Raw genomic sequence first — 57,671 nt, 5'->3', positions numbered from 1 at the left:
AACACTACTTATAAATAACTAATAAAATTATATCCATATAACTTTTAAACCCATATGCAATTATGCATAGCATATACACAAAAAGGATAGCTTCATTTTCACGAAGCTATCCTTCAAAAATCTTCTTATTTTTTTAAATGATATGGAACTGTCGTAATAACAACATTTCTTTTATAAAGTAAATACGCACGTATGAGTAAACTGGATTGATTATGAAGAATGTTATGCCAACCTTTTTTCGGAATGAACTGTGGTATAACGACCGTAACGCGGTAATTCGATTCACTTGCCTTATATTGCACTGTATCAATGAACTTCGTTAACGGCTGAATAATACTTCTATAATGAGAATGTAATGTAACAAGCCTTACTTCAGGTTGCCACACCTTCCATTTCTCTTCAAATTTCTTTTCCTCTTCTCTGTCAAAAGCAACATATACAGCGATAACTTGATCTGCAGAAAGAGATTTCGCATAGTTCAATGAATTTTCTACTACATGCGTCATACCTGCTACAGGAACGACAATTACATTCCCCTCAATTGGAATAAGAGGCTCGCAAGTTTTTAAACTTAATTGATCACCCACTGCATCATAATGCTTCTTAATTCGATGGAATAAGAAGATAATAACTGGTAAGAAAATAAGAATCGACCAAACTTGTGCAAATTTAGTTAAAAAGAACATGCTCATTACGATAAAACTAATAACTGCACCAATTAAATTAACCGTTAATTTTAAAGCCCATCCTTCAGGTTTTTCACGAAGCCACTTTAATACCATCCCTGTTTGAGAAAGTGTAAATGGAATAAATACACCTACTGCATATAACGGAATTAAATGTTCTGTTTGTCCTTGGAAAGCTACAATTAAAATAATCGAAGCAACTCCAAGTATTATAATACCGTTTGAGTAACCTAGACGGTCTCCTCTAATCGTAAACATTCTCGGTATGAATTTATCTTTTGCGAGGTTAACCGCTAATAAAGGAAATGCAGAATAGCCTGTATTAGCTGCGAGAATTAATATTAAAGCTGTTGTACCTTGTATGAAATAGTACATGAAATTACGTCCAAATGTTTGTTCAGCAATTTGAGAAACAACTGTTACTTCTTTACTCGGCGTCACTCCGTAATAATAAGCTAAAAATACAATTCCTGAAAATAACACAGCAAGTAATGCACCCATTGCAAGCAATGTTTTTGCAGCATTGTTTGGCGCAGGATCTTTAAAGTTCGGAATTGCATTTGAAATTGCTTCAACACCTGTTAAAGCAGAACTACCTGATGCAAATGCTCTTAACAGTAAAAACAAACTAATACCCGCAACCGGCGTTCCGATCGGCGTGTGTAAAGTTGGTGAAACGTGACCAGTCAAAATATTATATATGCCTACACCAATTAATATAAATAGGGCTAAAACAAATAAATAAACAGGATATGCTAAAACAGAAGCTGATTCCGTTACTCCTCTTAAATTTAAGATCGTAATAAATATAACAAATATAATCGCAATGATTACATTATGTGCATGTAAACTAGGAAAAGCAGATGTTAGCGCATCTGTACCTGCAGATACACTTACCGCAACAGTTAAAATATAGTCGACTAATAAAGATCCTCCAGCAATTAAGCCTGGATTCATCCCTAAATTTTCTTTTGATACAACATACGCTCCCCCGCCATGCGGATAAGCAAAAATAATTTGACGATAAGATAAAATAAGGGCTGTCAATAATACTAATACCCCAACAGCGATCGGAATGGAATACCAATAAGCGATCGCTCCCATACCTGCTAAAGCAATTAAAATTTGCTCTGGACCGTAAGCAACTGATGACAATGCATCAGAAGATAAAATAGCTAAAGCTTTCGTTTTATTAAGCTTTTGTTCTCCAAGCTCTGTTGATTTTAACGGTCTTCCAATTAAAAATCTTTTAATAGATGAAACCAATGCTGTCCACTCTCCAATAATTTTGTACGAACTTTTCTGCTTGTTACAGCCAGTAAACGATTTCTTCAGAAAACAAAAAATGTCTACAAGCCATAGCGAAATAGACTTGTAGACATTATTTTTTTTGTCGCACAAGCTCCACCTTCCTTCTCAATATAACGCTTACGAGGTTAGCTGTCGGATTCGGGCCTATGAGTAGCCCTACCTTTTTCAAGGATTCACCCCATCGGATTATGTACTAATCCGTAAAAACGGGTCCCCCGTACCATGCGGTTTCAGCGATTTAGAAAATTGAAACTGTGAATTATAATACTCCTTTATTTTCAAAAAGTAAACAAAAATTTTTAATAAGAAAAAAATTAAAATGATTGCGCATAATCCGCTGAGAAATATACATAATGAATATTAAAAATCCGCAAAGGAGACCCATATGTCTAAAGAAAAGAAGCCTATTTTTTCCGATTCATATTTAGATGCAGTAGCAAATGAAATTAATCAGTTATATGGTAAACGTGAACAGGAAATAAATTTGACAGATAGAACGAAAAGAAATAAATAATTTGTCATACAAAAAATAAAAAAGATAGCAATACACTTATATATTGCTATCTTTTTTATTTTTTCATACATCTAATTCTATTACAGATTTGTTAAAGGTCATCTCTTCGTACACCTTTAAATTTTGATATATAGATTCTAATAATGGTGCCGCTATAGAAAATTTCTCTGCTACATCCAGTAAATATCCTTGCAAGTGCTTCCCTTCAATAAACGAACCCTTTTCCATATCACGTTGCATTGATGACTTCATATCATACGAAATTTTATCAATCGTTTTCATATGTTCCTGGGCAATATTAGCCTTTACTGGAGCTCCTAATACTCTCATGATTTGTACAGATTCCTCAAACACATTACGGATAAAATCACGGCCGCCTTCACTTTCACGGATTGGTCCAATTGGTGCACGCATTAACGTTGTCACACCTGACATTACAGTAATAAATAAATATTTATGCCACATATCTTGCGTAATATTTTCACTTAAAACAAAACTAGATTTCGTACCTGAAAATGCTTTAGAAATATGCTTTACTCTCTCTGAATTTTGAGACTTAATTTCTCCAAACACAAGTCTGTTGGCAGCGCTAGTTTGTACAATTTCTCCTTGATCGTTTAACGTCGTCTCGATAAAGCATAAACCGCCAATTACTTTTTCTTCGCCGAATTCTTTTTGTAATAGCGATAAATGAGCGATACCATTTAACAATGGAATGATTACAGTATTTTCGCCAACAAACGGCTTCAAATCTTGAATTGCCTCGTTTAAGTGATACGCTTTTGTTGAAAATAAAATGACATCAAATGGAGAAGTTCGCTCTTCTTTCGTTATTAATTTCGGTCGGAAGGAAAAATCCCCGTTAACACTTCGGATTACAAGTCCTCTTTCCTCTAATTGTTTTTTCCGTTTACTACGAACAAGAAACGTGACATCTTCTCCCTTCTCGACTAATCTGCCACCAAAAAATCCTCCGACTCCACCAGCGCCTAATACTAAAATCCGCATACAGCATCCCCCTTTTCAAAATACAATTTTATAACTTTTAGTATACATAACATTATACATGTTCCCTACTAAATAAGCTGAATTTTCACTCTCAATTGAGTATAAAAGAGTGGTTATTTTCAAATAAATTTGGGCATGTTGTTTCTATAGCATATATGGAAAGGACACAATGTAGATGGAGGCAATACAAGCAATTGAGGAAAAAGGTGTAGCAACAGCTATATTCCAATTTATATTCCCGTTTTCGTTTAAAGCTGGATATGAACAAAATATGTTCCCTTTCTTACAAAAAAACGATTTTCGTCCTTTTCGGCTCGATCATCTCGATGATGAAAATACATATTATGGGGAGTTTAAAGTTTCACATCAAAATATGGAAGCATACTATCTTTCATTTACAAATAAAATTCTCTTTCCTCATTCAGAGCATCAAAAGGGCTTGCAACGTTATTCAAAGGACCTTAACTTAACTGGACATTTAACAACAAACCTTATTTCAATTCCATTCAAGATACACTCTATTGATGTCACACTTTGTCCTTATGAACTTGGCTTCTTAACAATTCGAACAGAAGTAAACACTGCTCCAAACATGACTTTATCTGAAGCAATCGAATTCGCTGCTCGCTTCCGTGTACTTGAAACTAAAACTGATACAAATGAGTCTATTTGTATTGAATGTAACGGAAAAAAGTATTCCCAAGTTGAAAAATTCATTTTTGGTTATTTATTTCATGGCGTAACTGATTTCTTTGAAAAGAAGAGATTAAGAAGTTCATACTTTCAAACCTTCCCTTTCTTTGAAGACCAAAGAATGTACGTTCAAACTCTATTGTCACTAAAAGAAGGTATGGAACTTAATGAAGTGGATGTTTATCGTACTTCCAGTCTTTCCGGATTAACAAGTGATGGTAAACCATATGTAAGCGCAAATAACCTTCCTTACATTCATGACTATTTAAAAAAACACGCTTATCAGAGATGGGCTCCAAATCGTTATTTCATAATGGAAGAACATATTTTTACATGTGTAACAAATGAAGGCGAACGCGAAATCTCTAAACTTGCTAGTCAAATGTTCGGAGAATTTTATTACGCTTTATTATTAAACCTATTTCATAAAATTGTTTTATTAAAAATGGCAAACGCCTATGCTGAGCTAAACATTGAACAAGATACTAATGAAATAGAGAAATTAATTTATTCGATCAATTCGTTCACTGCTAATTATTTTTCTTTAGAATTAGTATCCCAATCACAAAGTGAAGATATTTTCTTCCGCTTAAGAAAACTTTTTAATATTGAGGTTCTATACTCGAACGCGAAACAAAATCTTGATAGTTTGTTTAAATATCAAGAAAATGTCGCCTCTAAAAAAGATAGCCTTTTATTATTAATTTTAACGCTCTACTCTGTAGTGGGCCAAATGTTAGGGTTTACTATGATTGACCTTTTAAGAAACACCGATTCAAACAAAATATCGTCCCCTCTTGAATTTTTCGCTCTATTAATTGCGATTAGCGGCATTGTCATTTCACTTATTTTAGGAGCCCAAAGTTTATATCAATGGGGTCTACAGCATAAACAAAGAAAAGCTTGGGTAAAACAAACGGTACTTTCTGCCGTTAAAGAGAAAGAGGATAAAAACTAAAGAAGGTTATTTTCAAATTCTTGGTGTGCTGCAGTAAGTGAAATTTTTATCAGCGATTTTTAAATATATCGACTTACCGACAAAAAACGACGAATGACAGGACTGGATAATAAAAAAAGGGTACTCCAAATTAAAACTTGGAATACCCTTTTTTATTATACGAATTCAGCTTACTTCCCAGCTTCGATTTTCTCTAATGCAGTAGCTACTTGCTCTTCCGTTAATTCATGTTGTATTACGTAGCGGTTACGTGGACTTACACGACATTCATGAGAACATGCACGTAAATATTTCGCTTCGTTTTCTTCAGAACATAAAATTTTCTTATTACATTCTGGATTTGAACAGTTTACATAGCGCTCACATGGTTCACCTGTAAAGTGATCTTTACCAACGATAACATGTTCTTTTTGGTTTACTGGAACAGCGATACGCTCATCAAACACGTAACATTGTCCATCCCAAAGCTCACCTTGTACTTCTGGATCTTTTCCGTACGTTACAATTCCGCCGTGAAGCTGACTTACATCTTCAAAACCTTCACGAACTAACCAACCAGAGAATTTCTCACAACGAATTCCACCTGTACAGTAAGTTAAAATCTTTTTACCTTCAAGTGTTTCTTTGTTTTCTCTAATCCAATCTGGTAATTCACGGAATGATTCGATATCAGGTTTAATCGCACCTTTGAAGTGTCCTAAATCAAACTCATAATCATTTCGTGCATCAATGATAACTGTATCTTCTTGTTTCATTGCCTCATAAAAATCTTTTGGCTCTAAATACTTCCCAGTTATTTCGTGTGGGTTAATGTCATCTTCTAGACGAAGTGTAACTAATTCTGGACGAGGACGTACGTGCATTTTCTTGAATGCATGCCCTTCTTCTTCATCTATTTTAAATACGATACCATCAAAACGTGGATCATTATTCATTGCTTCCATGTATTTCTCTGTTTGCTCTACAGTTCCAGAACAAGTTCCGTTAATACCTTCTTTTGCTACAAGAATTCTTCCTTTTAATTCAAGTGAATTACAAAATTCTAAATGCTCTGCAGCAAATTCTTCTGGGTTTTCAATTGTTGTGTACATGTAATATAGTAATACTCTGTATGGTTTTGTAGTTGCCAATGTATTTCTACCACCTATCTAATTTTTAAAATCATGTATAAGTTAACGTTCATATCAAAACATATATAATAAGAAAATGAATCCCATTTTCTTTTCTTTATACTATTTTCTGTCAGTTAACAAAAATAAAAAACAAGATTACACATCATAACACTATGGTTATGTTGTAATCCCAATATATTATATATCATACAATTGCAATTCCATCAATTAATATGCTGTATTATCAGCTTTATGTTCACATAAATTTCAAAAACAGCCCTTTAATTCACTATGTTTCCCCATGTCACCACACCATAAACTCCCAATTCATTTTACATTATCACACCATCCATTGCATAAAGGCATATAATTTGCATTAAGGAAACTTTCGTGTTCAAATGAAATTATCACATAACATATTTAAATGTATTGAAATAATGAGTAAGAATAAATACAATAATTTCATCAAGTTAACATTTTAAAGGGGAAAACTACTATGAATAAAGATATAACAAAAGATAAACATCTCCCTTCTGAAAGTACAACTGTACAATCAGCTCACTTAGCTTTAAGTGGAGAAACAAAAGGCTGGAAAAGACTGTTACCATTTTTAGGACCCGCTTTTATCGCGTCCGTTGCTTATATTGATCCTGGCAACTTTGCTACAAATATCGCAGCTGGTTCACAATATGGATATTTACTATTATGGGTTATACTCGCTTCTAACTTAATGGCTGTATTAATCCAAACTTTATCGGCTAAATTAGGAATTGCTACAGGAAACAATTTACCCGAAATAGCTCGTGAAAACTTTCCAAAGCCTGTGTCTATCGGCTTATGGATACAAGGTGAACTAGTTATTATGGCTACAGATTTAGCGGAATTTATTGGAGCTGCATTGGGGCTTTACTTACTATTTGGAATCCCGATGCTACCTGCCGCTTTAATTACAGCAGCCGGATCATTTATTATCCTTGAATTTCAACGTAGAGGATTTCGTCCACTAGAAGCTATTATTACAGGAATGATTTTCATTGTAGTAATCGCTTTTGGGATTCAAGTTTTTTATGCAAAACCAGAATTAAGTCCCCTTCTTTCAGGACTATTTATTCCAAAATTCCAAGGTGTGGACAGTATATTACTTGCAGCAGGGATTTTAGGTGCGACAGTTATGCCGCATGCAATATACTTGCATTCTGCATTAACACAACGCCGCGTGATCGGAACAACTGACGAACAAAAGAAAAAGATTTTTCGTTTCGAATTTATCGATATTATTATTGCAATGGTTATCGCTGGAGCAATTAATGCGAGTATGTTAATTGTTGCAGCTGCACTATTTTTTAAAAATGGTATGCATGTTGAAGATTTAGATGTTGCTTACACTCAATTTACCAACTTAGTAGGTCCTGTATCGGCTGCATTATTTGGGATTGGACTTTTATCAGCAGGACTATCTAGCTCTTCTGTCGGTACAATGTCGGGTGATATTATTATGCAAGGTTTCATTCGCATGCATATTCCGTTATATTTACGCCGATTTATTACAATGATTCCACCACTAGTTATTATTGCTTTAGGTGTAAATCCAACTTACGCTCTAGTTATGAGTCAAGTTGTCTTATCATTCGGTATTGCATTTGCACTTGTACCACTTATTATGTTTACAAGTAATAAAAAGATTATGGGTGCACTCGTTAACCACCGTATAACAACATTTATCGCATGGATAATTGCTGCTCTCGTTATCGTTTTAAATATCTTCTTACTGTATCAAACATTTGTAGGGTAATGAAAAAAGGGTATTCCAATTTTTATTTGGAATACCCTTTTTGGATGAAATGATTTTCTTCTAGTTACCACTTATGTATGCCCCTCTTTCCGGCATCATGACACCATTTTCAGTTCGAAAGTAAAGTGGCAAGCCTTCCGCAAAAAACATACTTACCTTGGACGGATCTTGCCTTTGATGATGAATATGTAAATGCGGCTCACTTGAACTTCCTGAGTTACCGACTTGAGCAAGAAACTCTCCTTCATTTACATGTTGTCCTTCTCTCACATTAATTGATCCTTTCTTTAAATGGGCAAGAATTAAAAATGTGCCCGTTTCATCTAGTCGTAAATAAATATGATTCCCAGCCATTGACTGAAAATTATCCGATCCCGGAACTAAATCTTGTTCATTATTATTAATTGATACAACCGTCCCAGAAGCTGGTGCCATTACTTTCGCTCCATATATTCCGTAATCCTCTAACTTACTACTTTTCACTTCAGCAGGTGGAATGAGAATATCATATGCCCACCTTTCATTTGGTTTTATAACGTGATAGTTCATTTCTAACCGATCACCACCCCAACCTATTAATGCTCGCTCATTCAAAGGAAAACGAACTACTGCTTTAGGACTCATAGATTGTATATCTGCTGGATAAGCAATTCTACCTATATTAGCAAACCAACCGACAGGCCAAGCTCCAATGATAGAAAACAGAATGATTAAAAATAGCGTTCTATCTATCCGCTTTCTAAAAATGCCTTTCCAAAAAAATATTATTACTGATCCTATCAAGAGGAAAACTGAAATAAAACTAAAAGCCTGAATACTCCACCAAACAAAAACTGATGTAACACCATTAGCTACATAAACTAAGATCCAACTTATAATTAAAAAAGAAACTATAATTACTAATAAAAATTTCTTCCACATGTCGCATCCCTACTCTCATATCCTTTTTCTCAATGATACAAAGTAAAAATTACGACATATAAAAGAAATACTTACGACTTTCTTACTTTTTTATACTGCGGTAATTTCACAGTAAAAACTGTTTCTTTATCGTTACTACGTACAGTGATATCCCCTTGATGGAGATCGGCTATACTTTTTGAAATTGCAAGTCCTATTCCTTTCCCGCCCGTATGAGAACTACGTGATTTTTCACTACGATAAAACTTCTCAAAAATGTAAGGAAGGTCCTCTTTCGGAATGCATTGTCCAAAATTTTTAATTTCTACTTCAACATTCATTGTTTTATTGAAAATTTCAATTGCAATTTCCTTTCCATCTCTCCCGTACATAATACTATTACCTATTACATTTTCAAATAGTCTCACTATAAGTGTCACATCAACTTCTACATGTAGCACTTCATCACTTTTAATATAAAAGCTCATATTGGCATCATCTAATTGTGGTACAAAGTCAATCATGATTTGTTCAATTAATGCTTTCATATCTACTTCATCTTTATGTAATTCAATCTCTCTATAATTTATTTGACAGTATTCTAATAAATCATCTACTTGATTTTTTAATTCATAACTTTTTCGCTTTAATATACTTACATACTGTTCACATTCTTCTCCATTCGAATGAAGTTTATTTCCTAACAGGTCTGCATAACCGATTAAAGATGTTACTGGCGTTCGTAAGTCATGAGAAATATTACTAATCATTTCATTTTTCATTTCCTGTGATTTTTTTTCATTTTCAATAGACTCTTTTAAGCTTTTCGCCATTCTATTAACATTTGCCGCTAGTTCACCAATCTCGTCATTTTTCAAAATAGGTATATGTATTTCAAAATTACCGTCACTTATTTCCTTCACGTTCTTGTTAATTTGAGACAACCTTTTCATCAGTGTTTTTGTCATTAATGCAAAGTATGTTGTAGTAAAAATCAAAAAAACTATAAAATATAAAAATGAATATTTTTCCTCTAAAACATTAACCTGACTATATATATTTCCAACCAAAATTTGAAACACTATTATACTTACAGTCGCTAACAAGATGCTACATATGAATGCGATAAAAAACTTAGCTCTAATGCCTTGTAATGATTTAATCTTCAATTTTATATCCGACTCCCCAAACATTTTGTATAAACTTCGGTTCTTTTGGATTCTCTTCAATTTTATTTCTCAATCTTGCAATATGAACCATTACTGTATTATTACTTTCATAGGCTCTTTCGTTCCAAACGCTCTCATATATTTCTTCAATTGTGAACACACGATTCCTTGCAGCTGCCATTAAGTGTAAAATATCATATTCAGTTTTCGTAAGATTGATTCTTTCTCCATATAACATTACTGTTCTCGACACTTCATCTATTTCTAAACCTCTAATATTTATTTTCTTTTCCATTACTTGGGGAGCATTTTGATTGAAATATGTATACCTTCTTAATTGGGCTTTCACTCTTGCTATAAATTCAATTGTACTGAACGGCTTCACAATATAATCATCTGCCCCAGTACTAAATCCAATTACCTTATCTACATCCGATGATTTCGCGCTTAAAAACATAATTGGTAAACTATGTTTCTCTCTAATCCTTCTACAAAGTTCTATACCATCCATTTGAGGCATCATAATATCCAAAATAGCAAGTTGAATACTGTTATTATTTATTATTTCTAAAGCCTCTTCTCCGTTATGAGCACTAAAAACTTTAAAACCTTCTTGTTTTAAATTCACATTAATAAATTGAATAATATCTTTATCGTCATCTACAATTAATATCGAATTTTTTTCCATTTCCAAACCTCTTTTTTGAAATATATTCCACATCTAAGTTTATCATAAATCAAATCTACCCTTATACCTTGAATAATCTTTATTTTCAGATTAAATTATATAATAACAAATACATTCTATTTTCATGTGAAAAGGAGCGAAAATATGTTTCCTTTATTAAAAACTGAAAGACTCATTTTAAGAGAACTTACCGAAAAAGATGCACCACGTATACTACAATGCTTTTCTAATACTAATGTACTGCGCTATTATGGCCAAAAACCGTTACAAGATGTTGATCAAGTGAAACAAATCATTCATAACTTTAAGTTGAGCTACAATGCAAGAAGCGGTATAAAATGGGGAATCGAATTAAAAGACAAGAAAGAACTCATCGGTACCATTGGTTTTCACGATTGGTCTTCTGAGCATAAACGAGCCAATATAAGTTATGCCTTTTTGCCTGAACACTGGGGAAAAGGATATGCGACTGAAGCTGTTTCTGAGGTTATATCATACGGTTTCCATACGATTCATTTAAAGCGGATCGGGGCAATTGTATTTCTTGAAAATGAAGCTTCCAATAAAGTACTATTAAAATTAGGCTTTGAAAAAGAAGGTGTTCTAAAAAATTATATGTATCAAGATGATATCCCATATGATACGAATTTTTACGCTTTATTAAAATCAGTTTAATAGAATTTATGTGTAAAAAACCTTACTTTTAAAAAGTAAGGTTTTTTGTATTTATTCATTAGCAATATAAGCATTCTTATAAGTATAAATACCACCAAATTGATGTTTTTCAATCCCTTTTACATAATCCTTTTGTACATACGCTGAGCCAATATGATAAAGCGGTGCCACAGCTGCATCTTCTAATAATACCTGCTCAGCTTCTCGCAACGCTTCCCATCGTTTTTCCGTATCTAGTACAAAATCCGTTTTCGCTTTCTTTATTAATTCATCGTAACGAACATTAGAATAATTCATTTTATTATTCGGATTCCCTGTCGTAAATAACTCTAAATAACTAATTGGGTCTTTATAGTCAGGTCCCCAATTTGCCATAGTTATATCGTAATCACCTATTTGTTCTAACTGTAATTTTTGCTTAAATGGCTGTTGTTTAATTTGTATCATTAACCCTTGCAAATTCTTCTCTAAATCACCTTTTATATATTCTGCCATACGTATTGCGTTATCTTGTTCGAACGTTAAGAACTCTAGGTTTACTTGTTCTACCCCAAGCTCTTTTTTCGCTTCTTCCCAAAGTTTTTTCGCATTTTGCAAATCATATGAGGAAATATCTCCATTTTCTTTTCTAAAATCTTTACCAGTCACTTCATTTACATGACCAACTGGTACAAGTCCACTTGCAGGTTTTGCTCCGTTATTAATAAAGTGAGCAACGAAATCATCTTTATTTAACGCTAATGAAATAGATTGACGCACCTTTTTATTTGCTAACGCGTTATTTTTTTCATTAAAACGAAGCATAGCAATTCCAGGATCACTCGACATATGTAATTCCTTATTCCCTTTATACTTGTCTACAACTTGCGAATTAATAGGTACTCGATCTAAATCTCCGGCTTCATATAAATTTACAGCTGTCATTGTATCCTTTACGATATGAAAGTTTATTTCGTCTAATTTCACTTTCTTTCGATCCCAATATGTAGCATTCTTCTTTAATTGAAACTCTTGTTCATGCTTCCATTTTTCTAATACAAATGGACCGTTATATATGAGATTACTAGGTTCCAATGCATAATTGTTTCCTTGTTCTTTCAAAAATGATTCATGCTGTGGTAAGTATATAGGTAGTGCTAACAACTGTAAAAAATACGGAATTGACTGTTCGAGTTCAACTTCTAACGTATAATTATTTATCGCTTTAACCCCAAGTGCATCAAGAGGCATTGTTCCCTTATTGATCTCTTTCGCATTTTTTACATAAAAGAGCATGGACGCATATTGAGAGGCTGTTTCAGGGTTAATTGCACGTTTCCAAGCAAATATAAAATCATTTGCTGTTACATTATCCCCATTTGACCATTTTGCATCTTTACGCAAGTCAAATGTATATTTCTTACCATCTTCACTTCTTTTAAACGATTTTGCTATGGCTGGAGTAGGCTGATCTTGATCGTTTAATACATATAACCCTTCAAATATATTCTGCATAATGTGTGCTGATGTACCATCTGTTGTTTTCACAGTGTCCAGAGAAGGAATTTCTTCTGATACTGTTACATTTAACACTTGTTTTTTAACCTCTATGTCACTTTTATCCGCTTTATTATTACAAGCTGTTAATAATAAAGATGTAACAAGTGCCATTACCATTAAATGGCTCTTTTTTCGCTTCATGAGTTGTTCTCCTTAAATATAAAATATTATAAAGCGTAATATATTATAGCAGAAATACTAACAGAAAGATGCGACATTCTTTTGAATATTTATTCGTTCAAGAAAAAAACTATCCTTTTAAAAGGATATGGATTACCTTGGAATCTTTTCGATTTTTAACGAAAAAAACATATAAACCAATAGGAGCTTAACTTTTCCTCAATAAAATCGAATTTAATTGTCGCTTCAATACATACTTTCTATTTTATAGCATCTAAATACCACAATACCAAATTAACATTTACGGATATTTTACGAAACTTTCGGAAATTAAGACGAATATTCTGGACTTATCGTTCCGGAATATTTATACTAAGTTACATGAATGGAGGTGTTATAAATTGGGTAGAAGTATTAGTTTTAACAAAGAACACGCTTTAAATAAAGCTATGCATTTATTCTGGGAAAAAGGTTATGATGCTACATATATATCAGATCTTATTGAAACGATGGGTATAAGTCGATCTACTCTCTACGATAGCTTTGGAGATAAGGATGCACTATTTAAACTAGTTTTGGAACATTATAAAAATTATGGCTCTCAAAAGAGAAATTTACTTTTTAGTGGTATAAACACAAAAGCATCACTTAAATCCTTTTTTTATCAACATATTGAAAAATGTTATTCAGGTGAAATTCCAAAAGGTTGTATGATAACTAATTCTTCACTGCTTATTGGACAAATTGACCCTGCCATAGAAGAAATACTCATAAATGATTTTAATGAACTTGAAAAAGTATTTAAGCAAGTTATCGAAGAAGGAAAAAAGAAAGGAGAAATTTCACAAGAGGTTGATACTGAATTAGTTGCATATTCTTTATTAAGTTTAAATCATAGTTTGAATGTAATGTCTAAATATAAAAAAGAGAAAAATTCAGCCTATCATCTAGTAGATAAGACTATTGCAGACCTATAGTCTTTCTTTTTTAATGATTTCGGAATGAACGTTCCAAAAAGAAAGGAATGATAAAATTGACTAAAAAGACAAATTTTCTAATATTTATTTTAGCAATTAGTTGTGGTTCACTTGCTGCAAATATTTATTATGCACAACCAATTGTACAATTCATTGCAAAAGATCTGAACATTTCTTCTGATTTATCTGGATTGCTCACTACTTTGACACAAATTGGGTATGGATTGGGGTTATTTTTTATCGTACCGATGGCTGATTTATTGAAAAGTAAGAAAATAATAGGAATTCTTATCGGGTTAACTATTTTTTCATTAATTGGTACGCTAATTTCGACAAACGGAATTATTTTTTTACTATTAACAACTATAATTGGCATTGGGGCCTGTGCAGCTCAAATGTTAGTTCCACTAACAATGAGAATCGTGCCAATTGAAGAGGCAGGTAAATATGTGGGTAAAGTGATGAGTGGTTTATTGATTGGGATTATGATTGCTCGCCCATTATCTATCGGAATAACAGAGTGGTTTAGCTGGAGAATGGTATTTCTTTTTTCATTAATAACCCTAGTTACCGTATTACTGTTAATTCTAAAATTTTTACCCAACTATGAAGTTATCTCAACTAGTAACATGACATATCCAAATTTAGTAACTTCTATGGTAAAGCTACTAATAAATACTTCTCCTTTACAACAAAGAGCTTTTTATCACGCATGTTTATTTGCTGCATTTAGCCTTTATTGGACAGCTATTCCAATTTTATTAAGATCAGAGCCATTACATTTTTCAAATAATGAAATTGCATTATTTGGCTTTGTTGCAATTGCTGGAGCTTTATTAACTCCTACTATTGGTAAAATAGCAGATAAAGGTTATATTTTTACAATGACTAATGTATCATTGGCACTCGTACTATTATCGATCGTACTATTATTCTTTGTTCAAGATCATTCACTATTTAGCATAATTTTAATTCTTATCTCAGGTATCTGCATTGATATTGGTGTAGCAGGAAATTTATTATTAGGTCAAAAAATTATCTTTGGTTTGAATCCCGAGATAAGAAACAGACTTAATGGATTATATATGACTATTTTCTTTTTGGGAGGAGCCTTTGGTTCATGGATTGGAAGTTATACTTACTATAAATTTAATAGTGAAGTAACTTTACTCATTGGAGCTGCTTTACCTTTAATCGCCTTAATAGTTCATTTAATACACAATAATACAATAAGTTTATTAAAAACCAAAAATAAATACATGTCCTAACTATCAATGTACTCTAAAACTAGCGTCAACATCTAATTTTTTGGGTAGTGTTAGCATTATCACTTCTGTTGCAAAGTTTTAAAAAATTTAGTGAGGTTTACAAATTAGAAATAGGCTGTGGAGAAGATTCTCTCCACAGCCTAAAAAAGTTATCTTTGTAAACCTCGTTTATAACGACTTGCTTCAAATATAATACGCTCTTCATCTAACGTTTTACATTCACCATTCCAAACGACACGTTTTCCGTTAATAATTACATCGCTTATATCTTTTCCACTCGCAGCATATACAAGGTGTGATAACACTTCATCCGCTGGTTGTAGATGCGGCTTATTAGACGGGTCAATCGTAATAAAATCAGCACACTTACCAGCTTCTAGTGACCCTGTTTGTTTCATCCCAATGACTTCCGCAGCTCCTTTTGTCGCAAGAGAAAGAGCTGTTTCAACTGGTAATGCTGTTGCATCTTGGTGTATACCTTTTTGCAATAAAGTTGCTATACGCAGTTCTTCAAACATGTCTAAATTATTGTTAGACGCAACACTATCTGTTGCAATTCCTACTTTTATTCCTGCTTCTAGCATCGCTTTTACATTCGCTATACCAGAACCTAGTTTTAAATTACTATTTGGGTTATGTGCTACTCGAACATCATGTTCTGCTAAAAATGCACGCTCATTTTCATTTAATACTACACCGTGTGCAATAACTGTTGGGCGTTTAAACAACCCGCAACTTGCTGCATATTCTACTGGACGTTTTCCGTACTGTGCTTCAATATCACGTACTTCACGCTCTGTTTCCGAAAGATGAATATGGACCATCGTTTGATTTTCTACTGCAATACGTGCGCATTCTTCTAACAGTTCTGTAGAACATGTATATGGACTATGCGGTGCAACCATCGTAGTTAACATGCCACTTTCTTTATAGTAACGCTTCACATATTTCTCAGCTTCTTCAATTGCTTTCTTTTCATCGTCTTTCGTTCCGAAGCTAAATAAAGTTCTTGAAACAGCAGCTCGCATTCCACTCCTTGATACCGTTTCCATAATTGCATCTTGATCTACTCCAATTGGATTAAACATGTCAGAAAATGATGTTGTACCACTTTTCACCATTTCAAGTAATCCTAATTCCGTACTAGCAACCGCAAGCTCTGGAGTAAACTGACTTTCAAGTGGCCAAATTCTCGTCTCCAGCCATGGTTGTAATAACATATCATCGCCAATACCTCTTAAGAGACTCATTACAACGTGTGTATGTGTGTTTACAAGCCCTGGTAAAACCCACTTTCCTTTCATGTCAATTACTTCATCTACTTCAAAATCATTAGCGAATTCTCCGCTCTTTACATCTATAATTTGATCATTTTCTACAATGATATATCCATTTTCTATCACTTCGTTTTGTTCATTCATCGTTACGATTGTAGCGTTTACATAAGTTGTTTTCAAAAGTATTTCCCCTTTCAACTCTATGAAGTTCCCTTTAATAAGTTACCACCATTATAGTAACTTATTAAAGATTAAGAGTCAAAAGATAATTTGAATTCTTTCGTTATTTTTTCCTTCAAAATGTTATATTGCTTTTCATTTGTATCTGCAAATGCTTCTTCCCGATTTGACTTTTCATCCATATAATTCAATTTTCCATTGAATTGAGTCTCTGTAAAATCAAATCTCTGCCCATCTATAAAGTTATAAAAGTGCCATACCTCTCTTACTTTTGTCTTTTTAATTTCTCCTCCGTATATGTCTTGAACGACAAGAGCTGTAACACCACATTGTCCCTTTGCTGGATTTTCAATTGTCCACTTTGAACTTGTTTCAATTGACCACGATTTTATTAGTGCTTCATATATTCTTTTTTCCTTTACATCATCCATTCTAATCTTCCCCTACTATTAATAGTTTTACACATCATATTTCAAAAGAGGCAGTACACGACCCTTAAAGACAGTTGATGGTGTCTCTCCTATTAACTGTGCTCCCATTTTCAAGTAATATCCTTTTGCATTCGGATCACTATCAATTGTAAAACTTTTTAATCCTAGTTCATTTGCTTTTTCTATTACATACTCCCAAAGTATTTTCCCGTAACCTTTTCCTTTGTAATCAGGATGAATGTACAAGAAATCGAGAGCTTTATCATTACGTAAAAATGAGAAAAAACCAATCTTCGCATTATCGTTTTCTAAAACATATACAAAATTATTTTTTATGTATTCTTCTGTAATTGTTAAATCTTCCTTACAAGCAAGTATGAATTCTTCACTATAATTCCACGTTGCTTTTGATTGTAGTGCGAGTTCACTTAATTCATTTGCTTCACTTAATAACGCTTCTCTTATCTTCATGATTCTTTCTCCTCACTTTCGATATGTAAACTACTAAATTGATTCGGAAAGCACTTCAAAAAACCTTTTATTTTCATAAATTAGAGCTTACTTTTATAATTCTTTATTATAATCAGTACGATTTTCAACAAATTTTTTAAAGAAAAAGAACGCCATCCCTAAAAGTTGGCGTTCTCTTTTTCTAAAATTTAATCTTCAAACTCACTCATTCGTTTTACTATTTCGTACAATACAAACCTATACAGTTTCTACTACCGCTTCAAGCATTGTTCCATTTTTAGCATAATTCGTATGCCAAGAAAAAGCTTTTTCTAAAATATGAGGAGTTTGTCCACCTCTTGTTTTTGCTTCTTCGTAATAAGCACGTAGTTGATCACGATACATTGGATGTGCGCAATTCTCAATAATAAGTTCCACTCTTTCTCTTGGCGCGAGCCCTCTTAAGTCAGCATACCCCTGTTCAGTGACGATAACATCTACATCATGTTCTGTATGATCTACATGTGAAACGAAAGGAACGATGCTTGAAATGTTCCCACCCTTCGCAATCGATTTAGTAACAAAGATAGCTAGGCGGGCATTTCTTGCAAAATCACCAGACCCACCAATACCATTCATCATTTTTGTACCTAAAACGTGAGTAGAGTTAACATTACCATATATATCCAATTCTAAAGCAGTATTAATTGAGATTAATCCAAGGCGACGAATGATTTCAGGATGATTGGAAATCTCTTGTGGACGCATCATTAATTTGTCACGATATTTTTCAAAGTTAGAAAATACTTGTTGCATTTTCTCTTCAGAAAGCGTGATAGAACAACAAGAAGCAAAATTGACTTTTCCAGCATCCATAAGATCAAAAACTGCATCTTGTAAAACCTCGGAATATACTTCTAAATCTTCAAATTCTGAACCTAACATTCCGTGCAATACTGCGTTAGCAACTGAACCAATTCCTGATTGTAACGGCGCTAAACGATTTGTTAATCGGCCTACTTTGACTTCTTCTCGAAGGAATTCTATTAAATGCTGTGCCATAATAACAGTTTCTTCATCCGGAGGAACAATTGTCGATGGCGAATCCAATTGATTCGTAAACACAATTCCCTTTACTTTTTCAGGATCAATTGGAATACCGATTGTTCCAATTCGGTCATCCGTTTTCACAAGCGGAATTGGAAGCCTCTCTCCTTGTTTACCTGGTTCATATAGATCATGTAGCCCCTCTAATTGCGCGGATTGAGCCATATTCATTTCAATAATAATAGACTTAGCATTTAAGGAAAACGCTAAGGAATTTCCAATTGAAGTGGTTGGAATAATCATTCCGTCCTCTGTAATCGCAACCGCTTCCAAAATAGCGAAATCTATATCTAGAACGTCAGCACGAAGTAACTCTGCTGTATGAGATAAGTGCTGATCTACAAATAAAAAGTCTCCGTTATTAATTCCTTTTCGCATTGTCGCATCAGCTTGGAAAGGCAATCGTTTCCCTAAAATTCCTGCCTCAGCAAATAATTTGTCTACATCCGAGCCTAAAGAAGCCCCAGTATAAACATTTACTTTAAAAGATTCATCATTCTTAACTCGGTTTACAAGCGCAAATGGGACTGCTTTCACATCACCTGCACGTGTAAACCCACTTAAGCCTAAAGTCATTCCACTTTGAATCCAGGAAGCTGCTTCTTCAGGTGTAACTACCCGATCTTTTAGACGTTGATCTCTGATTCTATCTAAATTGTTCTCCATATGTAATCCCTCTCTCATTGAATATTCATAATTATTTTACACATTAACACTATCAAAATAGGGATTTTAGTATACAATGCCGAAAATTCAGACAGAACAGCAAATCTAGGTTCTAAAGCAGAAAAATTTAGAATCCTAGAAGCTTACGGAAATAACTAGCGTATGATTGACTAACTGGTACCCTCTCACCATTATCCATCGAAAGTACAAAAGTAGAATGGGTATCAGGATAAATCGCTTTAATATGATTAACATTTACAATAAACGAACGGTGACATCTAATAAATGAATCTTTCGGAAGCAAGTATTCGAATTCTTGTAGAGAGTATTTATGTGTTCCTGATAACTCTTCTGAATTCACATACGTCTTTTTATCTTTAGCCTCTAAATACATAACCTTTGAAAAAGGAACCGGAATCCAGCCGTCTGTTGTTTTTAAAGTAACGACTGACTTTCCATCCGTTAAAGCTGGATAAATTGCCGTTACGCACCCTTCAAGCTTTCCATTGTTTGAAAATGGTACAGCCATTCCATGATAAGGAATACCAAAAACATCCCGATTAATAAACTCAGATGTTTTTTGATTCATCACCATCGATTTATGAGCAATCGTTCCTTCCTTTATAGGATCCCCGACACTAATCTTTAAATCAATTCGTTTACTTGGCCGATAGTAAATATATTCTTTCGTATTCGAAACAGCAATTGAAATTTCATCTGAAAATAATTCACCAACAACATCTAGTAATAAACCTAACGTTCTATCTTCCATTCTATTAACACCTCATTCACTATTATACTACTATTATGAACAGGCATCTGTTGCTTTATAAAAAGTTTGATTTTAAGTTACTTTTAAAATTAGTTTTATTCACTATTACTTCGTTACTACAAAAAACCTCACTTCAGAAAAGTGAGGTTTCCTCTCATACAATATTTCTTTATTTTTTTAGAGACTCTAGTAACTTTTTAACAAAATAAATTGAATTATGCGAAGCAGATACACAATTATCTTCGAACACTTCTATGCCAGACGCTTCTTCTGTATCTGTTATTGATCTCACTGCTAAAAACGGAATCGTATTTGCATAGCAGACGTGGGCTATACTTGCAGTTTCCATATCTACACAAAGTGGATTGTATTTAGAGATTATTTCTGTACGACCACTCTCACTAATAAACGCTTCTCCAGTAACAACTTTTCCAAAATAAACATTTTGAGCGAATTGATTGTTCTCAACCACTTCTCTGCTTAATTCAAGCAGGTTTCTATCCGTTCTAAAATATACACTTTCCATCCAAGGATGATATTCAGTTAATATCCCTTCATCAACATCATGATATGCTATTTCTGTTGAAATTACTGTATCTCCAATTTTCAATACTTTGTCGATTGCTCCTGCAACACCTGTGACAATAATATGCGTTACATTGAATTTATCGATTAATATTTGAGTTGCAATAGCTGCATTAACTTTACATACACCACAATATAAGGCAACAACTTCTACATTCTCATATTTCCCACTGTGAAATGTTAACATCGCAAGATTCGTTATTTCCTTATTAGACATTTCTTCAATAAAAGGCGTAATTTCATCTTCTGATGGACCGATAATTCCAAATCTCATACATTCATCTCCTTACTTACACAGAGCTTGATATCTGTTTAATTATATAGAATAAGATTTATTTTTTATTAAGTAAAGTGAATTTAAGAATTTATTGCCCCTATTTCTGTATAATAAATAATCCCAAACTACAAACAGTTTGGGATTATCTTTCTCATTTATTATGCGCATCTAACCACGAAATTAAATCTTTAAATACTTCATCCTTATTTACTTCATGAAACATTTCATGTCTACCATTTTCATATAAACGTAGTGTCACGTCTTTCACACCACATTTTTTATAGTTTTCATATACTTCTTTTACACCTTTCCCCATATCGCCAACAGGATCACGATCACCAGAGAATATATGTATTGGAAGATTCTTTGGCGTCTTCTTGTATTCTTCTAGTTTATTTACTTCTAATACTCCAGAAAATAATTCTCGGTAAAAACTCGTCGTACAAATGAAACCACATAACGGATCCGCAATATATTTATCAACTTGATTATTATCTGAAGATAACCAATCAAATTTTGTACGATTTGGCTTAAAGTTCGAATTGAAGTTTCCGAAAGATAAAAAGTTTAACATTGGACTTTTCGTTTTTGCCCCGCGCAATTTCATTTCGATTGTTGCTACTTTATGACCAATAGCTCCTAAAAGCCCTGGATTTCCACCTGTTCCTGAAATTAGAAATCCATCATATAATTCGCCTCTAAGTTGTACAGCACGTCTTGATAAAAAAGAACCCATACTATGTCCAAGTAAAAACAAAGGACTTGACTGCTCTTCTTTTATCCTTTCTGAAACAAAGATAACATCCGATACAACTTGATTCCACCCTATATTTGGTTCAAAATGACCATAATCTTCTTCTTTTTTTACTGTTTTCCCATGTCCTTTATGATCATGCGCATAAACACCATACCCTGCTTCCAATAAAGCATCTACAAATTCTGTATACACCCCTGCATGCTCTGTCATGCCATGTGCAATTTGAATAATTCCTCTCGGATCTCCTTCTGGTAACCACTTACGCAAATAAATTTCCGATCCATCCAATGCCGTAACGAAACTTTCCTGTACATTCATTTCGTCAGCCCCCAACTCTATTATGTATAGCTTTAAGAAAATGAATATCCATTCACTTTTCTTATTTTATATTATATGTAATTGCTTTCATTATGACAAATGATGTATTTTTCAGACTTGCTTTTAAACTAATTTCTTGACGAATTAAAAATAAAATTATATAGTTACTTACATAAAGTAATTATATAATTTTTAGGAGGTTTCTACTATTATGATGCCATCACTATTTTTAGCACATGGTTCGCCTATGCTCGCTATTCAAGATACAGACTATACACGATTTTTAAAAACACTTGGAGAAACATATAAACCGAAAGCAATTGTTATTTTCACTGCTCACTGGGAAACTGAAGTATTAACGATTTCCTCATCAGATAACGAATATGAAACAATTTATGATTTTGGAGGTTTCCCCCCTGAGTTATACGAAATCAAATATCGTGCGAAAGGCTCTTCTAGCATTGCATCTATGTTAGAAACAAAATTTAGAAACAAAGGTATTCCAGTCCATCATAATATGACGAGAGGTTTAGATCATGGTTCATGGACACTCCTGCACCGCATGTATCCAGAAGCAAATATTCCTGTCGTGCAAATATCAGTAAATCCATTCCTTTCTGCAAAAGAACAATTTGAAATTGGAGAAGCACTTAAAGGACTCGGACAAGAAGATATTTTAGTAATCGGTAGTGGCGTTACCGTTCATAATTTACGAGCACTGAAATGGAATCAAACTACACCTGAAAAATGGGCAATTGAATTTGATGATTGGATTATTAAACATATGCAGAATAACGATAAAGATGCATTGTTTAATTGGGAGAATAATGCTCCTCATGCACAATTAGCCGTACCAAGAGCAGAGCATTTTGTTCCTTTGTTTATTGCAATGGGAAGTGGCGAGAATAGCGGTGAAGTCATTCACCGTAGTTATGAGCTTGGTACATTAAGTTATCTCTGTCTTCGATTTTAAAGAAAAAGGATGAAGCACATGTTGCTTCATCCTTTTTCTTTTTCATTCACTTAGTTAACTAACTTCCAAACGTTGTTTCTCTGATACTTCTTCGTTCTTATTGTGAAAATAAACCCAAATACACGCAATAAATAATAGTGATGATGTAGAGAGGAAAACATATTGGAAGCCTGCATGCGCTGCAATTTGTCCCCCGAGCACTGGCCCAATCATATTTCCTAAAAACTGAAACGACTGATTATATCCAAATATTCGTCCCGTAACATGGGTTGGTGTATGTTGTTTTAGTAGAGTTTGTACGGAAGGCAATAATCCTGCTTGTGCGATACCTAATAAAAATCGAAGAATTAATAGTTGCCAAGCTGAGGTTACAAATGCTTGCGGGATAAAAATAATTCCTGCTGCAAATAACGCTACAACTAACGTTTTTTGAGGACCGATATGATCTGATAATCTCCCTAGTCTTGGTGCTGCCAAAATAACTGCTAATCCTGTCGCTGACATAACTGCACCCGCAATTGTTTCAATATGTGCAGTATGAGGACCTACTAAATTTTTCACGTACAATGTAACAATTGGTTGAACTGACATATTAGCAAGTTGAATAATAAATGTTGTTACAAATAAACTAATAATTAAATGCTTCGCTGGGACCATCGTCCATACTTTTTTCGGCTGTGTTTTTTTTGCTTGAGCAGAGTGATTTTCTTCATGCAGGAAGAAAAAAACGATGAGAAAGGAAAGGAATAAAAAAGCTCCTGTAACAAGAAAGACATGACGCATTCCAATTAACTCAGACAAATAACCTCCAAGTAACGGGCCAAGTAACGAACCGCTCACACCACCAGTTGAAATTGTGGAAATCGCCCAACCTGAATGTTCTTTCGGAGTTTCTGCTGCAATAAATGTCATCGCTGTTGAAAGGAAACCAGATACTGCTCCCATTAAAAATCTTAGTGCGACTAGTTGATACACATCCGTTACAAACCCCATAAGCGTCATAATAATCGCCATACCGAGGCTAGCACGAATAAGCATCAATTTCCGGCCATGTATATCACCAAGCTTTCCCCATATTGGCGATACAATCGCACCCATTAAAAATGTTACACCAAATGCAAGTCCCGACCACTGTGCAATGCTTGAAGTGCCAGTTACTCCTAATTCCTCAATATAAAAAGATAAGAAAGGAATTACTAAACTCATACCGGCTGCAGTGGTAAAACAACCTAGCCAACAAATCATTAAATTCCGTTTCCAGCTGGCCATTTTCACACCTTCTTTCTTTAGATACCCATTCTACACCCTTTCTTGTAAAAAGTTTAGTAATTTGCTTTATATGTAAGATTTACTACAAAACCCGCTATTTTCTAGTGAAAATCACTACAATCCCACATTTTTTTCATAATAAAACCAACTCCCACTAAATGAAGTTGGTTAATAATCCATTAAACCGTAACCATAAATAATTGAAACAATTACACCCACTACCAATATACCTGGAAGTAAATTTGCCACCTTGATTTTAATAATACTAAGCAAGTTCAATCCAATAGCAGATATCATAATGCCGCCCGTAGCCGTCATCTCCACTATAAATTGGTTCATTAATTCTTTCGGGACAAAACTATTAATTTGTGTTGCAAAAACTGCAATACCACCTTCATATAAAACAACTGGAATCGCCGAAAATACTACGCCAATTCCTAGAGTTGTCGTTAATATAATAGAAATAAATCCATCGATAATCGCCTTTGTAAATAAAACATCATGATTTCCGCGAATCCCACTGTCAAGTGCACCAAGTATCCCCATCGCACCAATTGCAAAAATTAAAGTAGCTGTTACAAAACCTTCGGATATGCTACCTTTCCCTTTCGATCCAACTTTATTTTCTAGCCAATCCCCTAAATGTTTTAACTTTTCTTCTAATTGTAACCATTCTCCAATTACCGTACCAATCACTAAACTCAGTATGACAACAAGAAAGTTTTCACTTTTTAATGCCATTTGAAGCCCAAGCACAGTAACCGCTAAACCGATTGCGTGCATTATCGTCCCTTTCATACTTTCTGGAATCCTACTAAATAATTTACCAAGTAAAGTACCAAATATAATACAAATCCCATTTACAACTGCTCCTAATATAACCATTTCTCATTCTTCACCCTTCGAATTCTTTATTTCTATATTTTGGTTTATACATTGATTTACAGGTTATCTATATGTTAACTTAATATTGAGAATATTAACAAATGTTTTCCACTACATAACCCGCTATTTTTTGTAACTTTAATTACCTTTAATAGATTCAGTGTTAATTTAATTGCGGGATAATATTAAAAGGGAAGGTATATATGAAAACTTTACTAAAACGATTTTTGTTAATAGCCTTTTTCATTACACCGATTGTTTTATTAATCAATTACTCTTTTATTTCAAAAGCAAAAGACAAACCCGATTTGCAAAACAAATCTAGTAAAACCGCTTCAAAAAGCGAAAAGAAAATAGAAGACCAAGAAATCACACTCACCTTCTCTGGTGATACAATGTTTGATTGGCAATTACGTCCTATAATCGAAAAGAATGGGGCTGATTACCCATTCCAACATGTAAAAGAAGAAATAAAAAAAGCTGATATTTCTTTTGTGAATTTAGAGTCGGCATTTACAACGAAAGAAAAGAAAGCACCTGGGCAACTGTTTTGGATTAAAAGTGATCCATCTACACTACAAGCTATTAAAAACACTGGATATGACATCGTAAATATTGGGAATAACCACACACTTGATTATGGGCAAGATGGATTATTAGATACGATTTCTCACGTAGAAAAATTAAAGTTCCCTTACATTGGAGCCGGAAAAAATGCGAAAGATGCATATACAGCACGAGAAATGACCGTAAAAGGGAAAAAGTTTAAATTTCTTTCCTTCGTTCGATTTATGCCTGATTCTAATTGGGTAGCTGGTGAGAATAAACCTGGCGTTGCGAATGGCTATGATTTAAATCTTGTAACAAAAACAATTAAAGAACAAAAACAAGATGCAGACTATTTAATCGTCTATATGCATTGGGGCGTTGAAAAATCAAATCGTCCGGTAGAATACCAAAAGCAATATGTACCTAAAATGGTTGAAGCAGGAGCTAACGCAATTGTCGGAAGCCATCCACATTGGTTACAAGGGTTTGAGTATTATAATAAAGTTCCTATCGCTTACTCATTAGGTAACTTTTTATTCCCGAGTTATGTGAATGGGAAAAGCGCTGAAACTGGCGTATTAACTTTAACTTTTAAAGGAAAGGATGTCCAAATGTCATTCAATCCTTATATCATTCGCAACAACCAAGTTTCCCCTGTAAATGAGGGAGAAAAGAAAAAAGCTCTTCAATATTTACAAACAATTTCAACTGATGTAGAAATTGATGATACAGGGAAAATAAAAAACAAACGAAACTAGACAGCTCAAGATCTATTTCTCTGTAATATACTTTACAGAATAGGTGATAAACATGCTGAAAGACTTATTAGAAAATGTAAGTTTGTTAGAGAACGTTTATAAAATTTCTATAGCAGTTCTACTTTTATGTTCCTTTTATTCTGTGAGACTATTTAAAAAAATAAAGCGAGAGAGAAATCTTACTCCTTTTGAATTTACAATGCATGTAATCATTCGTATTGCGATACTCTTTTGGTTAGCTAGCTTTATTCTTCTTGAATTTAATGAGTACCTAGTTTAACTATAAAAAAGATAGAACAAGCACTATATTCCCTCGCTTGTATCTATCTTTTTTATTTATATTCTAACTCTTTCCTTCTATTAAATAAGCAAATCAAACAAAACAGGGTTTTTATTAAGTTCCATAAATTGAATATTATTTTCTTTAAAGCGAGTAATTAATTGCTCATAATCTTCTTTATGTTTTAATTCTACGCCGACTAATGCTGGACCATTTTCTTTATTATGTTTCTTAATATACTCAAAGCGCGTAATGTCATCTTCTGGTCCTAATCCTTTATCAAGAAATTCTCTTAGCGCACCTGAACGCTGCGGAAATTCAATGATAAAGTAATGTTTCAGTCCTTCATACATGAGCGAACGCTCTTTCATTTCTTGCATTCTATCAATATCATTATTTCCACCACTTAGCGTACATACAACTGTTTTACCTTTTATTTCATCTCTATATAAATCAAGCGCTGCAATAGAGAGTGCACCAGCCGGTTCAGCTACAATCGCATTTTTCTTATACAGTTCTAAAATCGTCGTACAAACTTTCCCCTCTGGTACTAAAATAATATCGTCAATTACATCTTTACAAGTTTCAAATGTTAACTTTCCTACTTTTTTAACAGCTGCCCCATCAACAAAGCTATCTATTTTCTCCAATGCTACATTTTCATTTTGAAGAAAAGCCTCTTTCATAGATGCAGCTCCCATTGGCTCTACACCAATAACCTTTGTAGTAGGACTAACACCTTTTACATATGTACCAACTCCTGATGCTAATCCACCACCACCGATTGCTGTAAAGATATAATCAACCGGTTTCTCCATATCATGCATAATTTCAACTGCCACTGTCCCTTGACCAGCAACTACATACGGATCATCAAACGGATGAACAAATGTCATTCTATTTTCTTCACAATAACACTGTGCTTCTTGGAAAGAGCTATCGAATGTATCACCAACTAATACAATCTCTACGAAATCACCACCGAAAAATTGTACTTGTGATACTTTTTGTTTCGGTGTTGTTGTGGGCATAAATATTTTTGACGGAATCTTCAATAAATTACACGTATAAGCAACTCCTTGCGCATGATTACCAGCACTTGCACAAACAACACCGTTTTGTAACTTTTCTTTCGGTAAACTTTGAATCAAATTGTATGCACCACGAATTTTGAAAGAGCGAATTAATTGTAAGTCTTCTCGTTTTACATAAACGTCACAATCATATTTCTCAGATAAAACTGTATCACGTTGTAACGGTGTTTTAATAACGATATCTTTCATGCAATTATGGGCCATTAAGATATCTTCAATTTTCACTCTCTCCTTTACCTTTTGCACCATTATATATCATCCTTATCTCTTTTAAATTGGCTCAATCAAAATTCGGGATTTTCAGAACAGCCCCTGTATTCGCCGATGTTACCATTTGTGCATAACGTCCAAGCCAGCCAGTTTTCACTTTCGGTTCTGGTCGTTTCCATTCTTTTTTACGCTTTTCTAATTCCTCATCACTCACCCTTACTTCTAGCAAGCGTTCTTCAACATCAATACATACAATATCCCCTTGTTCAAGAAGTGCAATCATCCCGCCCGCTGCTGCTTCTGGTGAAATATGTCCTACTGAAATTCCACGTGAAGCTCCAGAAAAACGTCCATCTGTTAATAATGCAACCTCAGCACCTAATCCCATTCCAGCAATTGCTGATGTTGGTGCTAACATTTCTGGCATACCAGGGCCACCTCTTGGTCCTTCATAACGAATGACAACTACATCTCCTTTTTTCACTTTCCCAAGCATTATGCCAGCAAGTGCCTCATCTTGTGAATTAAAAATAACGCAAGGTCCTTCAAAACGCTTTACTTCTGTTGCACCGCTTTTAATAACTGCTCCATCTTTCGCAAGGTTGCCTTTTAATATACGCAATCCTCCTTCCTCACTATGAGGGTTTTCGAGAGAGTGAATAACTTCCTTATCTTTAATCTCTGCCTCAGCAATATTTTCTCTTAATGTTTGCCCAGTAGCAGTTATTCGATCAAGATGAAGTACTCCTTCTTTCCGGCTCATCTCTTTCAAAATTGCACTAATCCCGCCCGCACGATCAATATCTTCCATATGCCAATTTGAGGCTGGACTTACTTTACATAAATGAGGTACACGTCTTGAAACTGCATCAATACGGTTCATATCATAATCTAGTCCTGCCTCTTGTGCGAGTGCTAGCGTATGTAATACTGTATTCGTTGATCCGCCCATCGCCATATCAAGTGCAAAAGCATCGTCAATTGCTTCTTCTGTTACAATATCACGCGGCTTAATATCTCTTTCAATTAAAATTTTCAATTTCTCTGCTGCTTGTTTAATTAACTCTTCGCGTCTTGGATCAATTGCTAAAATACTCCCGTTACCAGGAAGAGCTAAACCTAACACTTCACATAAACAATTCATAGAGTTCGCGGTAAACATACCCGAACAAGAGCCACAAGATGGACAGCCATGATCTTCAATATCTTTTAATTCTTCTTCTGAAATTTTCCCAGATTGATAAGCTCCTACTCCTTCAAAAACGGAACTCAGATCAACAACTTCCCCTTTAGATGTTTTTCCTGCTACCATCGGGCCGCCTGAAACAAACACAGTCGGAATATTAATACGTAGTGCAGCCATCATCATACCTGGTGTAATTTTGTCACAGTTTGGGATACAAATCATGCCGTCAAACCAGTGTGCATTTACAACCGTTTCTACTGAATCTGCAATAATTTCACGACTCGGAAGAGAATAACGCATACCGATATGTCCCATCGCAATACCATCGTCAACTCCAATTGTATTGAATTCGAATGGTACCATACCTGCCGCGCGAACTGCCTCTTTTACAAGTTTCCCAAACTCGTTCAAGTGTTTATGCCCTGGAATAATTTCAATAAAAGAATTACAAATCGCTATGAAAGGTTTATCAAAATCTTCATCTTTCAAACCAGTTGCTTTTAATAAACTACGGTGCGGTGCTTTATCAAAACCTTTTTTAATCATGTCACTTCTCATCTTGTCAAATCCCCTCTTACATATTTTTCATTTATACTCTCTTACTCTATTTCTTTACTAATTCTTTCGGTGCATGAATCCAGCTCATCATTTCACGAAGCTCTGCTCCCACTTTTTCTAATTGATGATTTTGTTCTGCTTTTTTCATTGCGTTATACGTCGGACGCCCTGCTTGATTTTCTAAAATCCATTTCTTCGCAAATTCACCTTGCTGAATTTCTGTCAGAACACGCTTCATTTCCTTCTTCGTTTCATCTGTAACAATTCTCGATCCTGTTACATAATCTCCAAACTCTGCCGTATCTGAAATAGAATGGCGCATAGTCGTTAATCCACCTTCGTACATTAAGTCAACAATTAGCTTTAATTCATGCAAACATTCAAAGTATGCAATTTCAGGACGATATCCACCTTCCGTTAACGTTTCGAACCCGGCCTTCACAAGTGCAGTTACCCCGCCGCAAAGTACAGCTTGCTCACCGAATAAATCCGTTTCGGTTTCTTCTTGGAATGTCGTTTCAATTACCCCCGCACGTGTACACCCTACACCTTTTGCATACGCCAGTGCTACATGTAGCGCTGTTCCCGTCGCATCTTGATGCACTGCGACTAATGCTGGAACACCATTTCCTTCTTGAAATACACGGCGAACGAGATGACCTGGACTTTTTGGCGCGACCATCGCTACATCTACGTAACTTGGCGGATTAATTTGTCCGAAGTGAATGTTAAATCCATGTGAGAAAAGTAACATTTGTCCTTCACGAAGATTCTCTTCTACCTCTGCTTTATACACATGAGCTTGCTGTTCATCTGGCAATAACATTTGTACAACTTGTGCGGTTCGAACCGCTTCTGAAACAGACATTACTTCAAATCCATCCGCTTTCGCTACTTCATACGACTTACCAGGACGAACACCAACTACAACCTCTACACCAGAATCACGTAAATTTTGTGCTTGCGCATGACCTTGTGATCCATAACCAACTACTGCAACAGTTTTTCCTTGTAATAACTCTACATTTGCATCTTTTTCATAATATGTTTTCATATTCCATACACTCCTTATAATTTATTTACTTGCAGAACATCAATTAATTTTTTCAACTGACTAACAAGTAATGTCGCTTCATTTTCAGTACAAACTGCTGTGAGTTTCATTTCAGAAACACCACTAGTATCTCTTTCTTTTAAATGTAAAGAAGAAATATAATAACCACGCCGAGCAAAAATCCCACTTATACGTAATAAGACGCTTGGCTCGTTATGAATAACGAGTGAAAAAGTATGACTCATTCTTCCCACCTCTTCATAATCATTTCGTTATTCCCTTTGTTTGGCGGAACCATCGGAAATACGTTTTCACCTTCTTCTACACAAAAATCAACTACGACAGGACCTTCGTGAGCAAATGCTTCTAACATCACTTGTTTTGCCTCGGTTGAATTTGTTGCTCTTAATCCCTTTACTCCATAAGCTTCTGCTACTTTCACAAAATCTGGTGATCCAATTTTTGATTCTGATAAACGATTTTCATAAAACATTTCTTGCCATTGCCTTACCATCCCTAAAAATTTGTTATTTATGATAAATACTTTTACAGGGATGTTATTTTCAGCAATTGTTTGTAGTTCTTGAATGTTCATTTGAAAAGAAGCGTCACCTGCAATACAAATGACAAGTTCTTCTTTTTTAGCTAGCTGAGCACCAATTGCTGCTGGAAAACCAAACCCCATTGTTCCTAATCCTCCAGAGGTAAGGAACGTCCGAGGTTTTCTTGCTTTATAGAAGTGAGCAGCCCACATTTGATGCTGACCTACTTCTGTTGTGACAATCGCTTCACCATTCGTTAATTCACTTACTAAGTTGATTACATGCTGTGGTTTTAACTCAGATTCTTTTTGCTTATAAGAAAGTGGATATTCTTCTTTCCATGTCTTTATTTTCTGAAGCCATTCGTCTGTTTGTGTATAAATAGACATATGTAACAGCATGTGTAACGCTTTTTTTACATCACCAACAATCGGATGTTCTACAGTTACATTTTTATGAAACTCAGAAGAATCAATATCAATATGTACTTTTTTCGAGTGCGGAGAAAAAAGTTCTAATTTTCCTGTTACACGATCATCGAAGCGAACACCTAATGCAAGTAGTAAATCACAATCTGTTACCGCCATATTAGCAGCGTATGTCCCATGCATACCAAGCATCCCTAGAAACAATGGATCATCCGGTGGATATGCACCAAGTCCCATTAAAGTTGAAACGACTGGAATACGGTTCTCCCTTGCGAATTCGAAGAGTTCATCGGATCCACCTGAATGAATGACACCTCCTCCAATATAAAGAAGTGGACGCTTAGATTTTGAAATTGCTTTAGCCACCTCTCTAAGTTTCATGTTGTCTGGTACAAGTTCTGGTTTGTACCCCGGAATATCAACTTCTTCATTAAAGAAACTGGTGACTTTTGCATTTTGAACATCTTTTGGAATATCAATTAATACTGGTCCCGGGCGCCCGCTTTTGGCGATATAAAAAGCTTCTTGCACAATTCGTGATACATGATTCACATCACGAACCTGGTAATTATGCTTCGTAACAGGTACTGTAATTCCGACAACATCCGCTTCTTGAAATCCATCTTTACCAATTAAAGGCGTTGCAACTTGCCCGGTAATGACAACTAAAGGAATCGAATCCATATAAGCGTCTGCTAAACCCGTAACTAAATTTGTCGCCCCTGGGCCAGAGGTAGCAAAGACTATCCCAACCTTTCCAGAAGCTCTCGCATATCCTTCAGCCGCATGAATGGCAGCTTGTTCATGACGAGTTAAAACATGTTTCAAACCACTTTCGTATAACGCATCGTATACTGGTAAAATCGCTCCGCCTGGATAGCCGAAAACGGTCGTTACACCCAATTTCTTCAAACATTGAATCACGTGCCCAGCGCCTGTCATTTCTTCATACTGTAATTTCTCATACGCTGTATACTGCTGCTTCATTTCCATTAACTCCTCTCCTTATTTACGCTAAGCTTTCCGTCAGCCCGGGAACACGTACTCCTCTTTCTCTCGTTAATTTTTTAAATTCTTCGGTCAATTGTTTCGTTACACTTCCTGGTTTCCCATCTCCAATTTCTCTGGAATCAACTTTTACAACTGGAATTAACTCCGCTGCTGTTCCTGTTAAAAATACTTCATCCGCTACATATACATCATGGCGAGTGAACGGTCTTTCCTCACACGGAATACTCAGTCGCTCACATAGCTCGATAACACTATTTCTCGTAATACCTTCTAATGCTCCTAAATAGGATGGCGGGGTTAATACTTTTCCATCTTTCACAACGAAAACATTATCACCAGAACCTTCACAAACATATCCTTGTTGATTTAACATAAGAGCCTCTAACACTCCTGCTTGTGCTGCTTCAATTTTTACAAGTACGTTATTTAAATAATTCATTGACTTAATACGTGGATCTAACGCATCTGGCGTATTACGTCTTGATGCAACCGATACAACGCTTAGCCCATTATCATAAAATTCTTGTGGGAATAACTTTAATTGTTCTGCAATGATAATTACGCTCGGCTTCACACAACTTCTCGGATCGAGCCCTAAGTCACCTTTTCCTCTTGAGACAATTAAGCGAATGTAAGCATCAGTATATTCGTTTTTTTGGAGTGTATGTAAAACTGCTTCTTCCATTTCTTCTACCGTCATTGGAATTGTTAGTAAAATAGATTTCGCTGATTCATACAATCGTTTCACATGTTCTTTTAAACAAAATACATTTCCTCCGTAACTACGAATCCCTTCAAATACACCGTCTCCGTATAAAAAACCGTGATCATATACTGAAACAACTGCCTTTTCTTTTTCTACAAATTCCCCATTCATGTAAATGTACTGGTTTCCCATCTCACATCGCTCCTCTTTTTTTCTCTATTTTTTGCAATCTATTTCTACATCGATTGCTGAGATGAGTATTTTTAACAGAATATTCAGTATATAAACCTTAAAAATATACTCGTCTCAACAATCGATTACTTACATACTTGTAGCAATCCATTGCTGAGACGAGGGAATCGTGGTACCACTCAGCTTCCTTATACTTCTCACGAAATATAAGCTCTGCAAGTCCAATTAGACTTTTGTTTTTCTATCGGGAACAACCCCGCTACTTTTTACTAGTTTTCAAAAGTAGTGCTCCAAGGTGATTTTCAATGAGTGAATTGTTACCACCCTCACAGCCTTGGGGCAGCTCTCTGAAACAATCTTTATCATTTACTCTCCTCTTCTACGCATTCTCTTCTTCTATTTTTAAAAATAAAAACTCTCGCCTCAGCAATCAACTACTACAATTTAGTAGCTTTGATTGCTGAGGCGAGAGTTTCGCGTTACCACTCAGCTTCCTTATACTTCTCACGAAATATAAGCTTTGTAGGTCCAATCAGACCTCCGTCCTTTTACCGGAGACGATGCCGCCGCCCTCTACTCAGTTTCCCTTTCGCAAGCGATGCTCCGAGGTGATCTTCAATGATTCGATTGTTACTACCCTCACAGCCTTGGAGTAGCTCTCTGAAACGATCATAATCATCTACTTTCCTCTTCTTTGCATATACAATATATAAAGTTAGAAAATTCTTAATTAACTTTTATTTGTTACACGTATTATAGGACGTTGTTCTTTTCCTTGTCAACATGTTTTTTCAAAAAAATCAAAATTCATTCTATTTATTTTTTCTCAAATCAAAATTGGAATGCATTACTTACATACACTCATATATTACTTAAGTATGTTTGCATTACTACATAAAGAAAAACTTATAAAGTTTATGAGGAGATGAGGAAACTATGTTAAAAGGGAAAGTAGCGTTAGTTACAGGAGCAAGCCGAGGAATTGGACGAGCAATCGCTAAACGTTTAGCAAATGACGGTGCATTGGTTGCTGTTCATTACGGTAATCGAAAAGATGACGCTGAAGAAACTGTTCATGAAATTCAATCAAATGGTGGCCAAGCTTTTTCTATCGGCGCAAATTTAGAATCCTTACACGGTGTAGAAAACCTTTATAAAGCTTTAGATACTGAATTACAAAAGCACACTGGTGAAACACAATTTGATATTTTAATAAATAATGCTGGCATTGGTCCTGGTGCTTTTATTGAAGAAACGACTGAACAATTTTTTGATAGAATGTTTTCAGTAAATGCAAAAGCACCATTCTTTATCATTCAACAAGCACTGCCACGTTTACGTGACAATAGCCGAATTATTAATATTTCATCCGCTGCGACCCGCATTTCTTTACCTGATTTTGTTGCATATAGTATGACGAAAGGCGCTATTAATACAATGACTTTTACGCTAGCAAAACAGCTTGGAGCACGAGGAATAACGGTGAATGCAATACTTCCAGGATTTATTAAAACAGATATGAATGCAGAACTCTTGAGCGACCCGATGATGAAGCAGTACGCTACTACTATTTCCGCTTTCAATCGCTTAGGTGAAGTAGAAGACATTGCCGATACTGCTGCATTCCTTGCTTCTCCAGACAGCCGCTGGGTTACTGGACAATTAATTGATGTGAGCGGAGGATCTTGTTTGTAAAAAACATATATTTTCAAATCTTTTTTATTGCGCAATAAAACAATTTATATAATACTATATAAAACATATACATTTAGGAGGATTACAGCAATGTCCGAAAAAACATACGAACTCGCAACCTTCGCAGGCGGTTGCTTTTGGTGCATGGTAAAACCATTTGATGAACTTCCTGGTATTCATAAAGTACTTTCTGGCTATGCAGGAGGTCATGTAGAAAACCCAACATATGAACAAGTAAAAGCTGGAACATCTGGACATTTAGAAGTTGTTCAAATTACATTCGATCCTTCTATTTTTCCTTATCAGAAATTACTAGACTTATATTGGCCACAAATCGATCCAACTGATGATGGCGGACAATTTTTTGACCGTGGTCCATCTTATCGTACCGCTATTTTTTATCATAACGAAACACAAAAAGGGCTTGCTGAAAAATCAAAACAAGCTCTTGCAGAAAGCGGTATGTTTAAAGATCCAATCGTGACTGAAATTCGTCCTGCTGCACCTTTTTACGAAGCAGAGGAATACCACCAACATTTCTATAAAAAGAATCCAGAGAAATATGCTACTGAGCAAAAAGAATCTGGGCGTGAAGACTTTATAAAAGAAAATTGGCAAAAAAAATAATAAAAACGCATCGTGCTTTTTGAGTACGATGCGTTTTTATTTTTGATAAAAGTACCATACAATTAATAGAACAATTGCTGTTAGTGACCAAAGTACTATCTCGTTTTTCACTCTATTCTTTTTCTTAGTCATTTCATTCCCTCCTAAAAACTATTGAACATATTCAATTTTTTCTTTGTTTAATTGTCCATCTTATATACGTGAATACATCCTTACAAATTCTAATAGCAAGACCACCAATAATTCCGATTGCAATGGAAATTACTAGCATCTGTCCAAAACTAAAAGAATTTGTGTACATTATGTAGAGAACGATACATATAAGTAAAACATCCGGTAAAGAAAGTAAAAACCTTTTAAGCATTCCTTTATCTCCTCTATACTTTTTAATTTATATCTTCTACTGTAATTTTGAAATAAAATTTGTTCAAAAATTCCATTTACACCCTCATTTTATGAAAAATAATAAGAATCCCTTTTCAAAAGAGATTCTTATTCAGCAGATTTAAGTTTAATTATTTTCTACATATCCTATTCCATAATTACTCCTAAAATAGAATAATATTACTAATGATTTATTGTAAATTGACTATTTGCCAGGCAACCGAATGTCGCGCCAGCTACCTACATCGCATTGGCCAAATTCATTATTACCTACCGCGATCACCGTGCCGTCTGATTTTAGTCCGACTGTATGTGCACAACCAGCCGCTATCGCTACAATATCTCTCCAATCACTTACGTTACATTGACCATACTCATTCCAACCCACTGCCACCACGGTACCGTTTGATTTAAGTCCGATTGTATGATTCGTACCAGCCGCTATTGCTACAATATCTCGCCAGCCACTTACATCACACTGGTTATGTTTATCATTCCCCACTGCTGTCACCGTACCGTCTCGTTTAAGACCAACAGTATGAAGATACCCAGCCTTGACCGCTACAATACCTCGCCAGCTACTTACATTGCATTGACCATATCGATTATTCCCCACAGTCGTCAATGTGCCGTCCAATTTAAGACCGACTGTATGCCAGTCACCCGCTGTGACTGCCACAATACCTTGCCAACTGCTTACATTGCATTCTCCTTCTTTATTTCGGCCCACCGCTACTACCGTGCCATCCGATTTCAGGCCAATAGTACGACGCCACCCTGCCGCAACCGCTACAATATTATGCCAATCGTTTACATCACATTGTTCATGCTTATTCCAACCCACTGCTACCGCAGTACTGTCACATGTAAGACCGATTGTATGAGCATTACCCGTGTTCGTTGCCATATGAACATTGCCCACTGCGACTGCTTCAATATCTCGCCAGCCACTTACATTACATTCCCCTTCTTTATTCCGGCCCACCGCTACTACCGTGCCATCCGATTTCAGGCCAACTGTATGACAACGCCCCGCCGCTATCATATCTTTGGGCCATCGCTTCACTTTTTCTTTCGATAAAAGGTAATCCATGTTTTACCTCCTTGCATATAAGCAACTGTATCATAATAGATATTTTTATCAAATTTCATTATAAATCTACATTTACAAAGAAAGCTTATTTTACTTCTTCAAAAAATAAAAACCTCCAGTTTAAATACTAGAGGTTTTCTCGTTATTTCTTCAAGCGTTCAATAAAATCGTTCAATTTATCTAGCGATTTCATATTCTGATTGCAAGCTACACCATCTTTGCAAATGTAGTTTCCCTTTTTAACGAAAGTTCCTGGTACATCGCCTTTAATTTCAACTAAAAACATTCCTACTTCTTCATGTCCATGACATAACGAACAAATGCTTTTTTTATTTAAACTTTGGAACGTTCCTTGCAGACCAACAAATTTATTTTTATCATTTTTCGCTATAATAAATTTCCTGCTTGACCCCTTATCAATCCAGCTTAAATAAGATATTTCTTTCATATCCATTTCTTCCATATCAGGAAGTTTTAACTTTTTCGCTTTAGGAAATAATTTTTTTAATGTTTGTGCTGTAACTTCTTGAAACGGAATTACATACGGATTTATTTTCATTAAAAATGATTCTGCATCTTCTCTATTTTGAACTGTTAATACCGTATCAATTAACTCTTTCTGTTCATCCGTTAAATTCTCAAATACATGTATTATCTTTTCAATCGCAAGCGATTTTAACGCTTGAATTACACCTCTATCATTTGCCGTTGCATGCCCGTTTGCTAAAATATAAGCTTGTGATTTTATAAAATTATATTGATCACTTCTAATAAACGCTTCCATCTTTATCACTCCATACAAATTGTTGATCTAGTTTTATTGTATACAATGATTACGTTTTTTGATATGTAAAAGATAACTTAGAAACAAACATTACATATATCACTTATTCTCTACCGCTGCATTTCCTGACAAAAGAAGCCATCATCTGTTTTCCATTCCGCATATAATACGTCTTCAAATTTAGTAATTCCTTTTTGCTTTATTTGTTTATAAAGCCATCCTTCATCAAATCCCGCTTCCCTCAAATTATCCTTAACTACTTTTCCATCACTAATTAATGAAATTGGTAAGTATACAGGCTTATGTTTTAAACTTAAATCATTTATAGTAGGAGATTCGTATTTACTTTTTTTCAGAACGCTTATGTTTCCGTTCGGTTCCAATATCATATATTCAACTTCTCGGATTGAAAATATATCTTTTTGTTGCCTAAGCATTTGTTGTAATTGGTTTATATCCAAATGATTTACGCTTAATTGTTCACGATCAATCTTTCCGTTACGAATAATAATTGAAGGATACCCTTCAAAAAACCTTCTTGTTCCTCTTACTTTTTGTGTTATCACTTCTATAGTATAAATTAAAATTACCCAAACAAATACTGAATATAAAATAGACCATACTTTAATTTTAGGATCATATATTGAATTTCCAACGAGCTCACCTAGGACGATTGCAGAAATAAAATCAAATGGCGTTAGCTGAGATATTTGTGTTTTCCCTAATATTTTTGTAGCAATTAATAGAACAAAAAAACCAACTAAAAGCTCTATCGTTATTTGTCCAATATGATTCATATATGTTCACCTTTCTACTTTTCAAGTGCTCTGTATACCATTTAATAAAAAAACGGCACATTTTTTCTATTATCATGCCCGTTCACACCTCATATATCCAATACACATAAAACAAAAAGAGTCTGATTCAAAGTAATATATGAATCAGACTCTTTTCCTCTTATTTAGAATACACAATCTTTTTAATCGTTTCCCCAGAAAGAAAATATTCTTCTGCAAGTTGATGAATAGCGATCCCACTTTTAAACGCTTCTTTAATTGCTTTATTTCTTTCATCTAGTTGTTTTCTTCCGCCAGATCGTGTACCCCATTTATAATGTTTCGTTTCTTGTTTCGGAATGTAAATTGTTTCACCTTGTATATACTTTTGAATTTCAGTAATTAAACTCTCTGGTAAAACAGCATTAGCTTTTACGTATTTCATTTCTGCTCGCCCCTTATTTTTTATGGTCCATTTCAATAAGGTGCAAAGCCAAATATAAAAAATGATACGAGCTCATATAGGCGATTGTATATTACTTGTCTACCTCACGCAAAGTATCGCCATTTCCATACTTGGCTTTGCATGAGACGTTGCAGTGTCTGGCAATTGAATTATAATCGCCATATAAACACCTCCTAATATACCTTTTGCATTTTATTATATGATAAATTCCTTCTCCTTGCATCCACACCCTTCTTAAAGCACGAAATTACTTAGTTTGATATAATACTTTTTAACTGAATTAAAAATCATTGTGAGGTTACATTATGAAGAAAAAAATTATTATTACAATCGTTACACTATTCTTTATTATCACGGCATTATTCGGAACATACAAATTGATGAACGCAAGAAGCTTTCAATTATTTGGAGATTTAACACAACGCGTAGAAACAAATGAAAAAGTGATTGCTTTAACTTTTGATGATGGCCCTACTAACAATGTAAAACAAATATTACCGCTACTAGATAAATACAACGCTAAAGCTACTTTCTTTTTAATTGGAAATGAATTAGAGCAAAATTTATCGTTAGGAGAAGCTATCGCGCAATCTGGGCACCAACTTGGAAACCATACATATTCTCATAATAGAATGGTTTTCAAAACACCTTCTTTTATTAAAGATGAAATAGAAAAAACGAATTCATTAATCCGCCAAACAGGATTTACAGACGAAATTGATTTTAGGCCCCCTAACGGTAAGAAGTTAATAGGGCTGCCATATTATTTAAATAAAAACAATATCGAAACAATCACATGGGATCTTGAGCCCGATACTTTTTATAAATCTGCGGCTGATAAAATTAAATACGTTAATAAAAATGTAAAACCAGGTTCTATCATTTTACTGCACTCTATGTATGATGAGTCTAATGAAAATTCACAAACGATTGAAGGTATTTTAGATTCTTTATCTAAGAAGGGCTATCAGTTCGTAACAGTAAATGAATTGCAAAAAAGAGCAAAATAAAAAGGTAGCGTATCTTTGTATGATACGCTACCTTTCTTTTTATATAATGCCAAGTACATTTAAGAATACGATAATAATCGCAATTGGTGCGATATAACGAAGTAAGAATAACCATAATACGAATAGTTTATAACCTTTATTTTTACTTACACCTAGCTCTTTCATTAATACATCTTTCTTCATTTTTAAAGGAACAAAGATAGAAACTAATAATACACCAAGTGGCATTAATACGTTACTTACTGCATAGTCCGCTAAATCAAAGACTGTCTTCCCGAAAATCTTCAGATCACTTAATATACCGAATGATAATGCTGATGGTACCCCAACAACGAAGATTAATAACCCTACGATTAAGGCCATTTTTTCACGTTTCCCTTTACCTTTTGATGTTAACGATGCAACACTAATTTCTAACATCGAAATTGCTGATGTAATCGTAGCGAAGAAGAATAGTAATAAGAAAACAATGAAGAATAATTTTCCGAACGCCATTTTACTGAAAATAGCTGGCAACACGATAAATAATAGTCCCGGCCCTTGAGATGGTTCCATTCCAAATGCGAACACAACTGGGAAAATTGCAAGTCCTGCAAGTAATGTAATAACAAGAGTTAAGGCTACGATAGAAAATGCTGAACGTGGTAAGCTTTCTTCTTTCGGTAAGTACGAGCTATACGTTACCATAACGGCTACCCCGACAGATAATGAGAAGAACGATTGCCCCATTGCGTATAATATAACTTCTGATGTTACATGTGAGAAATCAGGTTGTAAGAAGAAACGAACGCCTTCTCCAGCACCATCTAATGTAAGTGCACGAACGATTAATACAAAGAATAAAACGAATAATGCTGGCATGAAATATTTATTTACTTTTTCAACACCATTTTGTACACCTTTACTTACGATGAAAATAGTAATAAGGATGAATAATAGCTGTGATCCAACTGCTAAATATGGATTGGAAATGATTTCACCAAACGTAGCTTCGTATGCTCCATTTCCTTCCCATAGTCTACCTGTAATTGCATTCCATAAATATAATAAAATCCAGCCTCCTACAACACTGTAGAAAGAAAGTAATATGAAACATGTTACAATTCCTAATTTACCTAACCAAGGCCATAACGTTTTAGGAGCAATCTCTCTATATGCATCGACAGCCTCTTTTTGTGTACTTCTTCCAATAACAAATTCAGCTAATAATAGCGGTAAACCAATTAATAATGTGAAACCGATGAAAATTAGGAAGAACGCTCCGCCTCCTCCAATGCCGGCCATATATGGGAATTTCCAAATCGCCCCAAGACCAATTGCCGAACCTGCTGCAGCTAATACGAAACCTAATTTCGATGTCCATTGCTGTGAATTCATTTGTTAATCTCCTCTCTATCTCTTTTTCTTTGTTACAATTCGGTATTTATATTGTTCTATCAATACTCTTTTCTAATACGTTCACTTCCTCCCTAATAAAAAAACGTCCCTACGTAAATACGTAGGGACGACAAAAATATCGCGGTACCACCCTAGTTGTGAAGAACACTAAGAAACCACCTAAATAAAAACGCCCCTACGCAAAAACGTAGGGACGATAAAATATCGCGGTACCACCCTAGTTATGAAGACACAACAAAGTTAGGACCTAAATAAAAAACGTCCCTACGTAAATACGTAGGGACGATAAATATCGCGGTACCACCCTAGTTGTGAAAAAATCTTCACCACTTTATTTGATAACGGTATAAACTACCGTCTTTCATTTCCTCATAATGCGAGATTTATGAAAGATGCTCCAGGACGAACTTCATGAATAATCTATATACTGATTCACACCAACCATCAGCTCTCTGAAATAGGGAGATATTCACTACTATACCCTTTCATTGCCCAAATATTATTTTCCGAATTGATTACTATCATTTTTATCACACATTAAAAATAGTGTCAACTTATATTTCGAATTTTTATGTATTACAATCTATTTAAAAATTCGAAATATAAGTTTTAGTTTAGAAAACAAGTAGCTTAGTACATAACGAATTCTAACAGGCAATAGAAAAAGAATTACGTATTATTGATACTTATTCAATAATACAAATCATCTAGAAACATAACCTGTCTCTCTGTATTCATTTTTTAAGAGTTTGATGGATACCAAGAAAATTTCGCATCACTATCCAGTGGTCTATTTTTCGTTTCTTCTTTAATTACACGAAACCATTCATTTAGAATTTGAGTTTTGGGCAATTGAGCAGCAAGGCTATCTTCCCAAATTATATGTGAGAACCAGGCTTTCGTTTCCCATTCAAACTGCAATTGTGCGAACGAAATTATAGGGTGATCAGCTCCACGAAATTGCTCATTTACTGCATTTGAAACTTCTGGAGCTTGCGGTAACAACTCGTTCTGAATTCTATTTCTTATCGTCTCATTTTCTAGCTGATCCCAGAAATACAATTGCCCATTTATTTGATAAAAAATATCAAATGAAGCCTCACCTTTCTTCAAATTCAATAACACGAAGGCACGTTCCACATCATTGTCAGCCGCTTTTACAGCATTAACAATTATATTTTGTGCCATTGATACCCAGTAACTAGTCGCTTCCTCTACCGGTGATTCAACATACAATTCTTCACTTAATTCATGAAGAGTAGCTTCTTGCTCATTTACTTTTTCAACTTTTTAAAAAAACCTATTAAAAAAACCCATAACTTCCCCCTTATTACTATTTTCTATTTCACAAAATAAAAAATAGATTTTTCTTGCTCATCCACATTTACTCCTGGCGCGTATGTATGAACTTGTTGCAACACTTCTTCTATTAGCAACTCTAACTCCTGCACACTATTTTCTGGACTCCCTATTAATGTGTCCGCCATACGTTCATATAAATTTTCAGGTTTAATAGTCATTCGTTCCACATTATTAGGCATCCATTTAAACGCTGGATGATGTACATACATTTTATTCAAACCAAATAAAACACCGAATACGTTCCTTTGTACTTCGCAAATAACATCATAAAGCATAAGCCAATCTTTCCGTTTTAAAAGCGCCTTTCGATTGTGCCAACGATTACTTAACCATAGATTTTCTGAAATCATTCGTTTTACTAGTTCATCTGGATATACCACTACTCTATCTTTTAATTCATTCACTTTCCCTTCTCCATACAAACTAACACCATCATGAACGGATGATACAATACATTGTTTTTCATAACTTATATCATATTGATCCACCACATCCGAAATCACTTTCTCTACCGTCTCTGTTAAAAAGTTACTAATCTCTAATTTAATTCCCTCTTTCGTTAAATACGTTTCCGACCATTCTTCTTCCTCATACGGATGATACGATAATATTGTCCCATCAATATGATGAATAGGGGCCCTACGATCCTCATCTTCTGGCGGTGTTGACCATAAAATATGTAATTCTATATCTGAATGTTCATCTTCAAGCTTTCTAGCTACTGAACCCGCTAAAATAATGGCTTCTACTTTCGGATTTTGCCTATAGATCTCTGACATCTCTATTGCTTTCTCTTTTAATCCCATTTCATTTCCCCCTAAAATTGCAGTAATCCCCTATACTGCATTTATCTATTTCGATATTATAGCTTGCATTACCTTTTCAAATTCCTACTACATCATATTTCTATCCAAAAGCGCTGAATAACTTCACCAGTACGAGAAGAAACTACTTCATTTTCTAACACACCGCCAACCTTTTGAATCGTTTTAGCAGAACCGATATTGGATTCATCACAAGTTATTAATACTTTCTGCAATCCTAATTTTTGCGCTTCAGCTAATGCAAGTTGTAGTTGTTTCGTAGCGTAACCGTGGCGACGTTTATTTGGATGGACACTATATCCAATATGACCGCTTTCCCGTAATAATTCTGGATTTAATCTATGTCTAATATTCACAAAACCTATAAGTTCCCCTTTTTCAAAACTTAAAAACTGACTAGATGGCACTCGATTAGCTAGTAAATTTTCTCCTAGTTCTTGTTTACTCACTTTTTCAAACCATTCATCAAGAGAATCAAATTTTTGTAAAGAACTACTTCCATGTGGTTGTTCCCCTGAGTTTAAAAACGCGTGTCTATACGCTGTAATATGCTCACTATATTCATGGGTTGGTTTTAATAGTTTCATTGTTCTTCTCCCCTCTTCATTCCATAAAACAAACACCTTAATAGTAGCTATTCACTATTAAGGTGTTTCTATCCTTTTTATTCAAATAACCCCATGCTCAAATAACGTTCACCTGTATCAGGCGCAATACATAAAACTTTTTTACCAGCGCCTAGACGTTTCGCTATCATGATTGCAGCGTAAACAGATGCTCCGGAAGACGGCCCAACTAATAATCCCTCTTGTCTAGCTAAGTTTCTCATTGTCGTTAAAGCCTCTTCGTCTGCAATTTGAATAATTTCGTTATACACTTCTGTATTTAAGTTTTTCGGGATAAACCCTGGGCTTGTTCCTACTAGTTTATGAGGACCTGGTACACCACCTGATAAAACGGGAGATCCTTTCGGTTCCACTACTGCAATATATAAGTTTGGTAATTTCTCTTTTAACGTTTCACCAGTCCCTGTAATCGTTCCGCCTGTTCCTGCCGTTGCAACAAAAGCGTCCAGCTCTCCATCCATTTGTTCGTAAATTTCAAGCGCAGTCGTATAACGGTGAATATTCGGATTAGCTGGATTTTCAAATTGTTGCGGGATAAAACTATTCGGTATTTGTTTTTGCAGTTCTAACGCCTTCGCAATTGCTCCTGGCATTCTTTGTTCTGCTGGTGTTAAAACTACTTCTGCTCCGTATGCTTTCAATAAATTAATACGCTCTTTTGACATATTATCTGGCATAATTAAAATCGCTTTATACCCTTTAGCTGCTGCATTCATCGCTAAACCAATCCCTGTATTCCCGCTTGTCGGTTCAATAATTGTATCTCCTGGTTTGATGAGACCATTTTCTTCTGCAACGTGAAGTAAATTATAAGCAGCACGGTCTTTCACACTGCGCGATGGATTAAACATTTCTAGTTTCACATACACATCTGCTGCGTCTTCCGGAATAACTTTAGATAATCGGACGACAGGTGTATCTCCTATTAATTCCGTAACGTTTTCACACAATTTCATAGCGCATCCCCTATTCTATCGTTTTCTTATCACTTGGCAGTAACCATGAAGTGAGTCCAATTAATGGTAGACAACTACATAATAGCATAATAAATTGCAGGCTATATATATCTGCTAATTTCCCAAGAACTACAGCACCTAATGCTCCAAGTCCAAACGCAAGACCTACGATTAATCCTGACACCATTCCCACTTTTCCAGGTACAAGCTCTTGTGCATATACAACAATTACACTAAAACTACTTGAACTAATAAAACCGATACATAAAAATAACGGTACGACCCACACAAGTGAGACATGTGGTAATAACAGTGCAAGTGGCGCTGAACCTAACATTGAAAATACGATGATATTTTTCTTACCAAATCGATCTGCTAACGGTCCTCCGAAGAAAGTTCCTAACACACCAGCAATCATAAATGCGAATACGAAATACTGGGCATTTTTTATAGATAAACCGTAATGCTCTATTAAGTAAAATTGATAGAAATTCCCGATACCAGCACCGTACCAAGAGCGTACAAAAGTAAGAAAAACAAGAAGTATAATAACGAATTTAATGTGTGTACTTACAATTGCATTTTCCGCCTCAAGTGCAGCCCTCTTCTTCCTTCTTACAGCACCGGTTGCTAATTCATTTTTGTACCAGTTCGATACGAAAATTAATAATACAATTCCTACTGCTGCAAATGCTGTAAAACCTAATGAACCAATTTGACCGAGTGGAACGAAAATTAGCGCTGTAAAAATAGGAGCTAAAGAATTCCCCGTGTTTCCCCCAACTTGATAAATTGCTTGTGCTAACCCTCGTTTTGCACCTGCCGCCATATACGCAACACGAGCGCCTTCTGGATGAAAGACCGCGGAACCTAAACCAATAAATAAAACAGAAATAATAACAATAATAAAGTTTGGTGCAAACGCGAGTCCAATCATTCCAAGCATACTTGAAAACATGCCGAGTGGTAATAAAAATGGTGACGGCTTCTTATCTGAATACATACCAAACACCGGTTGCATAATCGATGACGTCATATTTAATGCAAACGCAATCCACCCTACTTGCATATAGGATAAATTCATCGTTTTTTCCAAAATAGGAAACAACGCCGGCACAACTGCTTGCATCGAATCATTTAAAAAATGCCCAAAGCTAATCGCAAATAAAATTCGATATATTGTCGGTGTTTCTACAGTTTTTTTGTGTGAAACTGCCTGCATATGTGAATCTCCCCTTTCTGTACAAAATATATATTTATTACAGTAGGTGTAATAAATTCTGACTTTTGAAACATTTCTATTCTATACTGCTTTCATTTCTTTTTCCAGAAATATAACTTAACTCCCGTCATTGGCTTGCATCCTTGTAACTTGCAGCGGTAAAACAGTACAAAAAAAGACAACCCAATCACATACTGGGTTGCCTCTTACATTAAATTGCAAAATGCTTATACTTCTCGTAATCACTCGTCTTACATTCTATTTCTAATTTGGTACCTTCGTTTTCGTAACTCGTAGATAAAACGTGTGCATGATTATTGAAATACGAAACTACCTGTCCTTGATCATACGGAATTAACATTTCACATTTCGTATATTCTTTATAAATATGGGAACGAATCATTTCTACAAGCTCTTCAATTCCAACATGTTTCTTCGCAGATAAATACACGCGGTCTTCTTGTACTTTCGGAATTTCAACATCTACCATATCTGATTTGTTATAGGCATAGATTGTTGGAATATTTTCTACTCCAATTTTCTTTAACGTTTCATTTGTAATATCGATTAATTGTTCATAATTTGGATTTGCGTAATCTACGACATGAATAAGTAAGTCTGCTTCCGCTACTTCTTCTAATGTTGAACGGAACGCCTTCACAAGATGATGTGGTAATTTACTTACAAATCCAACTGTATCTGTTAATAAGAATGATTTATTATCTGGCAAATCAATATTTCGTACAGATGTTTCTAACGTCGCAAATAACATATCTTTTTCAAATACTTGTTTTTCTTCTGTACCATTATAAATTTCAAGCATTGCATTCATCGTCGTAGACTTTCCTGCATTCGTATAACCTACTAATGCTACTACAGGTATTTCATTTTTCTTACGTTGCTTTCGCTGCGTTTGACGCTGGGCAACGAGCGCTTCTAAATCTTTATTTAAAACTGAAATTTGTTCTTCAATTTTACGACGATCTAACTCTAACTTCTTCTCACCGACACCTTTATTTTTCGTACCGACGCCGCCGCTCTGTCTTCCTAACGATTCACGAAGACCGATTAAACGAGGCATCATATACTGAAGATGGGCTACTTCTACTTGCAGCTGTGCTTCTTTCGTTTTCGCACGTTGCGCAAAAATATCTAAAATTAAAATGGTACGATCAATTACCTTACAATCTAAATCCTCTTCTAAATTTCGAATTTGTGAAGGAGATAATTCATCATTAAAGATAACCATATTCGCATCTATTTCTTGTACATACGCTGCAACTTCTTCAATCTTTCCTTTTCCGATATAATGCGATGGATTTACTCGTTGTAAATTTTGCGTTACTTGCCCAATTACCTCTACATCACAAGCTTCCGCAAGATTTGTTAACTCTTCCATCGAATATGCAAAATCATCTTCATTACCTACATTTACTCCAACTAAAACTGCTCTTTGTAATACTTCTTCCATATATTTATTCCTCCATTTCGATTACGTAAAATAAAAAACACAGGTCGCTGCCTGTGTTTTCGTAAACGGATAAGGGTTCACCAAAGAAATAGAAGAAAGCTATGCTTTCATCCTATTTTATAGTCAAAAAGTCCCAAGATTGTATACGTATCCACAGTAAGTGTTCACTTATACAATCCCATTCTATTTATAAAGGCAAAACAAAAAGAGGGCGTATTCGTCCCTCCCTCTTTTTCACATATAAGCTTAATAAAGGGTTCCTTTAAAATAGGCAGACCAATCCCGTTCACTCTGTACACAGACAGAGCCTTTGAGCGCTATTCAATTATTGGCACAAAGTATTGAGACGTAATCTGATTAAGATCAAAGGAAGCCCCTCCGTTCATTTTAAGTTACATAAAGTGTAGCATAAGTAATTCGCTTTCACAAGGTTTAACAACCTATATCACACTAAAGAAAATCTTTATATTTTTACTTTAATCGTCATTTTTTGCGAGTTTTTCTCACAATAAAAATAACAAAAACAATCATCAATAACAAACCAATGGAAATAATAACAACTTGCCGCCAATTTAAACCGCTCACCATCTCACCTTTTAAATCCACTTTCTTCGTCGGAACAGACTCTTTTGCAATTTGACTTAAAGCCGCTTTGTCCGCCCCTGCCTCATCCAATCTCTTCGTTCCACTACAACTATTTGTCTGTAATTGTTTTTCTGATCCTCTTTGAGTAGAAAATACTAAGTACTCTCCTCCTTCTACAAAGCGAAACATACAATCACCACCCTTTGTATATACGATAATTTGCGAAGAAGTTGTCCCTTTCCAAATTTTCTTCACTTCAAATAACACTTCAGTTCCAACCCCTGCTTTCCTTCCAACCTCAATTACTTTTCCCTCAAACACTACATCGTTTTTTTGAAATGCATCTTCTGTTGATACTTTAATACAATCACAAGCATAAGATTTCTCTGGAAAAATAATAAGAATAAAGCTACAAATGATGACGACAGGAAACATGTGTAAAATCCTTTTCAAGGAGCTCAACTCCCTTCATTATCAATTTTAGAAACTTCTCGTATATTATTTTTACAGCACTCGCCAAATTCCTTCATAGTAAGTTAAGTATTATCGTTTTAATACAACAAAAATCTTTATTGACATTTTTATAACCTGATATTAGTATCAGGTTATAAAAATAAAAGTTAGGAGATGTTCCTATGCATTCTAAATCTCGTATTACTGCAATTGGTACTTATGTTCCAGATCAAATATTGTCTAATAACGATTTAGAAAAGATGGTCCATACGAATGATGAATGGATTGTACAAAGAACAGGAATGAAGGAAAGAAGAATCGCTAGCGACGAAGAATACTCCTCAAACTTAGCCATTAAAGCAATTGAAAATTTATGTACAACATATAAGAAAAACTTAGAAGATGTCGACTGTATCATTGTCGCTACTACTACTGCCGATTACGTTTTCCCTAGTGTTGCTTGCCAAATACAACAATACTTCAACATACCTCATACACTAGCTTTTGATTTAAATGCAACTTGTGCTGGTTTTACATATGGACTACACGTCGGTAATAGCTTAATCACTTCTGGTTCACATGAAAAAGTACTTGTCGTAGCGACAGAGACATTATCTAAAGTTACTGATTATACCGATAGAACGACCTGTATTTTATTCGGTGATGGTGCTGGAGCTATTTTATTAGAAAGAGATGAAAACACCCAAAGCTTTATCGCTGCTCACATGGGAACAAACGGTGATGGCGGCATTCATCTATATAGAACAAACTTATCTACTACTATGAATGGCACACCACTGCAAACAAATGAAAAAATCGTTCAAAATGGAAGAGAAGTATATAAATGGGCAACACGCACAGTACCAAAAGGCATAAAAAATTTATTACATACCGTAAATATGCAAGTAGATGATATAGACTGGTTCATACCCCACAGCGCTAACTTACGAATGATCGAATCTATTTGCGAAAAATCTCAAATTCCAATACAAAAAACATTAACGAGCGTGGAATATATGGGGAATACCTCTTCAGTCACCATTCCACTCGCTTTAAATTTAGCTATAAAAGAAGGGAAATTAAATAACGGAGACACACTTTTACTATACGGATTTGGTGGCGGACTTACGCATTTAGGGCTTATTGTAGAGTGGAATTTAATTTAAGTGTATAAAAAGAGGCTCTAGTCAGTAACTAGAACCTCTTTTTCATTTAATTTCTTGCCCCTTTTCGAGACCATATCACAACAGGAATAAGTAATAACGCTAACACGCCTCCAGCCAATGACAATGCCGCATAACTTGAATTCGCTACTACCATACCTGACATTGCTCCACCAGAAGCCCCAGCTAGCGCAATAAAAACATCTATTTTCCCTTGTGTTTTAGCACGTGTAGACGGTGTTGTGGAATCAACGATTTGTGCTGTACCACTTATCAATCCGAGGTTCCATCCTAGCCCAAGTAAAGACAGAGCAACGATTAATAATAATAAAGAATCACTTGGCGCTATCGCAGCTATGACACCCGCTGCAAGTAAAATCACTCCACCAGCTATGCTCATTGTAGTTCGGCCAATTTTATCAATTAACATTCCTGTAACGAGAGATGGAAGATACATTGCACCTACATGAAAACCTATCACAAGTCCTACTGCACTTAAACCGTGACCGTGGTGTCCCATATGAACTGGCGTCATCGTCATAATCGCAACCATCACTATTTGCGTAAGTATCATTACGATTGCTCCAACTGTAATACCTCGTTTATTTTCTTTCGCTTCTTCTGTTATTGGTTGTCCTTTATATGTATGTTCCTGTTTATATCTTTCTATTATGTTAGCAATAATCAAAGGATCTGGACGAAGCATAACAAAAAGAACTAGACCCGCCAGTATAAATGCTGCTGCCGATAGTATGAACGGACCTGCAAGTTTAGGAACTCCAATTGAATGTGCAAAACTTCCCATTACCCCTACTAAATTTGGTCCTGCAACTGCACCGAAAGTCGTCATTACCATCGTAATACTAACAGCCGTTGCTCTCTGCTTCTTATCTGCTAAATCTGTACCTGCATAACGAGCTTGTAGATTCGTGGCTGTACCGGCACCATATATAAGTAAAGAAATAAGTAAAAGAATAATACTATTTGTTAAAGCTGCCATTACAACACCAATTGCTCCAAATCCGCCTACTATAAACCCTGTTGCAAGACCTATCCGGCGTCCATATCGTTGCGAAAGCTCCCCTACTATGAAAGCTGCTAATGCCGATCCTAATGTAAACATAGCAGTTGGTAATCCTGCAAATGCATCTGTTCCAAGCATTTGCTGCGCAAGAAGTGCTCCCACTGTAATACCAGCAGCTAGTCCTGCACCGCCAAACATTTGTGAAATGCTGACGATTATTAACGTTCGTTTGTATAGTTTTTGTTGCTCTTCTTCTGTGTACACATGATTATCTATTAAAGCCCCTGCCTTATCTAGCAATTCCCCATCCTCCTTTTAAAATTAATCCCTCTTGTTAATGTACTATGTATAACGTTACATATTCAATGGCATTTTCCATTCATCCCTTTCATTCTAAAAAACTTTCTAATCATACTCGACTTATCCCATGCTATATTAAAAATACTACTATTCACAATATGCAAGGAGAAAACAATGAAAAAAACAGGCTGCTATAGCCTGTTTTCCTTTACGCTTCTTCTACTATCCTTCCCTTTCTCTTTTTACTCAAAGCTTTCCCTTCCCAAAACAACAAACTTGCGAAAGCACAAATTAAAATAATTGGCACACTTGCTTTATATAAATCTGTAAAACTCATAGCCATCTGATTCTTGGCATAATGATTCACATCATTTGAAAATGTGAGTACTTCTTTCTTTATACTTTCCTCTTGTTTTTCAACTTCTTTTGTCACTTGCCTCATAACTTCTTCTCTTTTTACATCTCTATATTCTACTGGAACTTTTCTTAATATTTCATCCGTCTTGTCGCGAATCAATTCTTCCTTTTTCTCTTTACTTAATCCCATTGTCATTGCATTTTGTTTCTTATTTATATTCGACTCTAAACTTTGATTCTCTATTTTCTCTTTAGTCATTTGTAAAATTTCAGTTTGCTCAGTACTATTCACATGAATAGTACGCACCTTTTCTTCTGCATAACGATATACTTTTTCTTTATTTACAGTTAAATTGTGAGTTAAGTTAGAGACAAATATTGCGACTGCCAATACAATTCCGACTTGTCGTAACATTGATACAACACTTTGAGAAGCAGTTAACAATTCTCCTTCAAACGAAGACGCACTTAAAACTGTAATTGGCCCCACTACTAAACCATATCCAACACCTAATATCATACATGGAATAATAATTTCTATATTTGTTGAATTAACATCAATCATTTGCAACCAATAGTAGGAAAGCCCCATAATAAGAAATCCTGACAAAATAATAGTTACTTTTCCGAGTTTTTTAATTAAAGTTGCTGCAACTGGTGAGACAAAAAATATCATTGCTGAAATAGGTGTCACTAAAAAAGCCGCTTCAATTTCCGTTCGACCTTGTAGTTTCGTCAAGAACGTTGGAAGCAATACAGTAACTCCAATTAAAAATAAATTACTTAATATAACAACGATAGACGCTCCGACAAACATTCGATCTTGAAATAACTTTAAATTCACCATTGGATTATGAATCTTTCGTTCTACTAAAACAAATAGAATAAGAGAAATAGTGCTAATTGCATAACAAGACAAAGCAATATTACTTTGCCATCCCCATGTATTACCTTTTACTAATATGAGAGTAAATGAAAAAATTGCTGTGCTACTTAATAGTAGTCCTATCCAATCTATTTTTGAGATAATCCGTTCTTCATTTTTTATTTGTAGCATGATGCAACATAAAACGATTCCTATTATACAAACCGGAACATTAACGAAGAACACCCATCTCCATCCTAAATTTTGCGTAATAATTCCACCTATTACTGGTCCCATAGCAGCTGACAATCCTTGTGTTACTCCTAAAATCGCAAGCGCAACATGCCTTTTAGCTAATGGCATAGCTGATACACCAATTACCATACTTGTTGGAAATAAAATCGCTGCCCCAATACTTTGTATAAAACGAGAAAAAATAAGAAAATCACCTGTATTAGCAAAAGCGCAAAGTACCGATCCACCACCAAAAATCACCAGACCAAGAATATACATCTTTGCTTTTCCAAAGATATCAGCTATCCGCCCTAACGGAATGGCAAGTACTGCAATCGTCATTGTATAAACATTTAATACCCAAGACATCTTTTCTAACGAAGTATTTACACTCGATTGTATTGCCGGTAAAGCTATATTCATAATTGTCGTATCAATCATACAAAGAAAGATACCTAGACACATTAAAAAGACAATCTTAATACCCTTTGATTGCTCCATCTTTATATACCCCTTTATTTATTGTGAACGCGTTTTTTATTCTTCTGTTTTATTGTTTTCTTTCGCCTCTAACTCTTCTAATTTTTTCTTCAAAGTCTCCACTTGTGCACTATACGATGCAATACCTACATCTAGTGAAATTTCTTCGACGAAAGTAATACCTACTCTCCACTTTTCATATTTCAATCGAAGATCTGCAATGTACGCTTCTTTTCTTTCAATTTCATCTTTAATCCATTTTTTTATTGTTACATCATCACTATAGTTACCAAAATACATTCTCATTAAAAAATCCGAACGTAAAACATCCTTCTCTACAGGTGTCTGCATGTATTGATAAAATTCTTCACGCCCCTCATCTGTAATAAAGTACATTTTCTTATTCGGTTTTCCCTCTTGCATGACAACCTCTTTTTTTATTTTCCCTTCATTCTCCAATTGTCGTAACGTTGGATAAATCATTCCAAAACTTCCATCAAAAAAATGAGTAAATACGTCTTCAAACACAATTTTAATATCGTAACCAGACAATTCCTTTTCCATTAATAAACCTAAAACAACATCTCTTCCCTTCAAAGTAAAACCCCCACATAGTATATAATCAACAATCATATTAACAATGTTAATATGATTGTTGATTATATACCTTATTCTGTTAATTGTAAAATGTTTCTAAATAAAAAAGCCCCATAATTTGGTTTCACCAATTCACAGGACCATTTTCTTTTTTACTCTTTAACACCTACATCTTGCAAAACTTCAATATCCTCTTTCATTTCATAATAATAAGAAGGCAATTCTATACCATGTTCTAAGAAATAATCTTCTATGAATGAAATAATGATTTTTAACGTTTTCACACGGGCATACAATTTATCGTTACTTTCAATAATATGCCACTTCGCATTTGGCTTACTTGTTCTTTCAAACATGTCCTCCATCGCTTCAACATACTCATCCCATTTTTCACGATTACGCCAATCTTCGTCTGTAATTTTCCATCTTTTCAAAGGATTTTTCTCTCTATCTTTAAATCTCTTTAACTGTTCCTCTTTACTTATATGATAGAAGAACTTCCCTATTATGTAATGGTCATCTGTTAGTAGTTTTTCAAAATCATTAATCTCATCATATGCTCTCATCCACTCTTCCTTTGTAGCAAAACCTTCAACACGCTCAACTAACACACGACCGTACCATGAGCGATCAAAAATGGTAATTTGCCCGTACTGTGGAATTTTGCGCCAGAAACGTTGCAAATAATGATAACGTTTTTCATGAGGTGCAGGCGCTCCAATTGGATCTACTTGGAACCCACGCGGGTCAAGATATTCCGTCACCCGCTTAATTGCCCCACCTTTACCAGCTGCATCCCATCCTTCCATAACAAGCATAACCGCGATTTTTTCTTCTTTCAAAATTTGTTGTAATGCTAATAAGCGCCTTTGATATTTTTCTAATTTCTTATTGTACTTAGATTTTGATTCAATTTTTTTCGTTAAGTCTACTTTAGCAAGATGTCCATTTTCCATAAAACAAATCCCCCTTGTTGTATGACAATGTTATTTTAACATATTTTTGGTAATTTTTTCATATCCTAAATAGCTGTGTAGAAACATCTCTACACAGCTTCCCTCTCTAATTTCACATATACAAGCACATTTAACTACATTAAAATAAATAATTTATACGGAATTCTTAGTATATTCTTTTTATTAAAACGTAAAAATAGCCCTTTTAAAAAGGGCAGTAATCTAAGTATAGAAAAAACAAATTTATTCTTTCTTACTTCATACGTAATTATGCTAGCTATAAGAGTAGTGAATAAGATATTGATTCACTACTCACAATAACCACTTTACATTATATGGTATATTAACTCGTAAAAAGAAGATAATAACAAGTAAATCCATTAAAGAATGGGAGCTCTCAAAAAATGAAACGAAAAATATTAACTCTCTTTACGCTTATATGTTTAGCACTACCAATGCAAGCTAGTGCTTACACATTTCAGTCACTACCGATTGCATCAAAGTCTAAACAATGGTATGTCGAAATTGATAAATCTCATAACTCAAACAAGCAAGCAATCCAGCCGAAACAAGGTGTATTTGATACGTATAGTTTACTCGTAAAAAACATCGGTCATGATGTATCAAACGTATCCGTGGAAATACTTGATAACAATCCTACCTCTAAGGCTACCTTTAAACCTACTACACCTAATGAAAATATTTCTAAAAGTCATACAAGCTTTGACTACATGGTATTCCCATTAGACTTTAATAGTCATAATTTTAAAGTTGTGATCACTTGGGAAGAAAAGAATTTCTCTTATAACGGCCATCCGGTAAATGAAGGTAAAAAAATGAAACAAACATTTGTATTTAATGAAGAATAAGTCCTAATTTCTTTAGGGCTTATTCTTTCTTATGGATACCAATCGATACCGCACTAAAGCTACCTATGCAAACTTGGTTTAAAGAAAGATTCCCATTATTTTTTGAAACAGGCACTTTTGAAATTCAACGTGTTTGGGATAATGAGCTAAATAAACAAATTTCTATGACAATTACCCATACATAAAAAAGCTTGGAAACCCATCCAAGCCTTTCTTACTTCTGTGCAATTTTTTCAATCTTATAATGAATATGTAAAAATTCAAGTCCAAATAGCCACATGCTATGATGAGCTGTTAACATTTTATCCTTACCCTCTGTAATGATGAAAGTCTCTGCTAACGGTAAACGGATTGTTAAGAACCGAGTATGTAAATAAATCCCCTCATCTCCCTGGCCATTTTCTCTTAACTTACTAGTAATGATTAAATCATGATTATCATTACATAGCCTCAAAATACCAGTCATATTCGAATAAGGTAAAGGCAAGGCGATATTCATATATGTCTCATCCTTATCTGTATGCTTTGAATAAAGAGCTACAAAAATAGATTCACCTGCTTCATTTTTCCTTAGCCAAGCCCTTACATTCTCTCTTCCATCTTCCTCATCCATTACACCAATGATAGAGCCATGCATCGTTTCCCACTTGTCGCCCATTCCTAAATGTATTTGTCCTACATGATTGCTCATTTTCTCATAACAAAATGCAAATGGGCGGAACCAATGAGCCCATTTAATATTCGATTGCAACTCATACTCTGTTGTATTTTCATAAAAACGAATAATACTTAAAGGTACCTTCGTCACGTCAAATGACTCACTATGAAAATCAGTTATTTGATCAACTAAACCGTTGTATTCCTTACTGCCTACTAAATTGCCGCTATATAAAAAAGCCTCACCAATTGCCACACTTCCTCTTAATTTACTCATTGGTTTCCCATAGTATTTATAATTCGGAACACTCTTTTCGATCATCCAGCCGACAAATGCCGGTAACGCTACTCCAATTCCGTTGACAACACCGTGAATCCAAACCATTTGAGCAATTGTAATCGTCATTACATGCTTCAAATTCCCGTATGAGTATATAAGTGAGAACATAATTGTAACCATGAGTGTACTAGACGAAACGATTAAAAGAATCTTTGCACTCATAGCATTAAAT

53 protein-coding genes, 2 pseudogenes, 1 riboswitch and 2 other annotated features (1 of these 58 cut by a window edge) are annotated in these 57,671 nt (G+C 34.8%); of the genes and pseudogenes, 15 read left to right on the top strand and 40 right to left on the bottom strand.

Going from position 1 to position 57,671, the window contains the following annotated elements:
• Positions 1-125: 125 nt before the first annotated feature.
• Positions 126-1,952 (bottom strand): APC family permease, encoded by a 1,827-nt coding sequence (locus AC3EMB_RS09505; RefSeq protein WP_488517775.1) that lies wholly within the window; start codon positions 1,950-1,952, stop codon positions 126-128.
• A gap of 144 nt (positions 1,953-2,096) precedes the next feature.
• Positions 2,097-2,243, bottom strand: a riboswitch (cyclic di-AMP (ydaO/yuaA leader).
• A 139-nt stretch (positions 2,244-2,382) separates the two neighbouring features.
• Between AC3EMB_RS09505 and AC3EMB_RS09500 the strand changes: the two genes are divergently transcribed.
• The gene (locus AC3EMB_RS09500; RefSeq protein WP_000031873.1) at positions 2,383-2,511 is read left to right on the top strand and encodes a hypothetical protein; all 129 of its coding nucleotides are present in this window, start codon (positions 2,383-2,385) and stop codon (positions 2,509-2,511) included.
• Positions 2,512-2,574: 63 nt separating this feature from the next.
• Here the strand turns inward: AC3EMB_RS09500 and panE are convergent, their stop codons facing one another.
• Positions 2,575-3,519, bottom strand: coding sequence for a 2-dehydropantoate 2-reductase (panE, locus tag AC3EMB_RS09495; protein ID WP_001221912.1), 945 nt, complete (start codon positions 3,517-3,519; stop codon positions 2,575-2,577).
• Between the two features lie 175 nt (positions 3,520-3,694).
• Here panE and AC3EMB_RS09490 point away from each other — a divergent pair, with 175 nt between their 5' ends.
• Positions 3,695-5,170, top strand: coding sequence for a hypothetical protein (locus AC3EMB_RS09490; protein WP_088025343.1), 1,476 nt, complete (start codon positions 3,695-3,697; stop codon positions 5,168-5,170).
• Between the two features lie 170 nt (positions 5,171-5,340).
• Here AC3EMB_RS09490 and trhO read toward each other — a convergent pair whose 3' ends face one another.
• Entirely contained in the window at positions 5,341-6,300 is a 960-nt protein-coding gene (gene trhO / locus AC3EMB_RS09485) for an oxygen-dependent tRNA uridine(34) hydroxylase TrhO (RefSeq protein ID WP_000246233.1), read from the bottom strand.
• A gap of 478 nt (positions 6,301-6,778) precedes the next feature.
• Between trhO and AC3EMB_RS09480 the strand changes: the two genes are divergently transcribed.
• Entirely contained in the window at positions 6,779-8,074 is a 1,296-nt protein-coding gene (locus tag AC3EMB_RS09480; protein WP_053564763.1) for an Nramp family divalent metal transporter, read from the top strand.
• Positions 8,075-8,134: 60 nt separating this feature from the next.
• Here AC3EMB_RS09480 and AC3EMB_RS09475 read toward each other — a convergent pair whose 3' ends face one another.
• From AC3EMB_RS09475 to AC3EMB_RS09465, 3 genes are all read right to left on the bottom strand, one after another.
• Positions 8,135-8,995 (bottom strand): M23 family metallopeptidase, encoded by an 861-nt coding sequence (locus AC3EMB_RS09475; RefSeq protein WP_069355401.1) that lies wholly within the window; start codon positions 8,993-8,995, stop codon positions 8,135-8,137.
• Between the two features lie 71 nt (positions 8,996-9,066).
• Complete coding sequence (locus AC3EMB_RS09470) at positions 9,067-10,167, bottom strand: sensor histidine kinase (protein WP_166504402.1); 1,101 nt, start codon at positions 10,165-10,167, stop codon at positions 9,067-9,069.
• On the bottom strand, positions 10,133-10,831 hold the full coding sequence (locus AC3EMB_RS09465) for a response regulator transcription factor (RefSeq protein ID WP_000414517.1): 699 nt from the start codon (positions 10,829-10,831) through the stop codon (positions 10,133-10,135). Before AC3EMB_RS09465 ends, AC3EMB_RS09470 begins: the two co-directional genes overlap by 35 nt.
• Before the next feature lie 144 nt (positions 10,832-10,975).
• On the opposite strand from AC3EMB_RS09465, the gene AC3EMB_RS09460 reads away from it, so the two are divergent.
• Positions 10,976-11,506: a GNAT family N-acetyltransferase gene (locus AC3EMB_RS09460; RefSeq protein ID WP_000484228.1), complete on the top strand. Its 531-nt coding sequence runs from the start codon at positions 10,976-10,978 to the stop codon at positions 11,504-11,506.
• A 51-nt stretch (positions 11,507-11,557) separates the two neighbouring features.
• Here the strand turns inward: AC3EMB_RS09460 and AC3EMB_RS09455 are convergent, their stop codons facing one another.
• Complete coding sequence (locus AC3EMB_RS09455; RefSeq protein ID WP_488517650.1) at positions 11,558-13,186, bottom strand: peptide ABC transporter substrate-binding protein; 1,629 nt, start codon at positions 13,184-13,186, stop codon at positions 11,558-11,560.
• Between the two features lie 380 nt (positions 13,187-13,566).
• Here AC3EMB_RS09455 and AC3EMB_RS09450 point away from each other — a divergent pair, with 380 nt between their 5' ends.
• Positions 13,567-14,142, top strand: a complete 576-nt coding sequence (locus tag AC3EMB_RS09450) for a TetR/AcrR family transcriptional regulator (RefSeq protein WP_000533752.1) — start codon at positions 13,567-13,569, stop codon at positions 14,140-14,142.
• A 47-nt stretch (positions 14,143-14,189) separates the two neighbouring features.
• Positions 14,190-15,410, top strand: coding sequence for an MFS transporter (locus AC3EMB_RS09445; protein WP_488517649.1), 1,221 nt, complete (start codon positions 14,190-14,192; stop codon positions 15,408-15,410).
• A 149-nt stretch (positions 15,411-15,559) separates the two neighbouring features.
• On the opposite strand, the gene AC3EMB_RS09440 is transcribed toward AC3EMB_RS09445, so the two are convergent.
• The 7 genes from AC3EMB_RS09440 to AC3EMB_RS09410 form a co-directional block, all read right to left on the bottom strand.
• Entirely contained in the window at positions 15,560-16,885 is a 1,326-nt protein-coding gene (locus AC3EMB_RS09440; protein ID WP_140155627.1) for a bifunctional S-methyl-5'-thioadenosine deaminase/S-adenosylhomocysteine deaminase, read from the bottom strand.
• Between the two features lie 53 nt (positions 16,886-16,938).
• Complete coding sequence (locus tag AC3EMB_RS09435; protein WP_048565312.1) at positions 16,939-17,298, bottom strand: YunG family protein; 360 nt, start codon at positions 17,296-17,298, stop codon at positions 16,939-16,941.
• 27 nt (positions 17,299-17,325) lie between these two features.
• On the bottom strand, positions 17,326-17,769 hold the full coding sequence (locus AC3EMB_RS09430) for a GNAT family N-acetyltransferase (RefSeq protein ID WP_089170794.1): 444 nt from the start codon (positions 17,767-17,769) through the stop codon (positions 17,326-17,328).
• Between the two features lie 237 nt (positions 17,770-18,006).
• Complete coding sequence (gene scpC, locus AC3EMB_RS09425) at positions 18,007-19,521, bottom strand: succinyl-CoA:acetate CoA-transferase ScpC (RefSeq protein WP_078993438.1); 1,515 nt, start codon at positions 19,519-19,521, stop codon at positions 18,007-18,009.
• A 127-nt stretch (positions 19,522-19,648) separates the two neighbouring features.
• The gene (locus AC3EMB_RS09420; RefSeq protein ID WP_029441983.1) at positions 19,649-20,293 is read right to left on the bottom strand and encodes a LytTR family DNA-binding domain-containing protein; all 645 of its coding nucleotides are present in this window, start codon (positions 20,291-20,293) and stop codon (positions 19,649-19,651) included.
• 169 nt (positions 20,294-20,462) lie between these two features.
• Positions 20,463-21,152, bottom strand: a complete 690-nt coding sequence (locus tag AC3EMB_RS09415) for a 5'-methylthioadenosine/adenosylhomocysteine nucleosidase (RefSeq protein ID WP_016082075.1) — start codon at positions 21,150-21,152, stop codon at positions 20,463-20,465.
• A gap of 154 nt (positions 21,153-21,306) precedes the next feature.
• Complete coding sequence (locus AC3EMB_RS09410) at positions 21,307-22,230, bottom strand: alpha/beta hydrolase (RefSeq protein ID WP_001102583.1); 924 nt, start codon at positions 22,228-22,230, stop codon at positions 21,307-21,309.
• 211 nt (positions 22,231-22,441) lie between these two features.
• Here AC3EMB_RS09410 and AC3EMB_RS09405 point away from each other — a divergent pair, with 211 nt between their 5' ends.
• Positions 22,442-23,203, top strand: coding sequence for a DODA-type extradiol aromatic ring-opening family dioxygenase (locus AC3EMB_RS09405; protein WP_016513025.1), 762 nt, complete (start codon positions 22,442-22,444; stop codon positions 23,201-23,203).
• A 54-nt stretch (positions 23,204-23,257) separates the two neighbouring features.
• Here AC3EMB_RS09405 and AC3EMB_RS09400 read toward each other — a convergent pair whose 3' ends face one another.
• Both AC3EMB_RS09400 and AC3EMB_RS09395 read right to left on the bottom strand, forming a co-directional pair.
• Positions 23,258-24,472: a multidrug efflux MFS transporter gene (locus AC3EMB_RS09400; protein WP_000179302.1), complete on the bottom strand. Its 1,215-nt coding sequence runs from the start codon at positions 24,470-24,472 to the stop codon at positions 23,258-23,260.
• 168 nt (positions 24,473-24,640) lie between these two features.
• Positions 24,641-25,357, bottom strand: coding sequence for a DUF554 domain-containing protein (locus AC3EMB_RS09395; RefSeq protein WP_078993440.1), 717 nt, complete (start codon positions 25,355-25,357; stop codon positions 24,641-24,643).
• Between the two features lie 203 nt (positions 25,358-25,560).
• Between AC3EMB_RS09395 and AC3EMB_RS09390 the strand changes: the two genes are divergently transcribed.
• Entirely contained in the window at positions 25,561-26,664 is a 1,104-nt protein-coding gene (locus AC3EMB_RS09390; RefSeq protein WP_000854539.1) for a CapA family protein, read from the top strand.
• 52 nt (positions 26,665-26,716) lie between these two features.
• Positions 26,717-26,944, top strand: a complete 228-nt coding sequence (locus AC3EMB_RS09385; protein WP_095691084.1) for a hypothetical protein — start codon at positions 26,717-26,719, stop codon at positions 26,942-26,944.
• Positions 26,945-27,024: 80 nt separating this feature from the next.
• Here the strand turns inward: AC3EMB_RS09385 and ilvA are convergent, their stop codons facing one another.
• From ilvA to ilvE, 6 genes are read right to left on the bottom strand one after another with little or no spacing between them, the layout of a single operon-like run.
• Positions 27,025-28,287: a threonine ammonia-lyase IlvA gene (gene ilvA, locus AC3EMB_RS09380; protein ID WP_095691085.1), complete on the bottom strand. Its 1,263-nt coding sequence runs from the start codon at positions 28,285-28,287 to the stop codon at positions 27,025-27,027.
• A 31-nt stretch (positions 28,288-28,318) separates the two neighbouring features.
• Positions 28,319-29,992, bottom strand: a complete 1,674-nt coding sequence (ilvD, locus tag AC3EMB_RS09375; protein WP_095691086.1) for a dihydroxy-acid dehydratase — start codon at positions 29,990-29,992, stop codon at positions 28,319-28,321.
• A 46-nt stretch (positions 29,993-30,038) separates the two neighbouring features.
• Positions 30,039-31,046: a ketol-acid reductoisomerase gene (gene ilvC / locus AC3EMB_RS09370; protein ID WP_000861143.1), complete on the bottom strand. Its 1,008-nt coding sequence runs from the start codon at positions 31,044-31,046 to the stop codon at positions 30,039-30,041.
• Between the two features lie 14 nt (positions 31,047-31,060).
• Positions 31,061-31,291 carry an ACT domain-containing protein gene (locus AC3EMB_RS09365; protein WP_000019909.1) on the bottom strand — a complete coding sequence of 77 codons (231 nt, stop codon included), beginning with the start codon at positions 31,289-31,291 and terminating at the stop codon, positions 31,061-31,063.
• A complete protein-coding gene (gene ilvB, locus AC3EMB_RS09360; RefSeq protein WP_141241141.1) occupies positions 31,288-33,003 on the bottom strand; it encodes an acetolactate synthase large subunit in 1,716 nt (571 codons plus the stop codon). The genes AC3EMB_RS09365 and ilvB overlap by 4 nt, the downstream gene beginning before the upstream one ends.
• Positions 33,004-33,025: 22 nt before the next feature.
• Positions 33,026-33,925, bottom strand: a complete 900-nt coding sequence (gene ilvE, locus AC3EMB_RS09355; RefSeq protein WP_000528161.1) for a branched-chain-amino-acid transaminase — start codon at positions 33,923-33,925, stop codon at positions 33,026-33,028.
• Positions 33,926-34,076: 151 nt separating this feature from the next.
• Positions 34,077-34,316 (bottom strand) — a binding site (T-box leader).
• A gap of 545 nt (positions 34,317-34,861) precedes the next feature.
• Between ilvE and AC3EMB_RS09350 the strand changes: the two genes are divergently transcribed.
• A complete protein-coding gene (locus AC3EMB_RS09350; RefSeq protein ID WP_088021945.1) occupies positions 34,862-35,620 on the top strand; it encodes an SDR family oxidoreductase in 759 nt (252 codons plus the stop codon).
• 90 nt (positions 35,621-35,710) lie between these two features.
• A complete protein-coding gene (gene msrA, locus AC3EMB_RS09345; protein WP_001291883.1) occupies positions 35,711-36,247 on the top strand; it encodes a peptide-methionine (S)-S-oxide reductase MsrA in 537 nt (178 codons plus the stop codon).
• A 163-nt stretch (positions 36,248-36,410) separates the two neighbouring features.
• Here msrA and AC3EMB_RS09340 read toward each other — a convergent pair whose 3' ends face one another.
• The 5 genes from AC3EMB_RS09340 to AC3EMB_RS09320 form a co-directional block, all read right to left on the bottom strand.
• Positions 36,411-36,611 (bottom strand): hypothetical protein, encoded by a 201-nt coding sequence (locus AC3EMB_RS09340; RefSeq protein WP_000919314.1) that lies wholly within the window; start codon positions 36,609-36,611, stop codon positions 36,411-36,413.
• 225 nt (positions 36,612-36,836) lie between these two features.
• Complete coding sequence (locus AC3EMB_RS09335) at positions 36,837-37,724, bottom strand: RCC1 domain-containing protein (RefSeq protein ID WP_044306973.1); 888 nt, start codon at positions 37,722-37,724, stop codon at positions 36,837-36,839.
• 142 nt (positions 37,725-37,866) lie between these two features.
• Positions 37,867-38,508 (bottom strand): FusB/FusC family EF-G-binding protein, encoded by a 642-nt coding sequence (locus AC3EMB_RS09330; RefSeq protein ID WP_000387074.1) that lies wholly within the window; start codon positions 38,506-38,508, stop codon positions 37,867-37,869.
• A gap of 110 nt (positions 38,509-38,618) precedes the next feature.
• Positions 38,619-39,305, bottom strand: a complete 687-nt coding sequence (locus AC3EMB_RS09325; protein WP_001015543.1) for a DUF421 domain-containing protein — start codon at positions 39,303-39,305, stop codon at positions 38,619-38,621.
• Between the two features lie 160 nt (positions 39,306-39,465).
• Positions 39,466-39,729 (bottom strand): CD3324 family protein, encoded by a 264-nt coding sequence (locus AC3EMB_RS09320; protein ID WP_000878325.1) that lies wholly within the window; start codon positions 39,727-39,729, stop codon positions 39,466-39,468.
• Positions 39,730-40,055: 326 nt separating this feature from the next.
• On the opposite strand from AC3EMB_RS09320, the gene AC3EMB_RS09315 reads away from it, so the two are divergent.
• Positions 40,056-40,760, top strand: coding sequence for a polysaccharide deacetylase family protein (locus tag AC3EMB_RS09315; protein ID WP_488517648.1), 705 nt, complete (start codon positions 40,056-40,058; stop codon positions 40,758-40,760).
• 39 nt (positions 40,761-40,799) lie between these two features.
• On the opposite strand, the gene AC3EMB_RS09310 is transcribed toward AC3EMB_RS09315, so the two are convergent.
• The 8 genes and pseudogenes from AC3EMB_RS09310 to AC3EMB_RS09275 all read right to left on the bottom strand — a co-directional run bounded on the left by AC3EMB_RS09310 (position 40,800) and on the right by AC3EMB_RS09275 (position 49,639).
• Entirely contained in the window at positions 40,800-42,137 is a 1,338-nt protein-coding gene (locus AC3EMB_RS09310) for a sodium-dependent transporter (RefSeq protein WP_001088187.1), read from the bottom strand.
• Positions 42,138-42,433: 296 nt separating this feature from the next.
• Positions 42,434-42,656: a binding site (T-box leader), on the bottom strand.
• Between the two features lie 243 nt (positions 42,657-42,899).
• A pseudogene (locus AC3EMB_RS09305) lies at positions 42,900-43,475 on the bottom strand (hypothetical protein).
• A 23-nt stretch (positions 43,476-43,498) separates the two neighbouring features.
• Entirely contained in the window at positions 43,499-44,326 is an 828-nt protein-coding gene (locus AC3EMB_RS09300; RefSeq protein WP_053564775.1) for a DUF4037 domain-containing protein, read from the bottom strand.
• Between the two features lie 92 nt (positions 44,327-44,418).
• Complete coding sequence (locus AC3EMB_RS09295; protein WP_095691090.1) at positions 44,419-44,931, bottom strand: GNAT family N-acetyltransferase; 513 nt, start codon at positions 44,929-44,931, stop codon at positions 44,419-44,421.
• A gap of 77 nt (positions 44,932-45,008) precedes the next feature.
• On the bottom strand, positions 45,009-45,926 hold the full coding sequence (cysK, locus tag AC3EMB_RS09290; protein WP_488517647.1) for a cysteine synthase A: 918 nt from the start codon (positions 45,924-45,926) through the stop codon (positions 45,009-45,011).
• Between the two features lie 10 nt (positions 45,927-45,936).
• On the bottom strand, positions 45,937-47,148 hold the full coding sequence (locus tag AC3EMB_RS09285) for an MFS transporter (RefSeq protein WP_001149399.1): 1,212 nt from the start codon (positions 47,146-47,148) through the stop codon (positions 45,937-45,939).
• Between the two features lie 211 nt (positions 47,149-47,359).
• Positions 47,360-48,619 carry a GTPase HflX gene (hflX, locus tag AC3EMB_RS09280; protein ID WP_000393281.1) on the bottom strand — a complete coding sequence of 420 codons (1,260 nt, stop codon included), beginning with the start codon at positions 48,617-48,619 and terminating at the stop codon, positions 47,360-47,362.
• 483 nt (positions 48,620-49,102) lie between these two features.
• Complete coding sequence (locus tag AC3EMB_RS09275; protein ID WP_488517774.1) at positions 49,103-49,639, bottom strand: cobalamin biosynthesis protein CbiN; 537 nt, start codon at positions 49,637-49,639, stop codon at positions 49,103-49,105.
• 200 nt (positions 49,640-49,839) lie between these two features.
• On the opposite strand from AC3EMB_RS09275, the gene AC3EMB_RS09270 reads away from it, so the two are divergent.
• Positions 49,840-50,823 carry a ketoacyl-ACP synthase III gene (locus AC3EMB_RS09270; RefSeq protein ID WP_097984032.1) on the top strand — a complete coding sequence of 328 codons (984 nt, stop codon included), beginning with the start codon at positions 49,840-49,842 and terminating at the stop codon, positions 50,821-50,823.
• A gap of 46 nt (positions 50,824-50,869) precedes the next feature.
• Here the strand turns inward: AC3EMB_RS09270 and AC3EMB_RS09265 are convergent, their stop codons facing one another.
• The 4 genes from AC3EMB_RS09265 to AC3EMB_RS09250 form a co-directional block, all read right to left on the bottom strand.
• The gene (locus tag AC3EMB_RS09265) at positions 50,870-52,144 is read right to left on the bottom strand and encodes an MFS transporter (protein ID WP_488517646.1); all 1,275 of its coding nucleotides are present in this window, start codon (positions 52,142-52,144) and stop codon (positions 50,870-50,872) included.
• 208 nt (positions 52,145-52,352) lie between these two features.
• The gene (locus AC3EMB_RS09260) at positions 52,353-54,101 is read right to left on the bottom strand and encodes an MDR family MFS transporter (RefSeq protein ID WP_416474564.1); all 1,749 of its coding nucleotides are present in this window, start codon (positions 54,099-54,101) and stop codon (positions 52,353-52,355) included.
• Between the two features lie 36 nt (positions 54,102-54,137).
• Positions 54,138-54,677: a PadR family transcriptional regulator gene (locus AC3EMB_RS09255; protein WP_000678333.1), complete on the bottom strand. Its 540-nt coding sequence runs from the start codon at positions 54,675-54,677 to the stop codon at positions 54,138-54,140.
• 152 nt (positions 54,678-54,829) lie between these two features.
• Positions 54,830-55,633, bottom strand: a complete 804-nt coding sequence (locus AC3EMB_RS09250) for a polyphosphate kinase 2 family protein (protein ID WP_454500475.1) — start codon at positions 55,631-55,633, stop codon at positions 54,830-54,832.
• 404 nt (positions 55,634-56,037) lie between these two features.
• Here AC3EMB_RS09250 and AC3EMB_RS09245 point away from each other — a divergent pair, with 404 nt between their 5' ends.
• Both AC3EMB_RS09245 and AC3EMB_RS09240 read left to right on the top strand, forming a co-directional pair.
• A complete protein-coding gene (locus tag AC3EMB_RS09245) occupies positions 56,038-56,502 on the top strand; it encodes a hypothetical protein (protein ID WP_000823337.1) in 465 nt (154 codons plus the stop codon).
• Positions 56,503-56,531: 29 nt separating this feature from the next.
• Positions 56,532-56,687, top strand: a pseudogene (locus AC3EMB_RS09240) (DNA mismatch repair protein MutT); the annotation flags it as partial.
• A 29-nt stretch (positions 56,688-56,716) separates the two neighbouring features.
• Here the strand turns inward: AC3EMB_RS09240 and AC3EMB_RS09235 are convergent.
• Positions 56,717-57,671, bottom strand: the 3' portion of a protein-coding gene (locus AC3EMB_RS09235) for a YndJ family protein (protein WP_095691094.1). 671 nt of this gene lie beyond the right edge of the window; 955 of the gene's 1,626 nt are visible here — the last part of the coding sequence; the start codon falls outside the window, past its right edge; it ends in the stop codon at positions 56,717-56,719.

The organism is Bacillus sp. LQ16 (genome assembly GCF_057784645.1).
Note: the sequence above shows the minus strand (reverse complement) of the source record. Positions and strands in the feature narration are given on the sequence as shown.

Coding starts and splice junctions, on each gene's coding strand:
- AC3EMB_RS09350 (WP_088021945.1), top strand. CDS start 34,862: ATGTTAAAAGGGAAAGTAGCGTTAGTTACAGGAGCAAGCCGAGGAATT.
- AC3EMB_RS09250 (WP_454500475.1), bottom strand. CDS start 55,633: ATGGAAAATGGACATCTTGCTAAAGTAGACTTAACGAAAAAAATTGAA.
- AC3EMB_RS09465 (WP_000414517.1), bottom strand. CDS start 10,831: ATGGAAAAAAATTCGATATTAATTGTAGATGACGATAAAGATATTATT.
- AC3EMB_RS09330 (WP_000387074.1), bottom strand. CDS start 38,508: ATGGAAGCGTTTATTAGAAGTGATCAATATAATTTTATAAAATCACAA.
- cysK (WP_488517647.1), bottom strand. CDS start 45,926: ATGAAATTGTGTGAAAACGTTACGGAATTAATAGGAGATACACCTGTC.
- AC3EMB_RS09320 (WP_000878325.1), bottom strand. CDS start 39,729: ATGAAATACGTAAAAGCTAATGCTGTTTTACCAGAGAGTTTAATTACT.
- ilvD (WP_095691086.1), bottom strand. CDS start 29,992: ATGAGAAGTGACATGATTAAAAAAGGTTTTGATAAAGCACCGCACCGT.
- AC3EMB_RS09270 (WP_097984032.1), top strand. CDS start 49,840: ATGCATTCTAAATCTCGTATTACTGCAATTGGTACTTATGTTCCAGAT.
- ilvB (WP_141241141.1), bottom strand. CDS start 33,003: ATGAAGCAGCAGTATACAGCGTATGAGAAATTACAGTATGAAGAAATG.
- AC3EMB_RS09475 (WP_069355401.1), bottom strand. CDS start 8,995: ATGTGGAAGAAATTTTTATTAGTAATTATAGTTTCTTTTTTAATTATA.
- AC3EMB_RS09455 (WP_488517650.1), bottom strand. CDS start 13,186: ATGAAGCGAAAAAAGAGCCATTTAATGGTAATGGCACTTGTTACATCT.
- AC3EMB_RS09310 (WP_001088187.1), bottom strand. CDS start 42,137: ATGAATTCACAGCAATGGACATCGAAATTAGGTTTCGTATTAGCTGCA.
- AC3EMB_RS09395 (WP_078993440.1), bottom strand. CDS start 25,357: ATGGTTATATTAGGAGCAGTTGTAAATGGGATTTGTATTATATTTGGT.
- ilvE (WP_000528161.1), bottom strand. CDS start 33,925: ATGGGAAACCAGTACATTTACATGAATGGGGAATTTGTAGAAAAAGAA.
- AC3EMB_RS09295 (WP_095691090.1), bottom strand. CDS start 44,931: ATGAAACTATTAAAACCAACCCATGAATATAGTGAGCATATTACAGCG.
- AC3EMB_RS09435 (WP_048565312.1), bottom strand. CDS start 17,298: ATGGATGATGTAAAGGAAAAAAGAATATATGAAGCACTAATAAAATCG.
- hflX (WP_000393281.1), bottom strand. CDS start 48,619: ATGGAAGAAGTATTACAAAGAGCAGTTTTAGTTGGAGTAAATGTAGGT.
- AC3EMB_RS09500 (WP_000031873.1), top strand. CDS start 2,383: ATGTCTAAAGAAAAGAAGCCTATTTTTTCCGATTCATATTTAGATGCA.
- AC3EMB_RS09285 (WP_001149399.1), bottom strand. CDS start 47,148: ATGCAGGCAGTTTCACACAAAAAAACTGTAGAAACACCGACAATATAT.
- AC3EMB_RS09260 (WP_416474564.1), bottom strand. CDS start 54,101: ATGGAGCAATCAAAGGGTATTAAGATTGTCTTTTTAATGTGTCTAGGT.
- AC3EMB_RS09405 (WP_016513025.1), top strand. CDS start 22,442: ATGATGCCATCACTATTTTTAGCACATGGTTCGCCTATGCTCGCTATT.
- ilvA (WP_095691085.1), bottom strand. CDS start 28,287: ATGGTGCAAAAGGTAAAGGAGAGAGTGAAAATTGAAGATATCTTAATG.
- AC3EMB_RS09315 (WP_488517648.1), top strand. CDS start 40,056: ATGAAGAAAAAAATTATTATTACAATCGTTACACTATTCTTTATTATC.
- AC3EMB_RS09420 (WP_029441983.1), bottom strand. CDS start 20,293: ATGGAAGATAGAACGTTAGGTTTATTACTAGATGTTGTTGGTGAATTA.
- scpC (WP_078993438.1), bottom strand. CDS start 19,521: ATGGAGAACAATTTAGATAGAATCAGAGATCAACGTCTAAAAGATCGG.
- ilvC (WP_000861143.1), bottom strand. CDS start 31,046: ATGAAAACATATTATGAAAAAGATGCAAATGTAGAGTTATTACAAGGA.
- panE (WP_001221912.1), bottom strand. CDS start 3,519: ATGCGGATTTTAGTATTAGGCGCTGGTGGAGTCGGAGGATTTTTTGGT.
- AC3EMB_RS09340 (WP_000919314.1), bottom strand. CDS start 36,611: ATGCTTAAAAGGTTTTTACTTTCTTTACCGGATGTTTTACTTATATGT.
- AC3EMB_RS09300 (WP_053564775.1), bottom strand. CDS start 44,326: ATGGGATTAAAAGAGAAAGCAATAGAGATGTCAGAGATCTATAGGCAA.
- AC3EMB_RS09445 (WP_488517649.1), top strand. CDS start 14,190: ATGATAAAATTGACTAAAAAGACAAATTTTCTAATATTTATTTTAGCA.
- AC3EMB_RS09430 (WP_089170794.1), bottom strand. CDS start 17,769: ATGAAGATAAGAGAAGCGTTATTAAGTGAAGCAAATGAATTAAGTGAA.
- AC3EMB_RS09325 (WP_001015543.1), bottom strand. CDS start 39,305: ATGAATCATATTGGACAAATAACGATAGAGCTTTTAGTTGGTTTTTTT.
- AC3EMB_RS09460 (WP_000484228.1), top strand. CDS start 10,976: ATGTTTCCTTTATTAAAAACTGAAAGACTCATTTTAAGAGAACTTACC.
- AC3EMB_RS09410 (WP_001102583.1), bottom strand. CDS start 22,230: ATGAATGTACAGGAAAGTTTCGTTACGGCATTGGATGGATCGGAAATT.
- AC3EMB_RS09400 (WP_000179302.1), bottom strand. CDS start 24,472: ATGGCCAGCTGGAAACGGAATTTAATGATTTGTTGGCTAGGTTGTTTT.
- AC3EMB_RS09470 (WP_166504402.1), bottom strand. CDS start 10,167: ATGTTTGGGGAGTCGGATATAAAATTGAAGATTAAATCATTACAAGGC.
- AC3EMB_RS09245 (WP_000823337.1), top strand. CDS start 56,038: ATGAAACGAAAAATATTAACTCTCTTTACGCTTATATGTTTAGCACTA.
- AC3EMB_RS09365 (WP_000019909.1), bottom strand. CDS start 31,291: ATGAGTCATACTTTTTCACTCGTTATTCATAACGAGCCAAGCGTCTTA.
- AC3EMB_RS09480 (WP_053564763.1), top strand. CDS start 6,779: ATGAATAAAGATATAACAAAAGATAAACATCTCCCTTCTGAAAGTACA.
- AC3EMB_RS09490 (WP_088025343.1), top strand. CDS start 3,695: ATGGAGGCAATACAAGCAATTGAGGAAAAAGGTGTAGCAACAGCTATA.
- AC3EMB_RS09390 (WP_000854539.1), top strand. CDS start 25,561: ATGAAAACTTTACTAAAACGATTTTTGTTAATAGCCTTTTTCATTACA.
- AC3EMB_RS09335 (WP_044306973.1), bottom strand. CDS start 37,724: ATGGATTACCTTTTATCGAAAGAAAAAGTGAAGCGATGGCCCAAAGAT.
- msrA (WP_001291883.1), top strand. CDS start 35,711: ATGTCCGAAAAAACATACGAACTCGCAACCTTCGCAGGCGGTTGCTTT.
- AC3EMB_RS09385 (WP_095691084.1), top strand. CDS start 26,717: ATGCTGAAAGACTTATTAGAAAATGTAAGTTTGTTAGAGAACGTTTAT.
- AC3EMB_RS09275 (WP_488517774.1), bottom strand. CDS start 49,639: ATGTTTCCTGTCGTCATCATTTGTAGCTTTATTCTTATTATTTTTCCA.
- AC3EMB_RS09415 (WP_016082075.1), bottom strand. CDS start 21,152: ATGAGATTTGGAATTATCGGTCCATCAGAAGATGAAATTACGCCTTTT.